Source organism: Aeromicrobium sp. (genome assembly GCF_023146395.1).
Taxonomy (GTDB): domain Bacteria; phylum Actinomycetota; class Actinomycetes; order Propionibacteriales; family Nocardioidaceae; genus Aeromicrobium.
This window is the reverse complement of the sequence record NZ_JAGLCD010000002.1, coordinates 1-57,671: the sequence shown is the minus strand read 5'-3', so window position 1 is coordinate 57,671 and position 57,671 is coordinate 1. Positions and strand designations below refer to the sequence as shown.

56 protein-coding genes (1 of these 56 running past the window's edge) are annotated in these 57,671 nt (G+C 66.7%); 12 read left to right on the top strand and 44 right to left on the bottom strand.

Features of this window, described 5'->3' with window-relative positions; translation table 11 throughout:
• The 3 genes in view from KAG51_RS01285 to KAG51_RS01275 are tightly spaced (each overlapping or abutting the next) and all read right to left on the bottom strand, a layout consistent with a single transcriptional unit that may run on beyond the window.
• Positions 1-708, bottom strand: partial view of a branched-chain amino acid ABC transporter permease gene (locus KAG51_RS01285; protein ID WP_290579809.1) — the 5' portion only. It extends 171 nt beyond the left edge of the window; the window shows 708 of its 879 coding nt (coding positions 1-708); the start codon lies at positions 706-708; its stop codon lies off the left edge, out of view.
• Positions 708-1,547 (bottom strand): ABC transporter ATP-binding protein, encoded by an 840-nt coding sequence (locus KAG51_RS01280; RefSeq protein WP_290580021.1) that lies wholly within the window; start codon positions 1,545-1,547, stop codon positions 708-710. Before KAG51_RS01280 ends, KAG51_RS01285 begins: the two co-directional genes overlap by 1 nt.
• Complete coding sequence (locus KAG51_RS01275; protein WP_290580019.1) at positions 1,544-2,353, bottom strand: ABC transporter ATP-binding protein; 810 nt, start codon at positions 2,351-2,353, stop codon at positions 1,544-1,546. The genes KAG51_RS01280 and KAG51_RS01275 overlap by 4 nt, the downstream gene beginning before the upstream one ends.
• 265 nt (positions 2,354-2,618) lie before the next feature.
• On the opposite strand from KAG51_RS01275, the gene KAG51_RS01270 reads away from it, so the two are divergent.
• Positions 2,619-3,986 carry an AMP-binding protein gene (locus tag KAG51_RS01270; RefSeq protein WP_290579807.1) on the top strand — a complete coding sequence of 456 codons (1,368 nt, stop codon included), beginning with the start codon at positions 2,619-2,621 and terminating at the stop codon, positions 3,984-3,986.
• A 619-nt stretch (positions 3,987-4,605) separates the two neighbouring features.
• On the opposite strand, the gene meaB is transcribed toward KAG51_RS01270, so the two are convergent.
• The 3 genes from meaB to KAG51_RS01255 are packed head-to-tail and all read right to left on the bottom strand — an operon-like array spanning position 4,606 to position 7,558.
• On the bottom strand, positions 4,606-5,496 hold the full coding sequence (gene meaB, locus KAG51_RS01265; protein WP_290579805.1) for a methylmalonyl Co-A mutase-associated GTPase MeaB: 891 nt from the start codon (positions 5,494-5,496) through the stop codon (positions 4,606-4,608).
• Positions 5,493-7,157 carry an acyl-CoA mutase large subunit family protein gene (locus KAG51_RS01260; RefSeq protein WP_290579803.1) on the bottom strand — a complete coding sequence of 555 codons (1,665 nt, stop codon included), beginning with the start codon at positions 7,155-7,157 and terminating at the stop codon, positions 5,493-5,495. Before KAG51_RS01260 ends, meaB begins: the two co-directional genes overlap by 4 nt.
• A complete protein-coding gene (locus tag KAG51_RS01255) occupies positions 7,154-7,558 on the bottom strand; it encodes a cobalamin-dependent protein (RefSeq protein WP_290579801.1) in 405 nt (134 codons plus the stop codon). The genes KAG51_RS01260 and KAG51_RS01255 overlap by 4 nt, the downstream gene beginning before the upstream one ends.
• 349 nt (positions 7,559-7,907) lie before the next feature.
• Here KAG51_RS01255 and KAG51_RS01250 point away from each other — a divergent pair, with 349 nt between their 5' ends.
• On the top strand, positions 7,908-8,489 hold the full coding sequence (locus tag KAG51_RS01250; RefSeq protein ID WP_290579799.1) for a TetR/AcrR family transcriptional regulator: 582 nt from the start codon (positions 7,908-7,910) through the stop codon (positions 8,487-8,489).
• Positions 8,490-8,522: 33 nt separating this feature from the next.
• Here the strand turns inward: KAG51_RS01250 and KAG51_RS01245 are convergent, their stop codons facing one another.
• Positions 8,523-8,873, bottom strand: coding sequence for a helix-turn-helix transcriptional regulator (locus KAG51_RS01245; protein WP_290579797.1), 351 nt, complete (start codon positions 8,871-8,873; stop codon positions 8,523-8,525).
• 100 nt (positions 8,874-8,973) lie between these two features.
• Between KAG51_RS01245 and KAG51_RS01240 the strand changes: the two genes are divergently transcribed.
• Together KAG51_RS01240 and KAG51_RS01235 are read left to right on the top strand one after the other, a co-directional pair.
• Positions 8,974-9,804, top strand: a complete 831-nt coding sequence (locus KAG51_RS01240; RefSeq protein WP_290579795.1) for a LuxR C-terminal-related transcriptional regulator — start codon at positions 8,974-8,976, stop codon at positions 9,802-9,804.
• Entirely contained in the window at positions 9,801-10,217 is a 417-nt protein-coding gene (locus KAG51_RS01235; protein WP_290579793.1) for a hotdog fold thioesterase, read from the top strand. The genes KAG51_RS01240 and KAG51_RS01235 overlap by 4 nt, the downstream gene beginning before the upstream one ends.
• A 177-nt stretch (positions 10,218-10,394) precedes the next feature.
• Here KAG51_RS01235 and KAG51_RS01230 read toward each other — a convergent pair whose 3' ends face one another.
• A complete protein-coding gene (locus KAG51_RS01230) occupies positions 10,395-11,198 on the bottom strand; it encodes a 3-hydroxybutyryl-CoA dehydrogenase (RefSeq protein ID WP_290579791.1) in 804 nt (267 codons plus the stop codon).
• A 71-nt stretch (positions 11,199-11,269) separates the two neighbouring features.
• On the opposite strand from KAG51_RS01230, the gene KAG51_RS01225 reads away from it, so the two are divergent.
• The gene (locus tag KAG51_RS01225; RefSeq protein WP_290579789.1) at positions 11,270-12,205 is read left to right on the top strand and encodes an SDR family NAD(P)-dependent oxidoreductase; all 936 of its coding nucleotides are present in this window, start codon (positions 11,270-11,272) and stop codon (positions 12,203-12,205) included.
• Between the two features lie 69 nt (positions 12,206-12,274).
• Here the strand turns inward: KAG51_RS01225 and KAG51_RS01220 are convergent, their stop codons facing one another.
• Complete coding sequence (locus KAG51_RS01220) at positions 12,275-12,883, bottom strand: TetR/AcrR family transcriptional regulator (protein WP_290579787.1); 609 nt, start codon at positions 12,881-12,883, stop codon at positions 12,275-12,277.
• A gap of 597 nt (positions 12,884-13,480) precedes the next feature.
• On the opposite strand from KAG51_RS01220, the gene KAG51_RS01215 reads away from it, so the two are divergent.
• The 3 genes from KAG51_RS01215 (at position 13,481) to KAG51_RS01205 (ending at position 17,432) form a co-directional block, all read left to right on the top strand.
• Positions 13,481-15,100: a GMC family oxidoreductase N-terminal domain-containing protein gene (locus KAG51_RS01215; RefSeq protein WP_290579785.1), complete on the top strand. Its 1,620-nt coding sequence runs from the start codon at positions 13,481-13,483 to the stop codon at positions 15,098-15,100.
• Between the two features lie 227 nt (positions 15,101-15,327).
• Complete coding sequence (locus KAG51_RS01210) at positions 15,328-16,848, top strand: ABC transporter substrate-binding protein (protein WP_290579783.1); 1,521 nt, start codon at positions 15,328-15,330, stop codon at positions 16,846-16,848.
• A gap of 131 nt (positions 16,849-16,979) precedes the next feature.
• Entirely contained in the window at positions 16,980-17,432 is a 453-nt protein-coding gene (locus tag KAG51_RS01205) for a heme-binding protein (RefSeq protein ID WP_290579781.1), read from the top strand.
• A 15-nt stretch (positions 17,433-17,447) separates the two neighbouring features.
• On the opposite strand, the gene KAG51_RS01200 is transcribed toward KAG51_RS01205, so the two are convergent.
• Genes KAG51_RS01200 through KAG51_RS01165 form a run of 8 tightly spaced genes read right to left on the bottom strand, consistent with a single transcriptional unit; the run spans position 17,448 to position 26,470 of the window.
• Entirely contained in the window at positions 17,448-18,638 is a 1,191-nt protein-coding gene (locus tag KAG51_RS01200; RefSeq protein WP_290579779.1) for an MFS transporter, read from the bottom strand.
• A 53-nt stretch (positions 18,639-18,691) separates the two neighbouring features.
• Entirely contained in the window at positions 18,692-21,262 is a 2,571-nt protein-coding gene (locus KAG51_RS01195) for a bifunctional FO biosynthesis protein CofGH (RefSeq protein WP_290580017.1), read from the bottom strand.
• 35 nt (positions 21,263-21,297) lie between these two features.
• Complete coding sequence (gene npdG, locus KAG51_RS01190) at positions 21,298-21,954, bottom strand: NADPH-dependent F420 reductase (RefSeq protein ID WP_290580015.1); 657 nt, start codon at positions 21,952-21,954, stop codon at positions 21,298-21,300.
• A gap of 44 nt (positions 21,955-21,998) precedes the next feature.
• The gene (locus tag KAG51_RS01185; RefSeq protein ID WP_290579777.1) at positions 21,999-22,661 is read right to left on the bottom strand and encodes a hypothetical protein; all 663 of its coding nucleotides are present in this window, start codon (positions 22,659-22,661) and stop codon (positions 21,999-22,001) included.
• A 38-nt stretch (positions 22,662-22,699) separates the two neighbouring features.
• Entirely contained in the window at positions 22,700-23,161 is a 462-nt protein-coding gene (locus KAG51_RS01180; protein WP_290579776.1) for a MaoC/PaaZ C-terminal domain-containing protein, read from the bottom strand.
• A complete protein-coding gene (locus KAG51_RS01175) occupies positions 23,158-24,105 on the bottom strand; it encodes an SDR family NAD(P)-dependent oxidoreductase (RefSeq protein ID WP_290579775.1) in 948 nt (315 codons plus the stop codon). Before KAG51_RS01175 ends, KAG51_RS01180 begins: the two co-directional genes overlap by 4 nt.
• A 26-nt stretch (positions 24,106-24,131) precedes the next feature.
• On the bottom strand, positions 24,132-25,745 hold the full coding sequence (locus KAG51_RS01170) for an AMP-binding protein (protein WP_290580013.1): 1,614 nt from the start codon (positions 25,743-25,745) through the stop codon (positions 24,132-24,134).
• 20 nt (positions 25,746-25,765) lie between these two features.
• Complete coding sequence (locus KAG51_RS01165; protein WP_290579773.1) at positions 25,766-26,470, bottom strand: hypothetical protein; 705 nt, start codon at positions 26,468-26,470, stop codon at positions 25,766-25,768.
• Between the two features lie 372 nt (positions 26,471-26,842).
• On the opposite strand from KAG51_RS01165, the gene KAG51_RS01160 reads away from it, so the two are divergent.
• The 4 genes from KAG51_RS01160 to KAG51_RS01145 are packed head-to-tail and all read left to right on the top strand — an operon-like array spanning position 26,843 to position 30,244.
• A complete protein-coding gene (locus KAG51_RS01160; RefSeq protein WP_290579771.1) occupies positions 26,843-27,202 on the top strand; it encodes a metalloregulator ArsR/SmtB family transcription factor in 360 nt (119 codons plus the stop codon).
• The gene (locus KAG51_RS01155) at positions 27,199-29,115 is read left to right on the top strand and encodes a cation-translocating P-type ATPase (RefSeq protein ID WP_290579769.1); all 1,917 of its coding nucleotides are present in this window, start codon (positions 27,199-27,201) and stop codon (positions 29,113-29,115) included. The genes KAG51_RS01160 and KAG51_RS01155 overlap by 4 nt, the downstream gene beginning before the upstream one ends.
• Positions 29,115-29,723 (top strand): cadmium resistance transporter, encoded by a 609-nt coding sequence (locus KAG51_RS01150; protein WP_026936349.1) that lies wholly within the window; start codon positions 29,115-29,117, stop codon positions 29,721-29,723. Before KAG51_RS01155 ends, KAG51_RS01150 begins: the two co-directional genes overlap by 1 nt.
• Entirely contained in the window at positions 29,720-30,244 is a 525-nt protein-coding gene (locus KAG51_RS01145) for a signal peptidase II (protein WP_290579764.1), read from the top strand. The genes KAG51_RS01150 and KAG51_RS01145 overlap by 4 nt, the downstream gene beginning before the upstream one ends.
• Positions 30,245-30,261: 17 nt before the next feature.
• On the opposite strand, the gene KAG51_RS01140 is transcribed toward KAG51_RS01145, so the two are convergent.
• From KAG51_RS01140 to KAG51_RS01015, 27 genes are all read right to left on the bottom strand, one after another.
• The gene (locus KAG51_RS01140) at positions 30,262-31,356 is read right to left on the bottom strand and encodes an integrase core domain-containing protein (protein ID WP_290579762.1); all 1,095 of its coding nucleotides are present in this window, start codon (positions 31,354-31,356) and stop codon (positions 30,262-30,264) included.
• On the bottom strand, positions 31,298-32,518 hold the full coding sequence (locus KAG51_RS01135; RefSeq protein ID WP_290579760.1) for an NAD(P)/FAD-dependent oxidoreductase: 1,221 nt from the start codon (positions 32,516-32,518) through the stop codon (positions 31,298-31,300). The genes KAG51_RS01140 and KAG51_RS01135 overlap by 59 nt, the downstream gene beginning before the upstream one ends.
• Before the next feature lie 51 nt (positions 32,519-32,569).
• The gene (locus KAG51_RS01130) at positions 32,570-33,307 is read right to left on the bottom strand and encodes a hypothetical protein (protein WP_290579758.1); all 738 of its coding nucleotides are present in this window, start codon (positions 33,305-33,307) and stop codon (positions 32,570-32,572) included.
• 93 nt (positions 33,308-33,400) lie between these two features.
• Complete coding sequence (locus KAG51_RS01125) at positions 33,401-34,624, bottom strand: cytochrome P450 (RefSeq protein WP_290579756.1); 1,224 nt, start codon at positions 34,622-34,624, stop codon at positions 33,401-33,403.
• A gap of 232 nt (positions 34,625-34,856) precedes the next feature.
• Positions 34,857-36,437, bottom strand: coding sequence for an AMP-binding protein (locus KAG51_RS01120; RefSeq protein WP_290579754.1), 1,581 nt, complete (start codon positions 36,435-36,437; stop codon positions 34,857-34,859).
• A gap of 4 nt (positions 36,438-36,441) precedes the next feature.
• Positions 36,442-37,647, bottom strand: a complete 1,206-nt coding sequence (locus KAG51_RS01115) for an FAD-dependent oxidoreductase (RefSeq protein WP_290579752.1) — start codon at positions 37,645-37,647, stop codon at positions 36,442-36,444.
• On the bottom strand, positions 37,640-37,837 hold the full coding sequence (locus KAG51_RS01110; RefSeq protein ID WP_290579750.1) for a ferredoxin: 198 nt from the start codon (positions 37,835-37,837) through the stop codon (positions 37,640-37,642). The genes KAG51_RS01115 and KAG51_RS01110 overlap by 8 nt, the downstream gene beginning before the upstream one ends.
• A gap of 37 nt (positions 37,838-37,874) precedes the next feature.
• Entirely contained in the window at positions 37,875-38,624 is a 750-nt protein-coding gene (locus tag KAG51_RS01105; RefSeq protein WP_290579748.1) for an NAD(P)-binding domain-containing protein, read from the bottom strand.
• The gene (locus KAG51_RS01100; protein ID WP_290579746.1) at positions 38,596-39,390 is read right to left on the bottom strand and encodes an SDR family oxidoreductase; all 795 of its coding nucleotides are present in this window, start codon (positions 39,388-39,390) and stop codon (positions 38,596-38,598) included. The genes KAG51_RS01105 and KAG51_RS01100 overlap by 29 nt, the downstream gene beginning before the upstream one ends.
• A gap of 178 nt (positions 39,391-39,568) precedes the next feature.
• Complete coding sequence (locus tag KAG51_RS01095; RefSeq protein ID WP_290579744.1) at positions 39,569-40,501, bottom strand: ABC transporter permease; 933 nt, start codon at positions 40,499-40,501, stop codon at positions 39,569-39,571.
• A gap of 14 nt (positions 40,502-40,515) precedes the next feature.
• On the bottom strand, positions 40,516-41,460 hold the full coding sequence (locus tag KAG51_RS01090; RefSeq protein WP_290579743.1) for an ABC transporter permease: 945 nt from the start codon (positions 41,458-41,460) through the stop codon (positions 40,516-40,518).
• Complete coding sequence (locus KAG51_RS01085) at positions 41,457-42,323, bottom strand: ATP-binding cassette domain-containing protein (RefSeq protein ID WP_290579741.1); 867 nt, start codon at positions 42,321-42,323, stop codon at positions 41,457-41,459. The genes KAG51_RS01090 and KAG51_RS01085 overlap by 4 nt, the downstream gene beginning before the upstream one ends.
• Complete coding sequence (locus KAG51_RS01080) at positions 42,320-43,348, bottom strand: ABC transporter ATP-binding protein (RefSeq protein WP_290579739.1); 1,029 nt, start codon at positions 43,346-43,348, stop codon at positions 42,320-42,322. Before KAG51_RS01080 ends, KAG51_RS01085 begins: the two co-directional genes overlap by 4 nt.
• Before the next feature lie 28 nt (positions 43,349-43,376).
• Positions 43,377-44,450, bottom strand: coding sequence for an amidohydrolase family protein (locus KAG51_RS01075; protein ID WP_290579737.1), 1,074 nt, complete (start codon positions 44,448-44,450; stop codon positions 43,377-43,379).
• A gap of 72 nt (positions 44,451-44,522) precedes the next feature.
• Entirely contained in the window at positions 44,523-45,530 is a 1,008-nt protein-coding gene (locus tag KAG51_RS01070) for an LLM class flavin-dependent oxidoreductase (RefSeq protein WP_290579735.1), read from the bottom strand.
• Between the two features lie 64 nt (positions 45,531-45,594).
• Complete coding sequence (locus tag KAG51_RS01065; RefSeq protein ID WP_290579733.1) at positions 45,595-46,707, bottom strand: nitronate monooxygenase; 1,113 nt, start codon at positions 46,705-46,707, stop codon at positions 45,595-45,597.
• A gap of 125 nt (positions 46,708-46,832) precedes the next feature.
• The gene (locus KAG51_RS01060; protein WP_290579731.1) at positions 46,833-48,443 is read right to left on the bottom strand and encodes a long-chain-fatty-acid--CoA ligase; all 1,611 of its coding nucleotides are present in this window, start codon (positions 48,441-48,443) and stop codon (positions 46,833-46,835) included.
• A gap of 47 nt (positions 48,444-48,490) precedes the next feature.
• Positions 48,491-49,237 (bottom strand): SDR family NAD(P)-dependent oxidoreductase, encoded by a 747-nt coding sequence (locus KAG51_RS01055; protein WP_290579729.1) that lies wholly within the window; start codon positions 49,235-49,237, stop codon positions 48,491-48,493.
• A 46-nt stretch (positions 49,238-49,283) separates the two neighbouring features.
• On the bottom strand, positions 49,284-50,237 hold the full coding sequence (locus tag KAG51_RS01050; protein WP_290579727.1) for a cyclase family protein: 954 nt from the start codon (positions 50,235-50,237) through the stop codon (positions 49,284-49,286).
• Between the two features lie 4 nt (positions 50,238-50,241).
• Positions 50,242-50,874 (bottom strand): TetR/AcrR family transcriptional regulator, encoded by a 633-nt coding sequence (locus tag KAG51_RS01045; protein ID WP_290579725.1) that lies wholly within the window; start codon positions 50,872-50,874, stop codon positions 50,242-50,244.
• Between the two features lie 9 nt (positions 50,875-50,883).
• Positions 50,884-51,348: an OB-fold domain-containing protein gene (locus tag KAG51_RS14000; RefSeq protein WP_363316124.1), complete on the bottom strand. Its 465-nt coding sequence runs from the start codon at positions 51,346-51,348 to the stop codon at positions 50,884-50,886.
• Positions 51,341-52,411, bottom strand: coding sequence for a thiolase family protein (locus KAG51_RS01040; RefSeq protein ID WP_290579723.1), 1,071 nt, complete (start codon positions 52,409-52,411; stop codon positions 51,341-51,343). Before KAG51_RS01040 ends, KAG51_RS14000 begins: the two co-directional genes overlap by 8 nt.
• Positions 52,412-52,485: 74 nt before the next feature.
• Positions 52,486-53,364: an enoyl-CoA hydratase/isomerase family protein gene (locus KAG51_RS01035; protein WP_290579721.1), complete on the bottom strand. Its 879-nt coding sequence runs from the start codon at positions 53,362-53,364 to the stop codon at positions 52,486-52,488.
• 718 nt (positions 53,365-54,082) lie between these two features.
• Entirely contained in the window at positions 54,083-55,369 is a 1,287-nt protein-coding gene (locus KAG51_RS01030; RefSeq protein WP_290579719.1) for a hypothetical protein, read from the bottom strand.
• Complete coding sequence (locus KAG51_RS01025) at positions 55,353-55,712, bottom strand: hypothetical protein (RefSeq protein ID WP_290579717.1); 360 nt, start codon at positions 55,710-55,712, stop codon at positions 55,353-55,355. Before KAG51_RS01025 ends, KAG51_RS01030 begins: the two co-directional genes overlap by 17 nt.
• 156 nt (positions 55,713-55,868) lie before the next feature.
• Positions 55,869-57,113, bottom strand: coding sequence for a hypothetical protein (locus KAG51_RS01020; protein WP_290579715.1), 1,245 nt, complete (start codon positions 57,111-57,113; stop codon positions 55,869-55,871).
• Between the two features lie 41 nt (positions 57,114-57,154).
• Positions 57,155-57,481, bottom strand: a complete 327-nt coding sequence (locus tag KAG51_RS01015) for a hypothetical protein (RefSeq protein ID WP_290579713.1) — start codon at positions 57,479-57,481, stop codon at positions 57,155-57,157.
• Positions 57,482-57,671 lie beyond the last annotated feature (190 nt).

The following is a 57,671-nucleotide window of genomic DNA, read 5'->3' as shown; positions in this document are numbered from 1 at the left end:
ATCGAGCCCGCCGATGATCGCAGCGGGAAACGCCACCAGCACCAGACTGTGCGTCGCACGCGACACACCGCCGCCAGCGAAATCCGGCGTTGCCAGGAAAAGCACTGCGATGCCGGCGAGAACCCCGGCGATGAGCCAGGCGGCTGCCGTGACCTGGGTATTGCGGACTCCCATGAGTGCTGCTGCCTCGCGGTGCTCTGCTTGCGCTCGCATGGCGAGTCCCCATCCGGTGAATCGGAAGAGTGCGAACAAGACGGCGATGATCACGAGCCCGAAACAGAGCGCGACGATCTGCCCTTTTAGGACAGTGATCTGACCCACGTGAATGACTTCGTTGGCCCAAGGAACGCGGACGAAGGGAGCGGACGACCCGAGGCGCCGCGCCACCTCTTCGACGATGACGACGTCGACGCCGATGGTAAGGAGAACCAGCGCAATGGGGTCGCCACCGCGGGTGCGTGCGACAAGCACGCGTTCGATGATCACCGCCAGCACGCCGGCCCCTAGGACCCCGAGTATTGCCGCGACGGTGATTCCCATGGACTCTTGAGCGCGAACCGTGATGTACCCGGCAACGAGCACCAGTGATCCGTGGGCGAAGTTCACCGCCCCGCTGGCCCTGTAAATGATGACGAATCCGAGGGCCAGGAGAGCAAAGACCGCGCCGCTCCCTGCACCGTTGATCGTCAGTTGCATGAACGTGCTCATCAGCTGAGTTCCTCCTGCAGGACAGCGGGACCTTCCCCGCCGCCGAGGTATGCCCTGATCACTTCAGGGGACGTGCGAATCTGGCTCGGGGTTCCATCGGCAATTCCGCGACCGAAGTCGAGGACGGTCACGTGGTCGGCAATGCTCATGACCAGGGACATGTCGTGTTCGACGAGGAGCACCGAGATCCCCAGGCTGGACCGAATGTCGCTGATCAGTTGCGCCATGACTGACGTCTCAGCGTCGTTCATCCCCGCGGCCGGCTCATCGAGCATCAGGAGCTTCGGTTCCGTGGCTAGCGCTCGAGCGACATCGACACGCTTCTGGTCGCCGTACGACAGCTGACCGACCGGCCGCTGCAGATGGTCTCCCAACCCGAGGAACTCGCATATCTCGACGACTCGATCGAGGTGGAGTTGCTGTTCCTTGCGCATCCTCGGTGACCGAAGGCCAGCCAAGAGGAACCCGCCACGCGTCAGGGCATGGCGGCCGAGCATGACGTTGTCCAACACCGTGACATGGCCTGACAGCGCAGTGTTCTGAAACGCTCGTCCGATGCCGAGCGAGACTCGCTGATGCGGGGCAGTGCTCATCAGGTCCGAGGGTCCGAATCGGACGTCTCCCTCATCGACCGGATAGAGACCAGACACCACGTTGAAGCAGGTGGACTTGCCCGCACCGTTAGGCCCAATCAGGGCGTGAATGGTGCCGGGCTTGACCGTGAAGGAGACATCCGTGAGTGCCGCGAGGCCTCCGAATCGCACGGTGACATTGCGCACGTGCAGCTCTGGCACGTAGGTCGACTCTGCTGCGGTGGTCCCGTCCGAGGTTGGTTTCATGCCGTCCACCTCGCCAGGCGACGACGGGGCAGATCGGTCGCCTCGCCCTCCACTTCTCCGTCAACGTCCTGGGCGGCAGGATGCGAGTGTCCACCGAGATAGAGGTCGTGAATCCCGTCGGAGTCCTTCAGCTGCTCGGCCTCGCCGCTCATGGCCACACGACCGACCTCGAGCACCACCGCGGTGGCAGCAACCCGCAACGCCATCGCAGCGTTCTGCTCCACCAGCACTACCGGCGTTCCTTGCGCGCTGATCTCGGTCACGATGTCGCCGATCTGCTCAATCAGCTTGGGCGCGAGTCCGAGGGAAGGTTCGTCGAGGAGCAGCACTCTGGGGCTCGCCATGACAGCGCGCCCCATCGCCAACATCTGCTGCTCACCACCCGACAACAAGCCGGCGCGCTGCTCCAGGCGTTCAGCGAGCCGCGGGAAGAGCTCCATGACGCGTTCTCTGGCTGATGCCCTCCGACCGGGCGGGGTGCAGACCGCACCCACTCGCAGGTTCTCCTCGACCGTCATCTTCGCGAAGATCTTGCGGCCCTCAGGGACCTGCACCACACCGGCGCGGGCAATCGATGCTGCGGAAAGGCGCTGAATCGGCCGGTCGTCGAGCTTGACCTGGCCATCGTGGAGTGCGCCACCGTGGAAGCTCAGCGTGCCCGAGAGTGTCCGCAGCAGGGTGGACTTGCCTGCGCCGTTGCTCCCGAGGACCGCTACCACCCCGGAGTCCGGCACTGAGAGGTCAACTCGGTCCAGGACACTTCGGTTTGCGCCGTACCCGACCACGAGCCCCGATGCGCTCAGCATGGGAACCACGCGCCGTTGCACCGGCGCGTTCCTGTCACATCCACTGCGATTCGCACTGGCGACCAATCGGAGCGCATACGTCCACCTCGTTGAGGCGAACGGACTCGACCGGTCTGGTCGGCGAGAGTGATTCGGGTCATGCCACCGAATTGTGATGACTCGATCAGTCGCTCACTACCCCCGGATTGCAGCATATTTCGGGGGTAGTCCCTCACTATCAGGGAGGGCATCCTGCAAGCCGGGAAACCGAGAGAGGCGGTACACGATGGAGACCCATGGTGCCTACTGGAACGAACAAAGGGAGACGCAGTCCCGGCCGGACCGAGAGGCCGGAGTGCTCAGCCTGTTGCAGCGTCAGTTGCATCGGGTCTACGAGGAGCTGCCCTTCTACCGGCGTCACTACGACTCTCACGACTTCCACCCTCGGCAAGTGACTTGCTTGGAAGACTTCACCCGACTGGTGCCTGTGATCACCAAGGCCATGCTTCGGGAAGACCAGGCAGAGACACCTCCATTCGGGAGCTACCTCGGGGTGCCGGAATCCGAGATCGCACGGGTGCACGGCTCGTCCGGCACGACCGGAGTTCCGACGCTCTACGGAATCTCTCACCGTGACTGGGACCACATCGCTGACGTGATGGCACAGGGGTTCTACACAGCGGGGGTTCGCCCGACCGATCGGGTCCAGCTCGCCACGGTGTTCGGCATGTTCATCGGAGGCTGGGGCTCGCTTCTCGGTTGTGAGCGAATTGGGGCGACAGCCTTCCCGATCGGTGCCGGCGAGACGGAACGTCAGCTGGAACTCATGTACCGCATGGGATCGACTGTGCTGATCTGCACACCGACGTATGCGCTGCACATGCTCGAGCGTGCCCGTTCACTTGGCTACGACACCGCCGCTTCACCACTGCGGCTGGGCATCTTCATCGGCGAACCCGGGGCCGCCATTCCCGGAACCCGTGAGGTCTTGGAGCGAGGGTGGGGCATGACAGTCCGTGATCTCGCCACGACCTCGGAGATGACGCCGTTCGCCTCCAACGCCGAGTGCGAGCAGGGGCGTGGCGTGCATGTCCTTCAAGATCAAGTGTGGACTGAAATCGTCGACAAGCAGGACCCCAACCGTTCCGCGCCCGAAGGCACAAGCGGCGGTGTGGTTTACACGCACCTCCACCGCGAATCACAGCCGATGATTCGGTTTGCGTCGCGAGATGAATCCCACATGTCCTACGAACCATGCGCCTGCGGGCGGACCTACCCCAGGCTGCCTAACGGGGTGTACGGGCGACTCGACGACATGATGATCATTCGCGGGGCGAACGTCTACCCGAGCCAGGTCCAGCGCTCCCTGCTCTCAGTCCCTGGTACCGGAGTCGAGTTCGTGGTCGTCCTTGAGCGACCCGATGCGATGGATGAAGCCACGGTCCGCGTAGAGCATGACCCAACCATCAGTCCCGCCGACCCGCGCACGTTCAAGGACGAGCTCGCTCAGGCGATCAAGGCTCGACTGAAGAACGACACGAACGTCAATTTTTCCGTCGAGGTACTCGACCCCGAGACACTCGAACGCGCCGTGTCCAAGGCCAAGCGAGTCATCGACCGTCGCCCGTCCGCCTTCGAAGAGGCGTCGAGCTGAACGTGCCGGCGACCTGCTGGCGATCTGTCCGGACCTTGTGGATCTTCGCGACCAAGCTGGGCGACTAGCCCACCTACTGGGCGAATGCCTCCTCACCGTTCCGCGACGTGCGAAGCATGACGAAGCAGTCCGCGTCGTACCCCGCCAAGCGGTGGGGTGCGACGCGGATCCACGTGCCGAAGGCGAGCACCTCGCCGCTGAGCCAAGTTCGTCAAAGGCTCGACTCATACTCGAAACCGGCCGGCCCCGTCGCCTGATGCGAACGGTCGACGTGGGGCACAGCCGCAGGTGGAACGCGTCGGCGCGACCTTGACCCTTGACCGTGATGTCAACAGCTCGGGCCGGGACCACGGTTCCGGTTTCACTCGCCAAGAACCGTGGCCCTGGCCCGAGATTGCAGCCGCGCATTCCGGCCATTGATCCGCTATTGCGAGACCAAACTCCACCAAATCCCAGCGACGAGTCATGGATCTCATCCGCGGGCATGACCCGGCTTCAGAAGGTCAGCCTCAGCGCCGAGCGATTCACTCGAGAACGTCGCCTTCAGACGCGGTGCCTGATGGTCTTGGCCGACGTTGAATCAATCGCCCGCGAACCCTGAGGGCAGAGGCAGCGCACGTCAAAATCCGGCGAGCTCCTTCGCCGCTTCTCCCACACCTCGGCTCCCGGCCAGCACCGCAGCGCAGGCAGCATCGAGCTGCTCCGGGCGCAGACGCCGAGCAAACTCCGCCTCAGCTTCGCGTGTGATCTCGCGGCGGAGCCGGCGATGCCGACCCTTCGTCTTGGAAACTCCGTCAAGGGCGTCCAGTAACGCCGGGACTCCCGTCCCATCGGCAACCGACGTCCGAACGACGGGCGGGCGGACTGCGTCTGTTGCCCGAAGTCGGAGCATGCGTTCAAGCTCACGGGCTGTCTGCTCAGCGCCTGGAAGATCCGCCTTGTTCACCACCAACACGTCGGCGATCTCCAGCACGCCCGCCTTGATGGCCTGGATATCGTCCCCAAGCCCAGGCACGGAGACGAGAACTGCGACGTCGGCGTACTCGACGATGTCAATGTCCGACTGCCCACTGCCCACTGTTTCAAGGATCACCACTTCCCACCCAGCTGCGTCGATCGCATCGATCAAGGCGGGCACAGCGCGGGCGAGTCCACCGGGGTGCCCACGGGAAGCGATCGATCGAATGAACACGCCGGGATCGGTCGTGTGGGCACCCATCCGGGTTCGATCCCCGAGCACGGCGCCTCCCGAAACCGGACTGGACGGATCCACCGCCAGGACGGCCACGTTCGTACCGCGCGCCCGAAGCGAACCGACCATCGCACCGACCAGGGAGGATTTTCCTGCTCCAGGCGGCCCAGTCACTCCGATCACCGAGGCCGTCCCTGTGTGCCGCGCCAAAGTCGACCGGAGTGCCTCCGCATCAGACCCACCCCGCTCCAGTATCGACATGGCGCGGGCCAGGCTGGCTTGATCACCAGCAATGACGCCCGCAGCCAAGCTGGTCATGCCACGATCAACGGATCGCCGAACCCCAACTCATCTCGCAGGGTCGCGACGATTTCACCGTGGGTGACGCCCGCGCCAGCGGCTTCGACGACACTGGCGAAGACGTTCAAGCTCTCGTCCTCCGCTGCTCGACGCAGACCGTCAATACCGCGGCTCACGTCACGCTCGCTTCGGTTCCGCTTGTACTCGCGGAACTCTTGAACGTGCGCATCCATGGCCGCCCGGTCGGGCCGATAGGGAGGCGGCTGCTCGACATCTGACCCGTCACTCTGGAAGCAGTTGACTCCGATGACCTTCTCATCGCCGCTGTCGATGCGTTCCTGAGCTGCAAGCGCGGACCGTCCGATCATGCCCTGCACGAGACCGGAACCGACGGCTGCGTACATTCCTCCAGCATCGTCGATGACCTGCATCACCCGAAGAATCTCTTCCTCCATCTGGTCGGTCAAACGCTCGATGTAGTACGAGCCACCGAGCGGATCGATCACGTCGCAGAGATGGGCTTCCTCCCGCAGGATGTTCTGCGTGGCCACGGCAATGCGTGCCGACTCCTCAGTCGGACACGTGATCGCTTCGTCGTAAGCATCGGTATGCATCGACTGAAGACCCGAGAAGATGCCGGTGATCGCCTGCGTCGCCACCCGCGCAACGTTGTTGAGCGGCTGCTGTGCCGTGAGGTCTACGCCCGAGGTCTGCCCGTGAAACTTGAACCTCCACGAACGTGGATCCTTGGCGCCAAGGCGCTCTCGCGCGATGCGGGCCCAAATTCGCCGGCCAGCCCTGAACTTCGCGATCTCCTCGAAGAACGAGATGGAGATATCGAAGAAGAACGTGAAGCGCGGCAGGATCGCATCTGGGTGCAGACCCTTCGCCATGCAGTCCTCCGCATACTGGATGGCCGTCGAGAGCGTGAAGCCCATGGTCTCGGCCGGCGTGGCTCCTGCCTGCTGCATGTGCTGGCCAACGACGGAGACCGGGTTCCACCCGGGCACCCGCTCCCGGCAGTAGGCAACGTGGTCCACCAGCACCCGCCGGGAACCTGGCTGCGACAGCCGGTAGAACATGTGGTTGGCGACGAAGTGGGAGATGTAGTCGGACTGGTTCGACGTCCCCGTGATGCGATCGAAAGGCACGCCACGGCGTTGCGCGGTCGCGAGCACGAAGGCGAGCAGCGTGAACGGCGTCGGATCGTTCATTGCGGTCGAGATCGAGCCGAGGGGTACGCCGTCGAGGGCGGTGTCCATGTGGTCGACATTGTTGATCACGGTGCCGCAAGTTCCGAGCAGCGGCGCTGGAACCTCATCGCAGTCAAGACCTCTAAATCCAGAGTTGCAGGGCAGCAAGCTGATCGCGGTGGACCCCAGGTCCAACAGCTGGCGAACCCGTGCGTTGTAGTCAGCCGGGGTGCCCAGACCAATCAGCTGACGCTGGGTCCAAGTCCGCCCTCGGTACATCGAGGGATAGATGCCACGGGTGTAGGGCTCCTGACCCGGAAATCCGAGGTCGGCAGCGTACCGATCGCCTGACCAGTCCTGCGGGGTGTACAGCGGCGCAATCTCGATCCCGGATCGATTGCGCACGACACCCGACGGATCGACCTGCGACGCATACTCGTGCGCCCAGCGCTCGCTCGGACTGAGGTGGTTTTCGACTGCGGTCATGCCGACACCTCCGTCTGCCGACGCCGCTGCTGGACCTGCGCACCGAGGTCCGACACTGCGTTGACGATGTCGTCACGAGAAGAGCCAGGCCCGAAGATGCGCGCGACCCCAGCGTCCGTCAAAGCCGCATGTTCGCTGTCGGGCACGATCCCGCCAACCACGACCGCCACGTCGTCCAAACCTGCCGAGACGAGTTCCTGAATGAGGTCCGGCACGATCAGGTGGTCGGTGGCGAGTGAGGAGATCCCGATGACCTCGATGTCCTCCTGCACGGCCAATCGAACTACCGCTTCAAGCGTCTGCCACGGAGGTGTGTAGACGACTTCGTGACCAGCGTCGCGCAAATATGCCGCAATGATTCGACTGCCTCGATCGTGGCCGTCAAGACCGATCTTCGTCACCAGGACTCTGACGGGCGTATCCATTCGGGGCACCTTCCGTTGTCGGAGCGAGTCTCGACGAGCTAACGTGCGGCCTTCGAGAATGTGTGCGAGCACTCGCTCGCAGTATCGCTTCGCCAGTATGCGCTTCGCGTAAATGAAGGTCAAGCGACCACCAACGCCATCCGGGCCGCCTGGGGCAACACCTACAGGCGGGCTCACGTCCCCGGGCCGCACACACCCCAGCGACAGCGGCCGTTGTTTGCGCGTCAGGATCGCGTCACAGTGTGACTATGCTTCTAGCCGTGACTTCACTGCAGATCGACGGCGCCCACCCCGCGGGTGATGACCGCGATCGCGGCCGGCTCTCATGAGGCAAACTCGGGCTCAGCGTCTCGACCACGTTCAGAAGGTCGCTACGAGGCACATCATGGAGCGGGGATTTGACCGGGTGTCGGTCAACGAGCTCGCCGAGGATCTCGGGATGAGCGTCGGGGGCCTGTACCGCTACATCCAGACGAAGTCAGACCTCTTGGTCATGGCTTGTGAGTCCATCTACGGCGGCCTGCGAGAGAGGCTCGCCGAGGTCGCAACCGGGGCGGATCTCGAGCTGGACGACAAGCTGCGACTGATGATTGGCACTTACCTTGCCGAGTGTGTCCGAAACCGTGACCAGATCCTTCTGATGTACCGCGAGTATCGGCACCTACCCGACCAGGCCCACCGGCAGTACCAAGAGCGCGAGGTCGGCATTAGCAGCACGTTCGCCGATGTAATTTCTACTGGAGTACGACGTGGAGAGTTCCGGCCCGTTGAAGCATTGGTTCTGGCACAGGACATTATTCTTCTCGGTCATCTGCCCGCACTTAAGGGGTGGGCCCTCCGCGGAACCGAACCGAAAATTGTTGCTGACGAGCAAATCGAACTCGTGATGTCTCGGCTGCTGCCGTAGTCGAGATGCAGGCGCCGCGATCCATTCGTGGCGTCACGGCAACACGCCCGCACGACGCGCCATGGCAACTGCCTCATGTCGATTGATCGCTCCCAACTTGAACCGAGCCGAACTCAGGTAGCTCTTCACGGTCTCCGGTGAGAGCGCCAGGGCGTTCGCGATCTCAGCATTCCTCAGTCCGGTGGCGGCATACGCGAGCACATCGACTTCCCGGTCCGACAGACCGATGCCACCGTCGCGGACCGGAAGGAGGCTTTGGGCGCGGGCGCGAAACTCCTGCCTGACGCGACCGTCCTCACCGCGCGTAGCGAGCCCGCGCAGAGCGGCGAACGCCCGACGCAGCGCCTCGAGTTCACGAACCGACAATGCCCCCTTGTGCTCCACTGCTTTCCTCCAGAGAGACGCAACCACGACGTGACCTATGTTACATTGCCTGAGCGAGCGCTCGCATGCAAGAGCGCAGTTATCGAAAGGTACGTTCTGAATGCCGAGCACTGAGCTGACCACGGCGGGGGCCTTGGATCGAGCCGTCGAAGACGGCCATTCCGAATCCGGCCTGCCCGTCGTCTTCGCAGGTCATGTCCGGTCAGGCGCTCTGCGCATCAGCCGGCTGGCCGGCAATCGTTCCGACTCCCTGCACGGCCTGTCCCTGCCGCCCAACGCCGGGCTGGGTGGCAAGGCGATGATCGTCGGTCGTCCGGTGTTCGTTCGTGACTACACGAGCGCCAGATCCATTTCGCACGAGTACGACACCGCTGTCGCGAGCGAAGGCCTCCGAGCAATGGTCGCGATCCCGGTTCGCGCAAACGGCACTGTCCGGGCGGTCCTCTACGGGGGCACTCGCGCCGCCTGCTCATTCGGCGATGATGTCGTCAATCGCCTCGTATCTGTTGGCGATCGACTCGGCCGCGAGCTTCAGACCCTCCCGATGTCGTCACCCTCAGCGAGCGTTGGGCTCGAACGCGCACCGACTCTGCTGCGAGAGAACTGCCTCGCCTCCGCAGAAAAGATCCTGACCTCGCTGTCGGAAGAAACAGACGACGCGCTTCGCGGCGAGGGGACTCGGATCTGCGAATCGCTTCTATCAGTGCTGCGGGGGCTCGACTCGCCGGAACAGGCGCCACAACTCTCGAGTCGTGAGCTGGCGGTCCTTGAGCTTGCCGCGTCCGGACACAGCGATCTCAGCATCGCGGGGACTCTTCACATCGACATCGCCTCGGTTCGTGCGGCTATGTGCGGCCTCCGCCGAACCTTCGGCGTGCACAGCCGCCACGCAGCCGTTTCGGCCGCGCGGTCCTCTGGGGTGCTGGCATGACGCAGCGTATGGCCAACGCCTCGTCAGAGGAGATATTCACGAACGACGCCGCCGCGCAGCGCGACGGAATTCGCATCACGCGCTTTGCTGACGGTGCTGCGGACGGCGAAATGACCGTAACGGCTGAAATGGTCAACGGTTACGAGACCTGTCACGGCGGACAGATCTTCCTTTTTGCCGACACCGTGTTCGCCTGCGCGGTCAACAGTCGGCAAGTCTCGGTCGCGGCCAAGGCCGACATCGTGTTCGTCCAACCGGCATTCTTGGGCGACGTTCTTCGTGCGGAGGCACGAGAGCAGGTCCGGTTCGGCCGCAATAGTGTCTACGACGTTACCGTCACTCGCGGCGACGGGGCGATCATCGCGCTGTTCCGTGCGCACGGCCGCGCACTGCCATCCCGAACCGCACCCTGATTCCGCGTCTTCGGATCAACGGTCGCCCCTCCCGAACCTCGAATCGCCCGCGACGTCGAGCTCGACCTGGGGCAGGTCTCCGTTGCGCGTGACTGGGCAGGTCTCGCTGTGACCACGGACGGCGGGTCAGGTGCCCGTAGAACGACCGAAGGCTCGTCACACGCATACCGGTGATGCTCACGTGTGAACGTAGAAGCCGTGGCCGGACTTCTTGCCCAGCAGGCTGGCGTCGACCATGCGGTCCAGCAGCGGCGGCGGCGAGTACAGCGGCTCCTTGAACTCCTGGTACATCGACTGACAGATCGCGCGAATCGTGTCCAGACCGATCAGGTCCGACAGGGCCAGCGGACCCATCGGGTGACCACAGCCCAGGACCATGCCCTGGTCGATGTCGGCCGCCGACGCGTAGCCCGCCTCGTACATGCGGATCGCGCTGAGCAGGTACGGCACCAGCAGGCTGTTGACCACGAAGCCTGCCCGGTCGGTGGCCTCGATCGGGTCCTTGCCCAGACCGTCGGTCACGTAGCCGCGCATCCGCTCGAGCGTCTCCGGCGAGGAGGTCAGCGACGGGATCAGCTCGACGAGCTTCATGACCGGAGCCGGGTTGAAGAAGTGCACGCCCATCACCCGGTCTGCACGGCCCGAGACGGCGCCCAGCTTCACGATCGGGATCGAGGACGTGTTCGAGGCCAGGATCGCCTGGTCGTCCGTCACGATCTGGCCCAGGCGGCGGAACAGGTCGAGCTTGATGTCCTCACGCTCCGACGCCGCCTCGATCACCAGATGACGATCGGCCAGCTGCTCCAGGTCGTCGGTGAACCGGATCCGCTCCAGCGTGGCGTCGAAGTCCTCCTGGCTGATCTTCTGGCGACCCAGCGCGCGATCCAGCGAGGACGTGACCCGCGCCTCGGCGGCCTTGACCGCCTCCGGCGAGACCTCCACCAGCACGACGTCGATCCCCGCGCGAGCGTTGACCTCCACGATCCCCGAGCCCGGGCGCTACTTCACCTGACCGGTCCACCCGGACCCGTCATCAACAGACAGGAAGACACATGAGTGAGCTGCGATTCGACGGTCGAGTGGCCGTCGTGACCGGCGCCGGTCGCGGCCTCGGTCGCGCCTACGCGCGACTGCTGGCGGCGCGCGGCGCAAGCGTCGTCGTGAACGACCTCGGCGGCACCGCCGAGGGCGAGGGGTCCGACGTCGGGCCGGCCCAGGCGGTCGTCGCCGAGATCACGGACGCTGGCGGCGCCGCCGTCGCCGACACCAACGACGTCTCGACCACGGCGGGTGCGGAGGCCATTATTGCGACCGCGATCGCCACCTACGGACGCATCGACATCCTCGTCAACAACGCCGGCATCATGCGCTGGGCCGGACTTCCCGACATCGACGTCGACAACCTGCGAGCCCACCTCGACGTCCATCTCGTCGGATCCTTCAACACGACACTCGCCGCATGGCCACACTTCGTGGAGCAGGGCTACGGCCGCGTGGTGCTGACGACCTCGACCGGCACGCTCGGCTTGCCGAACAACCTGTCGTACGCGGCAGCGAAGGGCGGCACCATCGGTCTCGCCCGGAGTGCCAAGCTCGCTGGCGCCGAGCACAACATCCTCGTCAACCTCATCGCTCCAGCGGCGATGACTCGCCTCGGCGGCGGGTCCGACGACGAGGCTCCCGCCGCTGAAGGCATGCCCACCATGCCCTCCAGCGCTGCGGCTCCCATGGTCGCCTACCTCGCGCACGAGGACTGTCCCGTCAGTGGCGAGATCTATACCGCTGGAGCAGGTCGGTTCGCCCGCGTGTTCATCGCCTCGACCGACGGGTACGTCGCCGACGGCGAGCCCACGGTCGAAGACGTGGCATCGCACTGGGCCGCGATCAACGACGAGACCGACTACTACGTGCCAGCAGACCTCATGGACTGGTCCGCGCACTACCTGGCGCACCAGTTCAGGGTGCCGGACCACATCGGTCCGGAGTGAGTCCGCCCGCGTAGCGTCGTCGGGCCGCTCGAGCCGTGGATGAATGTGCTCGAGCGCCCGGCGATCGGTCTACGCCGAGCGCAGGGCCGCTAGCACCGACCGACCCTTCGTGAGTTCATCACGCAGCTCCGGATCGTCTGGCTGCTCCACGGCTCCGATGCCTCGGAGCAGGATGGCACAGTAGAAGGAGGCCAGCTTCTCGACCTCGAGTCCCGGATGGCCTGCCTGCCACTGGTAGGTGTAGTTGTGCAGGTTGAAGAACGCCAGAGTTGTCAGATCCGGGTCGCTGGTGACGACCTCACCCGACTGACGCCCCTCCTCGAGCGCGGTGCCGACGTAGGTCTCGAACGCGCGACGCTTCTCCCGGAACTGCGCGCGGTGCTCGCCCTCGAGGTGCCGGTACTCGTGGAGAAACACCCAGACGTTGTCGGGGCGGTGAAGGATCTGCCAGAGCAGCGACTCCGAGAGCAGTCGCAACCGAGCGCGAGAACCGATATCCATCGCCGCGATGAGCTTCGCCTCGGCGAGCAAGGGATCCATCACACGGTCGTGGATCTCGGCGAGGAGGGCCTCCTTCGAACCGATGTAGTAGTACAACGCGCCACGCGCGAGACCTGCCGCCTCGCCCAGCTCGCTGACCCCGGTGCCGGTGTACCCGTTCTCCGAGAACAACCGCACGGCGAGGTCCAGACCTGCTCGCGCTTGTCGTAGTACCGCTTGGTCTTGGGGCGCTTCGCGGCGTCCTGGCTCATTCCTACTCCTCCGCCCCGCCTCGCGTCAGGGCGACGGCCGTCGGCTCGCGCCACGGTACACGACGACCAGGTGATCGGTCGGTCCATGGCGCTGAGCCCGGTAGCGGAGCCCCTCGTCCGCAGTCGTCGCACCACCATCCGAAGTCCGGGCTCGCCGCTCGGCGGTCCCACCACGGGAGGGCCAGGATCGTCGAGGCGGCGCGTCGCCACTGGACGATCACGTCCAACGCCTCCTGGGGCACGCCCGCTGGAGGTCTGACGGACGACGAACGGGTCTTCTGCGCGGGCATCGCGACAAGGGAGGCGCGGCCACCCCGGGCCAGCCGTTGGACCTCGGCATCTGCGGTGGCATCGACTCGAAGATCCGAAACACCTTGCTTGCGCATCAGTCAGTCGCATACTGTGCCGGCAGAGTGCTGCCGGTTCCGCAGCGCCACCAGTGCCACGGGACGGCCACCCACGAGCAGTTCGCTGCGCGCCCTTTCACCCACCGCGGGAGACCGCCCCCTCGATCGGAACTGCCATGGCCCATCCGGGAAACGCCTACGACTTCATCGTGATCGGCGGCGGATCCGCCGGATGCGTGCTTGCCCATCGCCTCTCGGCGAGCGGCTCACATGCCGTCCTCCTGATCGAAGCAGGCGGCCGTGACGTACACCCGACGATCCACGTCCCCGGCCTGGCAGGCCAGACCTTGCGACGCCCCGGGCTCATGTGGGACTTCGTCGCGGAGCCGGATGCATCCCGGGACGACCTCGTCACCCCTTGGCGCGCTGGGCGAGTACTGGGCGGGGGCAGCTCGGTCAACGGACTTGTCTGGGTCCGTGGGCACGACGAGGACTTCAACACGTGGGCGGACCGGGGGTGTGAAGGCTGGGACGCCGACAGCGTGCGACCGTTCTTCGAGCGAGCCGAGAGCTTCTCGGGGCCGGTCGGCAGTGGCCGTCGAGGGCGCAACGGGCCGATGCACATCGAGCCCGTCTCTGCTCGACACGCCATGACGGACGCGTTCGTCGCAAGCGCGGTGGAGGCCGGGCATGACTTCACGGCCGACTACAACGGCTCATCCATGATCGGCGTCGGCCACGGACAGGCGAACATTCGGCGAGGATTCCGCCACAGCACCGCTCGCGCGTACCTCGGCGCCGCCGCTCGACGTGGCAATCTTCGGATCGCCACCCGGACCTTCGCTCGTCGCCTCCTCTTCGAGGACGGTCGCGTCACCGGGGTCGAGGTCGAACGCCGAGGGCGCATCTCGGTGGTCAGGGCGCGCCGGGAGGTCGTCCTCGCCGCAGGCGGCATGTCGTCCCCGAAGATCTTGATGCTGTCCGGCGTCGGCCCTGCGGAGAAGCTCGCCGAGCACGGAATCCCGGTCGTGCGAGACAGCCCGGGGGTCGGCCAGAACCTGCAGGAGCACCCCGTGACGCAGATGCTCTGGAACGTGCGCGTACCGACCTTTAACCTCGACTTTCACCCACTGGGAATGGCCCGCCACGGCGTGCCGTTCGTGCTCAAGGGCGAGGGTCCGGCAGCCTCCAGCTTCTTCCACGCGCTGTTGTTCCTGAAGCTCGACGCAGCATCGCGTCACCCGGAGATCGAGTGCGGCTTCAGTCCGTTCGCCATCACCACGATCAGCAAGACCAAACCCCACCAGATGCAGATGTCGGACCAACCCATGGTCTCGGCATACGTCAGCCTCCTGCACGCACGGTCACGCGGCGAGATCGCCCTGCGGTCCGCCGACCCTCGCGACCGCCCGGCGATCCGGCACCAGATGTTTCAGGACCCACGAGACCTCCAGGACCTGATCGAGGGGTGCCGTCGTGTTCGCGACGTCTTCAACGAGTCCCCGCTTGCCGAGCTCGTGGTCGATGAGGCGGCCCCGACGCTGGACGTCAGTAGCGATGATGAGTGGGCGGAGCACCTGCGCCGTGACGTCCGCGGCGCCTCCCACGCGACCGGCGCCTGCCGCATGGGCGGAGACGACCTGTCCGTGGTCGACGCGCGCCTTCGCGTGAGAGGAGTCGAGGGCCTCCGAGTCGCCGATGGTTCGATCATGCCGGAGGTCACCAGCGGCAACACGAACGCTCCCATCGTCATGATCGGCGAGAAGGCCTCCGACATGATCCTGGCGGATGCGTGAGAACGGACCAACCCCGCCCAACCCGCCGACCTGCGCGAGGATCTGTCCGGTCGGTCACTGTCACGAAGATCACAATTTCATCTTGACAACCCCCTTGACGTCCGAGGATCCTTGCTGACGAGCAAGACAGTGGTGGTGACGATCCGCGACACCGCCCCCACTCTGGGCCGGAGCGCCCGATCAGAGGAGAACGGATGAGGACACGACTTGCTGCGGTTGCTGTCGCAATGGCACTCGTGCTGGCCGCGTGTGCTGGCGGGGGCAGCAACGGTGACGGACCGGCTGGCGACATCGACCCGAACGGCGAGCTGAAGGCGGCGTTCTCGCTGCCGCCGATGCCCCTGGATCCCCACCGGGCGACCAGCGACGTCGCGCAGTTCACCTACGCGTCGCTGGTGTACGACCGGCTCACCCAGATCGAACCCGGACCCGAGGTCAAGCCGCTGCTCGCCGAGTCGTGGGAGTTCGCCGAGGACGGGCTGTCGGTCGACTTCCTCGTGCGCGAGGGAGCAACCTTCAGCGACGGCGCGGCCGTTGACGCCGAGGCCGTCAAGCTCAGCCTGGACCGCGCAGTGTTCGACCCCGAGTCGACCGTCGCATTCCGCTTCCCCATGATCGAGTCGATCGAGGTGGTCGACCCGATGACGGTGCGCATCACGACCAACCGTCCGGCGTCGGACCTGCCCTACCTCCTGGCGGCGACGTCGGCATCCATCGTGTCTCCCAACGCGTTGAACAACCCTGATCTCGACGTCAAGCCGGTCGGATCCGGACCGTACGTGCTGACGGAGCTGACGCTGGGCGAGTCGGCGACCTTCGAACGCCGCGACGACTACTGGAACCCCGATGGAGCTCTGGCCAAGACGATCAACATCGTCGGCATCGCCGACAACAACGCGAGGCTGAACGCCCTCCGCTCCGGACAGGTCGACTTCATCCTGACCAACGCCGCGCAGGCAGACGAGGTCAAGAACCTCGGCCCTGACTACCAGGTGTTCAGCTACCCGCCCGGCGCGGCCTACTCCCTCTTCCTGAACTACGAGGTCCCGCCGCTGGACAACGTGGAGGTCCGACGCGCCCTCAACCACGCCATCAACCGTGAGGCGATCACGTCGAACCTCCTCAACGGCTACTGCGAACCTCTCAACCAGCCGCTACCATCCGGCGTCGCCGGCCACGTCGAGGATCCGCCGTACGACTACGAGTACGACCCGGACCTCGCACGCACGATGCTCGCCGACGCCGGCTACCCGGACGGATTCTCCTTGAAGCTGCTCGCCAGCGCCGGCCTGTCTCCCCAGGACGCGATCGCCGTCGCACTGCAGGACCAGTTCAAGGAGATCGGGGTCACGCTCGAGATCGATCAGAAGGATCCTGCACAAGCGCCGGCGCTCTACGGCGAAGGAGACTACGGCGCCTTCGTCCAGACGAGGGTGGCCGGCGCGACCCCGCTGCTGACTCTGCTGTCGAACTTCTCCACGTCGCGAGTGTTCCTCGGCCAGACCCCTCAAGAGTTCAAGGACGCACTCTCGGGAGCCACCGATCCGAACCTCCCGCCCGAGGAATACGAGTCGCTCCTCCAGGATGCTTCGGCGATCGCCAACGAGCAGGCTTTCGACGGTTTCATCTGCGCGAACCAAAGTCTGCTGGCCACGACGAAACGCATCATCGGCTACGACGAGATGGGCGTTGGCTACTACACGAACGTCTACGACTTCCGCAAGGTCGGCGTCCTGTCCGACTCGTGAGCTGACGAGCTCGGCGAGACGTCGAGCCTCGACAGTAGGCCGTCACCGGCACCACTCGGCACCGGTGACGGCCTCTCCTCTGCCACGACCCGCACTTTCGAGAATCGAAGAGCAACACCGGAGGCCAGTACATGAGTTGCTCGCACACCATCATCACCCTCGACGAGGCCGAGCTGATGCTCGCGGCGTCCCTCCATGCGGCGAGTTCGCGCCGCCTCGCAGTCAGCATCGCCGTGGTCGACGCGGCCGGGTCCGTCGTGGCCGTGCGACGACTCGATGGCGCCAGGCCCGTGACCGTGCCGGTTGCTCTCGCAAAAGCCTATTCGAGCGCTGTCATGGGTTGCGACTCCGGTGATCTCGAAGTTCTCGCGACCGATCAGCCCACGGTCTTCGCCGCCATGAGCTCGTCCGGACCAACACCGCTCGTCTCCGGGCTCGGTGGCCGAGTCATCCTGGATGTGGACGGGTTGGTGCGGGGCGCCATCGGCGTCTCAGGATCGCGGCCTGACGAGGACGACGAGCTGGCCGGACTGGCCGTTGCCGCTCTGCCCGACGTCACACCACACGCATGCTCCGCACCCTGACCGCCCACGACCTCGTCACCTGCGCGCGTGTCTCCAGCTCAGCAGCGCCAGAATCACCAGCGACACGAGGAGGAACGCACTGAGTGCCGCGAAGGCCGTGCCGACTCCTCGTAGGTCGCCGATCACTCCGAGGGTCACCGACGCCATGGGCCGAGAACCGATGAAGGCAACGGACCACCAAGCCATGACGCGACCTCGGTACGCCCGATCGGTCTCGGTCTGCAGGACAATGCTGGCTCCCGTCAGTGCCCAGGCGAACCCCGCACCAGCGATGGCGAAGGCCCCGCACGCGACGACAGGATCGCCGACCCGCGCCAACGCTGCGTTCCCGAGCACCAGGATGCACAGCCCGGTCCACGCCACCCACCACGACGAGAGCCAGCGATCACCGGCAGACAGCACCAGGAACGCGGCGAGAGCTCCGAGTCCGAAGCTCGCCGCGAGAGGACCCAGGACATCCTGACCACCAAGGTCGGCCGCGAGCGCCGGGGCCAGTGTGAGAGTCGGTTCCGCACCCGCGCCCACACACGCTGTGACCCACAGCATGCACAGCACACGCGGATGCTCCCGGACGTAGGCCACACCGGCACGTAGCGAGCGGTCCCCCGAAGGTCCCGGCGGTCGTGTGGGCACCTGAGCGGCCACGATCAGGATCAGAAACCCTAGCTGGAGAGCGGCGGCCGTGGCGAAGGTGCTGGCGGGTCCCCACACACCGACGGAGAAGCCTCCCAGTGCAGGGCCCGCGACTCGGCCGATCGTCATCGGGAGCGTGTTAAGCGCAATGGCGCGGGGCAGCTCCTCGCCGGTCACCAGATCAGGCACGATGATGTGCATGGCTGGCCCGCCGACCACGAAGCCCACGCCCACGATCAACGAGCACACGAAGACGATCACCGGCACGGCTTCGTCCGGTGGCTCTGCCACGACGAACGTGAGCCATAGTGCCGTGGCCCCGGAAGCACAGAGCGCCCGTCCGAGGAGAAGTTGCCGGACGACGCGACCGCGGTCCGCCCAAGCACCTGCGACCGGTCCCAGCAGTAGCTGGGGGGCAAACTGGGCGATCGTCACGAGACTGACCAGAGCCACCGAACCCGATGCCTGGAAGACGACGGCGGCTGCGGCAAGGCTCTGCGCGAAGACAGCCACCGTACCGAGCAGCTTGCCCCAGAAGATGCAGCCGAAACGCCAGTCCAGGAGGAGACCCACGTAGCCGCGACCCGTCCGAGCCCGCTCGCTGGCAACATCATCATCCTCACCCACTAGGACGTGCTCACGCTGAGATCCGACAGGACCGGAGAATGTGATCTAGACAGGTGCTGGTGGAGGGTGGTGCGCTGGACGGCAGGTCGGCCGGCGAGGTGGGCCATCGCGACGAGCTCGTCGACGTCCTTGCGGGACCCGTTGGTGGAGCCGGCCATGCGGCTGATGGTCTCCTCCATCAGGGTGCCGCCGAGGTCGTCGACGCCACCGTTCAGCACCTGGGTGCACACGTCGGGCCCGAGCTTGACCCACGAGCACTGGACGTGGTCGACCAGGCCGTGCAGCAGGATCCGCGAGAGCGCGTGGACGGCGCGGTTGTCGCGGACGGTGGGTCCGGGACGGGCGACGCCGGCGAGGTAGATCGGCGAGCTCTGGTGCACGAACGGCAGCGGCACGAACTCGGTGAACCCGCCCGTCTGCCGCTGCAGGTCGGCGATCAGCCGGATGTGGTCGACCCAGTGGCCGGGGTGGTCGACGTGCCCGTACATCATCGTCGCGGTCGTCGGCAGGCCGACGGAGTGGGCGGTCGTGACGACGTCGATCCACTGGGCGGTGGGGAGCTTGCCCTTGGTCAGGATCCAGCGGACCTCGTCGTCGAGGATCTCCGCAGCCGTGCCGGGCAGGGAGTCGACGCCCGCTTCCTTGAGGGAGAGCAGGAACTCGGTCACCGACAGCCCCGTGCGGGCGACGCCGTTCATGACCTCCATGGGGCTGAAGGCGTGCACGTGCATGTCGGGGTCCGTGGCCTTGACCGTCCGCGCGATGCGGGCGTAGGTGTCGCCGGGCAGCTCGGGATCGATACCGCCCTGGATGCAGACCTCCGTCGCCCCCGCCTCCCGGGCCTCGACGACCCGGGCGGCGATCTCCTCGAACGACAGGCTGTAGGCGTCGGCGTCGGTCTTGCGCTGGGCGAAGGCGCAGAAGCGGCAGCCGGTGTAGCAGACGTTGGTGAAGTTGATGTTCCGGTTCACCACGTAGCCGACCCGGTCGCCGACCGCGCTGCGGCGCAGGTCGTCGGCCAACGCACACACCGCCTCCAGGGCGGGACCCTCCGCGACCGTCATGAGCGTGAGGGCCTGGTCGCGGGAGATGGCGGCCGGGTCGGCCTCGGCCGCGATCAGTGCGGCCGTCACGTCGCCACCGAGAGCGGCGCCCAGGAGGGCCGGTGCGTTCCTGACCTTGTCCCCCTGCACTTTTTCACGGAGCACGGACCAGTCGCCGTAGACGTCGTCGAAGTCACCGCGGCGGTCACCCGTGCGGCCGGTCGTGTCGATCGTGGCGTGCAGGTCGGAGCGTCCCGTCGTCACGAGGCCGCCGTCGGGCTCCTGCCACGGCAGACCGACCGGCTTCACACCCTCGGCCAGGAGGCCGTCGGGACCACGGAGGGCGTCGACGTGACCGCGGAGGCGGGGGTCGACCCACGGCGCGTCCAGCAGCTCCGGGTGGGTCGTGAGGCGGGGCTTCAGGCTGAAGCCTGCCTCGGTGCAGACCTCCCGCAGGAGGTCGAGGTCGGGCCAGGGGCGCTCGGGGTTCACGTGATCCGGGGTGACCGGGCTGATGCCACCGAAGTCGTCCACCCCTGCGGCGAGCAGGGCACGGCACTCGGCCAGGTCGACCAGGTTCGGCGGCGCCTGCACCCGCACGCTCGGCCCGAGGACGACGCGGGCGGTCGCGACGGCGGCGAGGTACTCGTCCAGGCCCAGGTCGTCCACGCTGCGCATCGCGGTGGCGTCCTTGGCGCGGAAGTTCTGCACGATCATTTCCTGGATGCTGCCGTGCTCCCGGTGCACCTGACGGATCGCGAACAGGCTCTCGGCGCGCTCGGTCAGCGTCTCGCCGATGCCCACCAGGATCCCGGTCGTGAACGGGACGCCCAGACGGCCGGCGTCCTCCAGGACCCGCAGGCGGACGGCGGGGTCCTTGTCCGGGGAGCCGTAGTGCGGCTGGCCCTTCTCCTCGAACAAGCGACGGCTCGTGGTCTCGAGCATCATGCCCATGCTCGGGGCGACCGGCTTGAGTCGGTTCATCTCGGCCCAGCTCATGACACCCGGGTTCAGGTGCGGCAGCAGACCCGTCTCCTCCAGCACTCGGATCGCCAACGCCCGGACGTACTCGAGCGTCGAGTCGTAGCCGGCCTCCTCGAGCCACTGCTTCGCCTCGGGCCAGCGGTCCTCCGGACGATCACCCAACGTGAACAGCGCCTCCGTGCAGCCCTGCTCCGCACCGGCCCGGCAGATCTCCAGGACCTCGTCGAAGCTGAGGAACAGGCTCTGCCCGTCCCGCTCCAGCTGAGCCGGGGTCGCCACGAACGTGCAGTAGTGGCACCGGTCGCGGCACAGCCGCGTGATCGGCACGAACACCTTCGGCGAGTAGGTCACCGTGCCCGGCCGACCCACCGCCTCCAGGCCTGCATCCCGCACCCGCGCCGCCACCGCCATCAACCGGTCCAGGTACCCACCCGACGCCGCCAGCAACGCGGTGACCTCACCGACGTCCAGGCTCCTGCCTGCCTCGGCCCGCACCACCGCACGCCGCACCTCCCCCTCCGCCGGCAGCGCCTTCGTGGACATCGACAATGACGGGAAGGGCAGGTCGAAAGCCATCGTCAGCCGGCCTCCACACCGGTGACCGCGACGCCCGAACGGGTCTTGTAGCGCTTGTTCATGCTGATCAGCACTGCCGTGAGCGGCTCGAGCTGACGCGCGAGCCGCAGCGATCCCGCGTCGATCCCGCGCTTGCCCGTGACCGACGCCGCGAGGTCCTGCACGAGCTCCTTCGCGCCAGCATCGTTGCCGCACACCAGCACGTCCTCGTGCGACAACGGATCGGGTGTCTTCCACAGCGACAGCGCGGCCACGTGGTGGAACGCCCCGACGACCCGCGCCGTGGGCACCAGACGTGCGACCTCCTCGGCCGCCGACTCCTCCAGCGTCAGCCCGTACGGACCCTCGGCGTCGAAGCCCAGCGGGTTCACGCAGCTGATCACGATCTTGCCTGCCAGCCCATCGGTCAGCGAGGCGACGAGCTCGGCGTGCCCGTCCCAGGGCACCGCCAGCAGCACGACGTCCACGGCGGCGACCGCGTCGGCATTCGTGGCGCCCGTCAACCGGGCCCCCTCGGCCTTCGCGGCGATCTCCTCGGCCTTCTCCGTCGCCCGAGCAGCATCGCGTGAGCCGATCACGACGGGGTGACCGGCCAGTGCGAAGCGATAGGCGAGCCCTCGGCCCTGCGGACCCGTGCCGCCGACGACGCCGATCTTCATCTCCACCTTGCCTCCTTGGTCCGACGCGCCGCGATCGAGGTGCATCAGGTGACGCCCGCCGGAAGGCGAGACGACCGGTCGCGAGTTTCCAAAGAGATCCGATGCTCGGCAACCGTCGCACGCACCCTCGCTCCCGTGCCCAGCTCCATGGCAACGACGAGATCATCGATCCGATCGACGTCGAGACGGCACCGGATGTCGGCCTCCGCGACATGCACGTATCCCATGGACTCGTACCGAGCGGCCGAGTCGACCCCATGGGCCGGGACTAGATCACCCACCCGCCGAGCACTGGCCAACGTCGTCCCGGACCCGCAGACGTCCGTCACGAACGCCCGCTCCCAACGCCCCATTGTGGCGAGGACCTCGTCGAGGCAGCCTGGAGTGAGGGCGGCGATGTCCGAGGGCACGACCACGGCAGGCGTGTCCGACCCGTGCGCCGCCGATATCCAGCACCTAGCCTGGACGACTGCCGGATTCAGCATGTCGCCTGCCAGCAACGGGCGATCGCGCAAGACCGTGACCGGGCGTGACAGCGTCTCGACATCGACGTCCAGTTCTGCCGTCACGATGACGATCCGACCCACCGATCGAGACGCTGCGAGGGCCGCCAGCAGGTCATGCCCCAGCGCACGCGCCAAGGCCACGCGGGCGCCCGTCCGCAAACCCAATCGCGTCTTGGCAAACTGCCACGGCTTGATCGGCACGATCGCTGTCCAACGACCCTCCTCGGCCCGCGTCGCCATCATGCTGCGCCAGGGCGCCGTCGCACGAGGGCGACCATCTCGACCTCCTGGACCACGTCGTCGCGTTGGTTCAGGACGTCGATCCGTCGCCAGAGCACGCCCTCTGTCAGTCGCTTCGTGGGCTTGAGCTGTGTGACCTCGACCTCCGCGCGCAGCACATCTCCGGCAAGCACGGGTATGAGAAAGCGCGACCGAACCTCCAACAGCGCGAGAGCCGTTCCCGTCACGAGCCTGGTCTGTGCGAACAGACCGACAGCGAGTGACGTACCGAGCAGGCCGTGGGCCACCACTTCCCCGAAGCGGGTGGACCGAGCGAAGTCGGGGTCGGTGTGCAGGGGATTGTCATCCAGGGTGAGCGCGGCGAACTGCGCGACCTCGTCCCGCGTGACCGCGTGGACGTCGGTGGAGAATCGCATACCGACCTCGAAGTCGTCCCAGTACATCGGCAGATGCGCGTTCATGCCGCGGGCCCTCCTCCGGAGCCGATGGCAGAGACCTCGACCACCTCGTCGGCGACCTTCTTGCGGAAGGCTCCGTGGTCGGCGGAGTCGACCGGCGTGGCTGCGCCCACCCCATCCATGACAGCCGCCCACTGCGCGGACACAGTCTCCAGATCCAACTGACCATCGGGTCCCACTGACAATCCACGCGTCTCCGCGACGTAGATCCTGGCCACGTTCGTCCCCGTGACGCTGAACGTCTCCCCGGTGACGGGCACGGCGTCATGAACGAGGTACGCCGGGAGCGCGGCCACCATTTCGGGTGCTGCCTTCGCGGCGCGCGGCGGGGCCGACGACCGTCCCGCGGCGTCCCCCACCCCCTTCAGACCGATCATGCGTGTCTGGGCACTCGGCAGAAACAGGTTGACCTTGATGTCGTGATCCTGGCCGGACCTTGCCACCGATCGCCCGAAGCTGAAGATGCCGCCCTTGGCCGTCGCATAGGACAGAGCGCCCGGCGAACCCAGGAATCCGGCGGAGATCGCCAGAGCGATGCGTCCGTACCCCTGACGCTGCATGTGCGGCCAGACGGCACGAGTCATCGCCACAGAACCGCCCACGTGGACTCGGTGGATGTCGTCGAATTGCTGCACCTGCAGGTCCTCGATCGAGTCCGGGCGGATGATGCCCGCGCAGTTGACGAGTCCGTCCACCCGTCCGAACGATGCCAGCGCCGAGTCGACTACGCTCTGCGCCCCGACCTCGGATCCAATGTCGGCTGCACTGGCCACGGCTCGACCTCCAGCGCTGACGATGGCGCTCACGACCTCGTCGGCCGGCTCCTGACTTCCGCCGACACCGTCGACGGAGCCGCCGCGGTCGTTGACGACGACCTGAGCTCCCCGGTCCGCGAGCAGCTCGGCGACCGCTCTGCCGATGCCGCGGCCGGCGCCCGTCACGATCACGACCCGACCGTCGAATCTGATTTCCGTCATGTGGACCTCATCTCGTGTGGTGATCTTGCGCGGTGGCGCTCGTCCGGATGGCTGGGAGATGGGCGGCGGTCGAGCACCTCCCCGACAACGTCGGTCTCGCCTGCCGCCAGCACAAACTTCCGGATCTTTCCCGTGGGCGTGCGGTCGAAATCCGAGCGGATGGCGAGGTAGCGCGGCACCATGAAGGAGGGAAGCCGCCGTGTGAGGTGATCAGCGAGATCGTTCAGCGAGACGGGGTGACTCACGAGGACGTCGAGTCGCACGTCCTCCTCGCCGAGGTCGGCAGGAACGGCGAACGCGGCCGCCTCGAGCACCCCGGGCAGCGACAGCGCCGCATGCTCGACCTGCCATGCAGAGACGTTCTCGCCCCGGTAGCGAATCGTGTCCTTGGCCCGGCCAGCGAAGTACAGGGCACCACCCTCGTCCCAGGCGAAGAGGTCACCCGTGTGAAACCACCCGTCCTTGACCGCTTCGGCCGTCGCCTCGGGGTCGCGACAGTACCCACTGAACATGTCGTCCGGATGGGCCGGCCGGACTCGAAGCTCTCCGACGGAGACACCGTCGCGCGGCACCTCCCGGCCCGTTGCGACGTCGTGGACGACGACGCGCATCGCCGGATGCGGTCGCCCCGCGAAGCTGGCGGGCTGGGTCCAGTCCTGCTCACGCAGCCGCTGAGGAGCCACGTACGCCTCGGTCAGGCCGTAACCCTGGCCTGTCAGCGTGATGCCGAACCGCGCAGCGAAGCCCGCCGGATCGCTCGGCCCAGGCAGGCAGTGCACCACCTCGATGGTGTGGTCGCGATCGTCGTCCGACGGATCCAGCGCAGCGAGCCGGTTGGCCAAGGATGAGCTGATCAGGACGTGCGTCGCGCCAGCGTCCGTGGCGTCACGCCAGAAGCTCTCGGCACGGTAGCGACGGCCCAGCACGACCCCTGCCCCGACGTGAGCCGCGGCGATCACTGTGGCGTTTGCTGTGCGCGCGTGCGCCAAGGGGGAGCACGACCACATCGTGTGGTGCGGGCGGAGCTCCACACCTTCGGCAGCCCATCGCCCGTAGGTGGTCTCGAACCTGTGAGACTTCACGACGCCCTTCGCGGGCCCGGTGGTCCCCGACGTGAACATGATCGTGCACGCGTCTCCTGGCATGACGTCCGCAGGAACACGAGGATCAGCGACAAGTCGGTTCCACGGCACGATGTCGATCGTGTCGGGCACCGTGACGTCCGCTGCGTCGCCCAGGAGGATGACGGTCTGCACACGCGGGCATCCGTCGAGGACCTCGACCAGCCGGGCCAGCATGGCCGCGTCGACCAGGACGACCCGGGCTTGGACGAGCTGGAGCGCGTGGGAGAGCGGCTCGCCCCGGTAGGCCGCGTGGACCAGTGCGGAGACCCCGCCCCGCCAGGCCTGCGCCCACCAAGCGATCACCGCGTGACCCGAGTTCTCGCAGGCGATTGCCAGAGGGGCGTCCGCGCGCGGATCCACGTCGTCCAACCCACCTGCAACGCGGGAGACGACGTTGGCGAGATCGGCATATCGCACGCTGACGTCCGGTGCCTGGAGGAACATCCGGTCGCCGCCCCGAGCTGACGCCGAGGCAACCAGGTCCACGAGGGTCTCGACCGTCGGACTCACCGGAGCACGCTCCACGCGGGGTCATGGGCGTGGTCAATCGTCACCCCGTCGAGTCGCGGCTCACTCCGCCACTTCCTCAGCAGGTCGAAGAACTCGAGGGGCCCTCCCCCGAAGTTGACGTTCAGGCGGGAACGTTCGTCAGGCGCTCCCTCGTTGTTGAAGCGGCCGGGCGTGCACTGGCTCTGGAACTCGTGGTTGACGGTGGCGCGGGAGAGCACTGTCTGGACCCACGCGTCCTCACCGTCGGCGGTGGCCTCGATGACGACAGCACCCTGGCTCCTCAGCTGCGCCACCATCGCACCGATGTGCTCCGTGACCTCGGTCAGCAGGTGCATGAAGTTCGTCGTGACCACGGCCTGCGAGTTCGGTCCCGGGAGGGTGAAGAAGTTGGGGAAGCCGTGCGTCAGGATGCCGTGCAGGGTCCGCGGCCCGTCCCGCCATTTCTCAGCGAGGCTGACACCCTCGCGACCGAGGACGTCGAACCCGATTCGACTGCTGTAGCTCGTGTTCCACTCGAACCCGGTGGCCCAGACGAGGCAGTCGAGCGGCACCAGCTCGCCGGCGACGACGGGGCCCTCGGGACGGATCTCGTCGATCCCCTGCCCCGCGGTGTCGACCAGGGTGACAGCGGGTTCGTTGAAAGCCGCCAAGTACTCGTCGTGGAAGCCCGGCCGCTTGCACAGGTATCGGTACTGCGGCATCAGGCTGGCCGCGACGGACGGGTCCGCGACCTCCTGTCGGATGCGATCGCGGATTGTGATGTCTCACGAGATCGTGGACGGTTGTGTCTCGGGACATCGTTGACGGTCGGGTGTCTCATGAGTTCGTGGACGGTCGGTTCTGGGTGGGGCCGTGCCAGCCGTGGCGGGTCGCGGGCTTCTCGTAGGTCGCGATTGTGTGTCCTTGTGCGTCGGTGAGGGTGACGGTGCCGGCATCCCAGCTGATCGCGACGTGTACTGGTAGCACCGATTGTTGCTGAGTCGCGTATTCATCAGATGTCGACTGCTGTTTCGCCTTGTGGCGGAGGCTGATGCATCTGGCGATTGATCAGCCTGTGCTGTATAGTTCAGTGCATGCTGACTATTGCTTCTCGACTCGACGTCATGAACCGGCTCGGCCGGGCCATGGCGGATCCGATGCGTTCCCGGATCCTGATGACCCTGCTCGAGGGACCGAGCTACCCGGCGGTGCTCTCGCGTGAGCTGGAGCTGACTCGCTCGAACGTGTCGAACCACCTCACCTGCCTGCGCGACTGCGGCATCGTGGTCGCTGAGCCGGAGGGTCGCCAGACTAGGTATGAGATCGCTGATCCGCACCTCGCGGCCGCTCTCATCGCGCTGGTGGATGTGACTCTGGCTGTCGACGAGCACGCTCCGTGCGTGGACTCGTCGTGCACCGTTCCGGGTTGCTGCGGAGCGGGAGCAGACGCGTGAGCGCGGCATGCGGCTGCGAGCACGAGCCGACGACCACGGCAGTCGATGAGAGCGAGGAGAAGGAGCGGCCCTGGTGGAGGGACCGCGGGATCATGGTGCCGGTCTTCTCCGGTGTCGCGTTCCTCGCTGGTCTGATCCTTGAGTGGTCCGGCATGGAGATCCCGGCACTGGTGCTGTTCTGGGTCGGCTTGCTGCTGGGCGCGTCGACGTTCACGCCGGGCGCGATCCGGAAGCTGTTCAAGGGCAAGCTGGGCATCGGGCTGCTGATGACGATCAGCGCGGTCGGCGCAGTCGTCCTCGGCTACGTCGAAGAGGCTGCGGCGCTGGTGTTCCTCTACTCGATCGCAGAGGCGCTGGAGGACAAGGCGATGGACCGCGCCCGCGGCGGGCTGCGAGCGCTGCTGAAGCTGGTCCCCGACACCGCGACCGTGCGCCGCGACGGCGCTTTGGTGGAGATTGCGGCGAAGGACCTCGCGGTCGGGCAGGTCATGGTGGTTCGTCCCGGCGAGCGGATCGCGACCGACGGAGTCGTCCGTGCGGGGCGCTCCAGCCTGGACACCTCGGCGATCACGGGCGAGTCGATCCCGGTCGAGGTCGAGCCCGGCGACGCCGTGTCGGCCGGCGCGATCAACAGCGCCGGTGCGCTGGAGGTCGAGACGACGGCGGCGGGCACCGACAACTCGCTCACGACCATCGTGGAGCTGGTGGAGCAGGCGCAGGCGGAGAAGGGCGAGCGAGCGCGCCTCGCGGACCGGATCGCGCGCCCGCTGGTCCCGGGCGTGCTGGTCCTCGCGGCCCTGGTCGCCCTGGTCGGCTCGCTGTTCGGGGACCCGGAGCTGTGGATCACCCGAGCCCTCGTCGTCCTCGTCGCCGCCTCCCCGTGCGCGCTGGCGATCTCGGTGCCGCTGACGGTGGTCTCGGCGATCGGCGCGGCGAGCAAGTTCGGCGTGATCATCAAGTCCGGCGCGGTGTTCGAGCGCTTCGGCACGGTCCGCCACGTCGCCGTCGACAAGACCGGCACCCTCACCGGCAACGAGCCCGCCGTCACCGCGGTCCTCGCCGCGGACGGCGTGACCGACGCCCAGGCGCTGGCCTGGGCGGCCGCGCTGGAGCAGCACAGCACGCACCCGCTGGCCGCGGCGATCACCGCCGCAGCCCCCGGAGCCCAGGCTGCGGAGGGCGTGACCGAGCAGGCCGGGCACGGCATCGAGGGCAAGATCGACGGGACTCGGATCACCGTCGGCAGCCCCCGCTGGCTCGACGCCGGGGTGCTCGGCGACCAGGTCGCGGGCCTGGAGGAGCAGGGCATGACCGTTGTGATCGTGCACCGCGACGGGGCCCCTGTCGCCGCGATCGGCGTCCGCGACGAGCTGCGTCCCGAGGTCCCCGAAGTGGTGCGGACTCTCGCGGCGCAGGGCGTCGGGGTGACGATGCTCACCGGCGACAACGCCCGCACGGCACGGGCGCTGGCAGCGCAGGCCGGTATCAGCGACGTGCGCGCGGAACTGCGTCCCGAAGACAAAGCGACCGCGATCGGGGAGCTGTCAAAGGCGGGGTCGGTTGCAATGATCGGCGACGGCATCAACGACGCCCCCGCTCTGGCCGCCGCGGACATCGGCATCGCGATGGGCGCGACCGGCTCGGACGCGGCGATCGAGTCCGCCGACGTCGCGTTCACCGGCCACGACCTCCGCCTCATCCCGCGCGCGTTCGACCACGCCCGCCGCGGACGCCGCATCATCAACCAGAACATCGTCCTGTCGCTGCTGATCATCACCGCGCTGCTGCCGCTCGCGCTGTTCGGCGTCCTCGGACTCGCCGCTGTGGTGCTGGTCCACGAGATCGCCGAGGTCGTCGTGATCCTCAACGCACTCCGCGCCGCCCGCACGCGTACCCCACGGCTGGAGAGCTGATGCTTGCGACCATCGGCTCAGCGATCGGCTTGTTTGCTGCGACCAACATCGATGACATCGTCGTGCTGACCGTGCTGTTCCTGGCCTCCAGCCGAGGGAAGCCGCGACCGTGGCAGATCGTCGCAGGCCAGTACCTCGGGTTCATCACCCTCGTCGTGATCAGCGTGATCGCCGCGCTCGGCCTGACCATCGTCCCCGACGAATGGGTGGGCTTCCTCGGCCTGATCCCGCTCGGCATCGGCATCTGGACCCTCGTGCGGGGCCTGCGACGCAACGGTGACGACGATGACGACGACGAGAAGATCACCGCGGTCGGGCTGTGGGGCGTCGCCGGGATCACGATCGCCAACGGGGCCGACAACATCTCCCTCTACACGCCGATCTTCCGCACCAGTTCGCCCGGCGACGTCGTCGTCATGATCGCGGTGTTCCTCGTCCTCGTCGCCGTCTGGTGCGCTGCTGGACGCCTGATCGGAACCCACAAGGCCGTCACCGAAACGCTTGAACGCGTCGAGCACTGGCTCGTACCCGTCGTGTTCATCGGCCTGGGCCTGTTCATCCTGATCGATTCCGGCGTCATCGTCCGCCTCGTCGAGGTCCTCGCATGACCCCGGACGCGGCTGCCGATGCTGAGCTGACGTCGGGAGAGCGGCAGCAGAGGGGGCGTTGGCGGCTCACGGCGGGGGCACTCGCGCTCGGCGGGCTCGTCCTCCTGATCGATCAGGGGACGAAGGCATGGGCGGAGGCCATGCTCACAGTAAGTGAGCGCCTCCCGCTGATCGGCGACCTGCTGGGCCTGCAACTCGCTTACAACCCCGGCGCGGCGTTCTCCTTCGGTGAGGGTTCCACCTGGGTGTTCGCGCTGGTGGCCGTCGCGGCCACCGTCACCGCGATCGTGTTCGCGTTCCGTGTCCGACACCCCGGGTGGGCGATCGTGATCGGCGCGCTTGGCGGGGCCGCCGCCTCCCACGCCGGCGACAGGCTTTTCCGTGCTCCAGGGTTCGCCCAGGGGCACGTCGTGGACTTCCTCGCCTACGGGAACTGGTTCATCGGGAACGTCGCCGACGTCGTGATCGTCACCGCCGCGATCGCCGGAGCGCTTCTGATGATCCGCGGCAACGAGAACTGAGAGGACCATCATGGAGATCATCCTGCACCCGTTGGGTCTGACCTTGACGATGGCCTCTCCTGTTGCCGGGTGGAGGGTGAGCCGCGTTCTGGTAGCGATCGTGGTCGTCTCGGTGGTGGTCGGGTGGTCGTGGCGCGCGCCGAGGGCGGGATTTGCAGGAGGCGGGGTTCAGGCGTCGGTTCGGGTGCGGCCGGGGTGGCGGCCCACGCCTCGGCCGGGGTCTTGCCGTCGAGTGCTTGATGGGCTCGTTCGTTGTTGTAGTAGAGGTCGAACTCGTCGACCAGTGCCTGCAAGGCCTCGATTGTCTTCGCTGGTGGCCTGGCGTTGAGCCACTTCTGCAGCGTCTGGTGGAACCGTTCGTTCTTGCCCTGGGTTGTCGGCCGGTCCGGTTTGCCAGTGATGGGCTTGACCCCGAGGTCGAGCAGGTAGTCGACCAGCTTGCCGGTGAACCCGCGGCGGGTGGGGTTGAACGCCAACCCGTTGTCGGAGAGCAGCCGCTGCGGGACGCCCCAGCGGCGGATCGCGGTAGACACGACCAACACTGCGGCTCTGGCTGTCTCGCCGTCGGCGACGAGGCTTGCGGTGGCCATCCGGGAGTGGTCGTCGATGACCTGGTGAATCGACACGCTGGTGCCATCGGCCAGCGACCAGGCGAACGCGTCTATCTGCCAGCAGCAGTTCGGGGCCGGGTAGACGAACCGGCGGTTCGCCGCCCGCGGCCGCTTACGCGGTTCCGGCTTGGACACGCCAGCGGCAGCGAACGCACGAGCCAGCGTGGCCCTTGAGGGCGGGTTCAGCCCCTGGCGGCGCATCCGGGCGAGCACGGACAAGGGGCCGGCGTCCAGCCCCTGCTCGGTAAGCCAAGCTCGGACGGCGAGCGCGTGCTCGATCAACTGCTCGTCGGTCCGGTTCGGGCTGTGATGGGGGCGCCGTGAGCCCGGCTCTGTCGCGCCGACCGGACCGACCTCACCGGCCTGGCGACGGATCTTGTAGAACACCGCCCGACTGATCTGGTGCCGCTCGCAGAAGCGCGTGACCGCACCCCGCTCGGCATCATCGGGCCAGTTCGCGATCGCCCACCGCACGTCGGCGGGCACGTGGTTGAAGTCCATGCCCAAACCCCACACCCGCACCCAGTGCCCACGATGTCGTGAGACTCACTGCGCACGATGTCCCGAGACAGAACCGTCCACGATCTCGTGAGACTTCACAGATGCGATCGCGGATCTTGTCCATCATGTGCAGGTCGGCGACCTCGCCGCGCCGGTCTGGGTCGACACCTTCGACCACGTCCGGAGACGGGTGGATCAGCTCTCGGTACAGGTGGGTCCAGCCGTCGTCGACGAGGTCGACCTCCGTTTCGACACCCATGATGATCTCTGTGAAGTTGCGCATCCGCTCGCGCTGCCAGCCGGGCTCGCGATGGCCGTCCCATTCGGGGCCCGTGGGGCGGTTGGCTCGGATCCCCACGGTCGAGGGGGTGCGCTGGAAGACGAAGAGCTCCTTGGCGGCCTGGGCCAGGTGTGGAATGACTTGGAGAGCTGTCGCGCCGGTACCGATGATCCCGACCCGCTTGTCGGCGAGCGCCCCGAGGCCTCTCGCCCCCGGACCGCCCGTGTACTCGTAGTCCCATCGACTGGTGTGGAACGAGTGACCGGCAAAGGTCTCGACGCCTGGGATGGCCGGGACCTTGAGCTTGTCCAACGAACCGATCGCCACGACGAAGAACGTGGCACTCACACGGTCGCCGCGGTCGGTCTCGACGATCCACTGCTGATCAACCTCCGACCAGGCGGATCGCGTCACGCTCGTGTGGAACAGCGCGTGCTCGTACAGGTCGAAATGCCGCCCGATGGCCTGGGCATGGGCGTGGATCTCCGGCGCGTGTGCGTACCGCTCGGTCGGAACGTAGTCGAGTTCTTCAAGGAGCGGAAGGTAGATGTGCGACTCGATGTCGCACTGCGCCCCCGGGTAACGGTTCCAGTACCAGACACCGCCGAAGTCGCCCGCCTGGTCGATGACACGCACCGCCTCGAGGCCCGCCTTGCGGAGTTGCGCTGCCACGAGAAGGCCGCCGAAACCGCCACCGACCACCACGGCGTCGACTCGATCGTCGACCGGCTCCCGCTTGAGGACCTCCGTGTGCGGGTCACGGCGGTACCTGGCCAGATCGTCGGTGAGGTCCAGCGTGTGGTCCCTTCGAGGGTCGACCCGCTTCGCCCGCTCGGTCGCATAGCGGAGCCGTACCTCCTCCAGATTCACCTCGTCAGCCACGGTTCAGCATCCTCGCGGAGAGTGCGACCCACGCCGGCGTTCGAAGGCCCTTCACTCGGCCGTACCCCGCGTCGCCGAGTCGTCGTCGATGGTGGCCCAGACCCAGTCCTGGGTAGAGTCAGCCGGGTCGCGCTCTCCGGACTCGTACGCCTGCACCTGAGCCTCCCACTCCTCCGGACGCATCGCCGGGACCCCGAAGCTCGACATCATGATCTGGATCGCCACGAGGATGGCGACCTGGTAGGCGAGCGCGATCGTTCCCTCCAGCGACCCGAGGCGGCTGATCATCCGTTGCCAGAGGTCGTCGTTCATCTGTCCGTCGCGCGCTGCCCGCACGAAGTCCACGACGAGTCGGTCGTCCTCGGAGAGCCGGTCCTCCTGGCCGTCGCGGACTGCCCTCATCGCGTCGATCGTGATGCCCGCACTGATGGCGTTCGGCGTGTGACCCGCGTGCAGAGCCAGGTAGCCAGCGTCGAAGCCGAGCACGAGATCGACCCACTCGTGATCGGACGGCCGGTACCACCCCGGCTTCCCGGCTCTCCTGCTGGTCGTCCACGCCGCGTCCAGGAACGCGGAGTAGATCCCCGGAGCGTTCGTCCATGCCACCCGATACGGAAGCGCGTAGGGCTCTCCCCCCACCAGCGGCCTCGACCGGGCCACGGAGTTCTCGTGACTGTACTTCTGCACGAGCGCGAGGGCCCGGTCGTACGCCGCGAGCTCGTCCTGCGGAACGGTGCTCCGGTCACGCAGACCGGGCGTCCTCGCCTGCTTCTCGTAGATCTCCTGCATCCGTGATCTCCTTCGTGGATGTCGTGGGCCCGTGACCGGCGACGACCGCTCGGTAGGGCCCGCTCCGTGGCCTCCGGCCCGGAGCAGTTCGGTTCACCAGGTGACGGGCAGCGCGTAAACGCCGTAGATGTTCATGTCCTCGCGAAACTTCAGGTCGCTTGCCCGTCCGTGCAGGCGCAGCGTCGGCAACCTCGCGAAGAGGCTGGTGTAGGCGATCTGCAACTCGACCCGCGCGAGGGGCTGACCGAGGCACTGGTGCGTGCCGAAGCCGAACGCCATGTGCCTTCCGGCGCCCTCCCTCGCCAGGTCCAGGGTGTCTGGGCGTTCGTAGACGTCCGGGTCCCAGTTGCCGGCGGCGTCCGGGAAGATGACCCCTTCCCCCTTGCGGATCACGACGTCGTGATCGACCTGAATGTCCTCCAGGGCCACGCGTCGCCGCCCCACGTGCGCGATGCTCAGGAACCGCATCATCTCGTCGACCGCGCGCGCGATGTCGGACCGGTCCGTCAAGGTCTGGAGGTAGTCGCGCTGCTCAGGATTCTCGAGCAACGCCAGGGTTCCCAGCGCGATCTGGTTGGCCGTGGTCTCGTGCCCCGCGACCAACAGCAGTAGCGACATGTCGACGACCTGGTCCTCCGTCAGTTCGCCCTGCTCGAGGTGGTCGCGGACGAGGTGGCTGATGATGTCGTCGTCGTCACGACCGCGCTTCACCGCGATCAGATCCCTCGCCAGCTCACGCAGGACGACCGTCGCCTCGTCGACCTGATCACGGTCGGCCGACTGGCTGAGCAGCGTGGCACTGGCCTCTTGGAACAGTTCGTGGCTCTCGTACGGGACCCCCAGCATCTGGCAGATGACGAGCGAAGGCAGTGGCAGCGCGAAGTGCTCGACAAGGTCGACCGGACCCTCGAGCTCTTGCAGCTCGTCAAGGAGCCGGTCGGTGATCTCCTGGATCGACTCCCGCATCGCTTCCATCCGCTTAGCAGTGAACTGGCCGGTGAGCATCCGGCGGTAGTGGTTGTGCTCCGGGTTGTCCATCTGGATGAAGGTCGTCGTACGTGCGCGGCGAGCTTCGATGCCGACACTCTGGAACGGGAACTGCGGATGAGTTGGATCGGAGCTGAGTCGCTCGTCCGTGAGCAAGGATCGCTGCCGGTCGTGCCCCGTGATGAGCCAGGGCTTCGTCCCGTTCCAGATCTGCACCCGGACTGGGCGGCCGGCCGACTGGATGTCTCGCAGCTCCTGCGGCGGATGGAACGGACATCCTTGGACCCTCGGCATGGGGAAGTGCACGGGATCAAGTTCGACCTGGGACACGGCTTCTGCTCCACTCTACGCTGGATACGTGATCTACACCATACTGGATTGCTGACTCGTCAGCAAGGAGAATGTTTGTTGAGTCCGAGGCATTCGTCAGCGTTCGCGCACCCCGTAATGCCAATTGAATTAATCGTTGATGTGTTCTCCAACCATGAAGTTGGAACGAAGATCGAGCTATCCACTGACTGATGAGCAAGACGACCGAGGTCGCGTCGACATGCTCCTCCGCTCACGATTCCCCGCTACGCTCGCCGGCCCGACGCGACCGGAGGTCGTCACGTAACAGGTTCTTCTGGATCTTTCCGGTGGGAGTCTTTGGCAGATCGCGGTACTCGTAGAGGCGCGGCACCTTGTATCCCGCCAGATGTTCACGCGCAAAGGCGATGAGCTCGGCGTCCTCGACGCTGCAGCCTTCGCGGAGTCTGACCACCGCGACCGGGGCCTCGCCCCACCGATCGTCCGGCACCCCGATGACCGCGCTTTCCACCACCGCCGGGTGGGTGTCGAGCACCCGTTCGACCTCGACGGAGGAAATGTTCTCGCCGCCGGAGATGATCACGTCCTTGCGCCGGTCACGGATCTCCAGATAGCCGTCAGGATGCATGACAGCCACGTCGCCGGTGAGCAGGTGACCTGCACGCATCGACGCGGCCGTGGTCACCTCGTCCCGAAAGTACCCCGCCATCACGGTATTGCCACGCACCGCGATCTCGCCTGGAGTTCGCCCATCAGCCGGAACGGCGTCCCCCGCTGCATCGAGGATGCTCAGTGGCATGGAGACGATGTTGGCGACTCCCTGGCGAGCACGCAGAGCCGCACGCCGATCCGTGGGCAGGGAGTCCCACTCTGAACGCCAGACGTTCACAGCCACCGGTCCGTATGTCTCAGTCAGCCCATACAGGTGGGTGACGTCGAGGCCGAGCGCGTCGAGCCGTTCCAACAGGATCGGCGTGGGCGGCGCCCCGCCCGTGTCGACGTGGACGCGGCGGTCGCTCGGACTGCTCCGACCGTGCTCGGCAAGCATGGTCAGTACGGTGGGCGCCGCGCTGAGGTGGGTGACGCCGTGGGCCTCCTCCAGGCGCCACACCTCTGCCGGCTCCACCGACCTCGTACACACGTGCATACCGCCGGCAGCGGCGACCGCCCACGTGAACGACCAGCCGTGGCAGTGGAACATCGGCAAGGTCCACAGGTAGCGCGACTCCGCCGTCAATCCGGCGTGATGCACCATCGCCAAGGCTTGGAGATACGCACCGCGATGGTGGTACATGACACCCTTCGGCGTACCGGTGGTGCCGCTCGTGTAATTGATGGAGAGCAGCTGTTCCTCGGATGCCACCCACCGATGCTCGACCGGCTCATGAGCCGCGACCCACTCGTCATAGTCCCGAGATGACGACTCGGCCACCCATCCGATCGATCGACGGCCAGCAGCCTCCGCCGCTTGCACGGCGTGCTCACGAGTCGCCACGATCAGGGACGCACCCGAGTGATCCAGGAGCTGGTCGACCTCCGCAGCCGCCAGTCGCGTGTTGAGCGGCACCAGGACCGCGCCACACGCAGGCACCGCCTGGTGCAGCTCGAGCATCACGTGGCTGTTCGTGCACCAGGCCGCGACGCGGTCGCCGGGTCGGACCCCCGCCGACACGAGCGCGGCCTGGAGCCGGCGACATCGCGACGCGAACTCGGCGTAGGTGAACTGTCGTTGCCCGTCGACGACGGCCACCTTGTCGGCAAGAAAGCCCGCCGCCCGCTCGAGGAAGGTGGTCGGCGAGAGCTCCTCGCGCCAGACCTGGGTCGAGCCGTTCACGACCTCAGGCCCCCGGCGCCGCGGCAGCCGAGCTGGCTGCTCGGCCCTTCACCATCTCGAGCCGCAGCTCCCGCAACACTCGGGGCCTTCCCACCACCACTGCCCCGGCGAGCCTGCCCGATCCATCACGATAGATCGCGGCCATGTCGCCCGACGACAAGTCTCCATCCAGCTCCTCGAGCTGATCGTCGTGGCCCACCCGGCCAAGAACGTGCAGCGTCAGCCCGTACTGATCGGTCCAGAAGTACGGAACGGCTTCCATCCGTCGCATCGGTGAGCCATTCCGTGTCGCCTCGATGTTGCGGGCGACGATCAGAGCCTGCTCGCTGGCATTGGTCCGATTCTCTCGGCGCTCGGTCTGACCGGACACGTCGTCGCGCCAGCGACAGACGTCGCCGGCGGCCCAGATGCCCGACGACACGCGCAGGTGCTCGTCGGTCACGACTCCATCGGCCAGCGTCACGCCAGTCCCCTGCAACCACTCGGTGTTCGGGACGCTACCGGTCGCCTCGACCACGACGTCCGCGTCGAGAACCGTGCCATCGTCGAAGCGAATCCGGAGCACGTCAGAGCCCGGCGTTGTGTCGACGCCGAGAGCCGACCGCCCGAGCCACCGCTGCACGCCGTGCCCCTCGTGCACGCCGGTCAGCATGGCAGCCACGGTCGACCCCAACAGCCGCCCCCCAAGATCCAGCTCCGGCGCCGCCACGACGACTCGGCAACCCCGCTGCACGGCACTCGCGGCTACCTCCGTGCCGAGAACGCTGGCGCCGAGCACGACGACGCTCGCGCCCGCGGTGAGCTTGTCGCGCAACGCGAGTGCGTCGTCGTAGGTGCGGAGGGCGTGCGCACGGTCGGCCGCATCACCGTTCAGGACGCGCCGTGGGCGCACCCCGGTCGCGATCACGAGGTCTTCATACGGAATCAACCGACCGGACGATAGGGCCACCCGATGAGTGTGGATGTCGAGCCCCACGGCCGGGTCGCCGAGCACGTACTGCGCACCTCGGTGGTCCGGCGCAAGCAGCCACGTCGGCTGAACCCCGCTATCAGTGAGCACCGACTTCGACAGAGGCGGTCGGTCGTAGGGGCGCTGAAACTCGTCGCTCACGACGGTGACCTGACCGTCAAGGCCTGCCCTCTCAAGCGTCGAGACGACGCCAGCGGCCGCGGCGCCACCGCCCACGACGACGACGCGATGGTCACTCATCGACGATCCAGATCGCTCGGGTGGGGCAGATCCCCACGGCGTCCTCGACCTCGCCGCGCCCCTCCTCGGGCACGTCGGTCCGCAGGAGGACGACAATGCCGTCCTCGTCCCGCTGGTCGAACACGTCGGGTGCGGCCACGACGCAGTGTCCAGCGGCGCAGCACAGGTCTTGGTCGATCTCGACTCTCATGTCGGGCTCCTGTGGTGAGTAGATGGTGCTCGCAGCATCAGACTGGCGGCAACGTCGCGATGTGCGAACGCCATGCCTCGATGTCTGCGAGTGAAGCTTGATCCAGTGCGAGCTGAAGGTCGTCAGCGGGAAGATTCGTGCAGAACGCCGGTGTCCCGGGTTGCTGTCGCCAGGACTGGTCCAGGGGCCCGCTCGCGACCGCGTCGAATCCCGCGGCGTCCACGAGCGAGAGCGCGACGTCCACCGAGTTCGAGGAGTCGCCCGCCACCGGCAGTGCGATCCGGTTGCGGCTGCCCGGGGCTCGCCCGAGGTCTCGCAGGCTCGGCACGTTGATCGTGTTGAACGCCTTGACGACGTCGCGACCGAGCAGCCGCTGCACTCGCATGCTCTCCACCTCTCCCTCGTCGAGCTCGGCGATGCGAGGGTCTCGACGCACCGGGGCGTAGTTCATGGTGTCGATCACGACGCTGACTCCAGCGACGTGAGACGGATCGAGCTCGGGCAGCGCACGGAGGGGGATCGAGACGATGACGGCATCGGCAGCGATCGCGACCTCCGAGACGCCTACCGCGCGTGCGCCGGTGTCCTGCGCGACCTGCGCCAGAGTCGACGGGCCACGAGAGTTGGCGAGCGCAACGTCGTGCCCAGATGCGACCAGACGAGCCGCGAGGGTCCCGCCGATCTTTCCCGCTCCGATGATGCCGATCTTCACTTCAGATCCTTTCTGATCCGGTCGGCGCGCGCGTCGTCCCGGGAGGTCATCCGAGCCTCCGCAGACGTCCGCCATCGACCGCGATGAACTGTCCGGTGACGAAGCTGGATCGGCCCGAGCACAGAAAGGCGACGACGGAGCCGACTTCCTCCGGGGTGCCGAGGCGGCCTGCGGGGGCACCCGCCGACCTGCGCGCTTCGACGTCGGCCACGGCCACTCCGCTGGCTTCCGCCTGCACCCTCATCTGGTCCTCGACCCTGGTCGTGCGGATTCCAGCCACCCCGACGCTGTTGGCCGTGACGCCATCGGCCGCCACTGCCGCTGCCAAGGCGGTGACGTAACTGCTGCCGGCAATCCGAGTGACGTCAGAGGCAAAGAGGTCGACGTCGCGATGCGCCTCACGAGCGCCGACGGAGTTCAGGGCCACCACCCGCCCCCAGCCTCGCTCACGCATTCCGGGGAGGACGTGCTCGAGCAGACGGTGGAGCGACAGCACCATGGTCTCGAAGCTGCGCGCGAGGTCTGCCTCGGACGTCTCGCCATGGCTGGTCAATGCAGGACTTCCGGTGTTCGACACCACGATGTCGATCGAGCCGAAGTGGGTCCGCGCAGTGTCGACAGCCGCGCTGATGCCCTTCGCGGTCGTCATGTCGGTGCAGGCACCGACAACGGCACCACCGCCGACTCGGAGGGAATCGACCGCGGATCCCAGCGCGTCGGAGTCACGACCGGCGATCACGATGTTCGCTCCCTCGGCAGCAAGCTCCTGCGCCACGGCGAGTCCGATACCTCGGCTGCCGCCAGCGACGATCGCGGTTCGGCCCTGCATCTCGAGATCCACTCCCTTGTTCTATCCGTGACTCACGACACCTGTCAACAACCTGCTTGCTGGCACGCAATCACATGCACGGCATGATCGATCTCGCTGTCATCGATTTCGCCTGTAGAAACAGTCTCTGTCGAGCGGACATCGCGCAGTGCTTAACTTTCCAATGGTCTGGATCTGCCTTGCTCACGAGTCAGACCGACGATCGAGCTGCCGATTCCACCCGCTCACGACGTCGCTTCGACCTGGTGCGCCCACGCCCCTCCAGCGAATCTCTCAGACCGTCACCGAAGGTCGACAGGGCCAGGATCGTCAGACTGATCATCACGGTCGGCGCCAGGACCATCCATGGCGCTTGGTAAATGCTGTCGAAGGCGGCGCGCAGCATGACGCCCCAGCTGGACTGCGGTGGCTGGACCCCGAGTCCGAGAAAGCTGAGACTGGCCTCGGCGATGACGATGACTCCAGCGGCGAAGGTCGTCTGGATCAGCAGGGGCGAACTGATGTTGGGCAGGACGTGACGCCAGAGGATGCGCCCAGGCGAGCATCCGATCGCGCGACACGCCTCGATGTAGGTCTCCGACGCCACCGACTGAGCAGCACCACGAGCAAGCCGGAACTGAGGAGGCGCCAGGACCACACCGATCGCGATCATCGCATTGGTGAGGCCTGCTCCCAGGATGCCCGCAATTGCCAAGGCCAGGATCATCGGCGGCAGCGCCATGATCGCGTCCGAGACACGACTCAGGAGCGCGTCGGCGACGCCGCCCGCGTAGCCGGCGATGAGCCCCAGGGTGATGCCGAGACTGCTCGCGACTGCGAGGCCTTGGAGCATGGCCAGCAGCGTCACCCGCGACGAGTACACCAGGCGGCTGAAGAGGTCGCGCCCGTACAGGTCCGCTCCCAACCAGTGCTCTGCTGATGGACTCTGGAACTTGTTGAGCAAGTTCTGCTCGTCCGGATCATGAGTCGCCACGAGGGGCGCCAGGAAGGCCAGCAGCACCAGCGCGAGCAGGAAGCAGACGGACACCACGGCCGCACGGTTTGCCACGAACTGCCGCACGCCCCTGCGCTCCCGCAGCCGGCGTCGTTCCCGAGTCGCCCCGGATGCTTCATCGATGGTCATCTCTCGTCTCCGTCTCATCGCCGCATCCTGGGATTGAGAAGCCCGTAGGACAGATCGGTCAGGATGTTCACCACGACCACGATCACGGCGGAGACCGCCACGATCCCGAGCACCATCGGCAGATCCTGTTGCACCACCGATCTCACCGCGAGTGCGCCGAAGCCGGGCAGGGCGAAGACGAACTCCACCGTGACGCTCCCTCCGAGAATCCGGTTCACCTGCAGGCCTAGCACCGTGACGATGGGTACCGCCGCGTTCTTCGCTCCGTGCTTCAGGACGACCGATCCCTCCGGCATGCCCTTCGCCCGGGTGGCTCGCACGTGGTCGGCGCCGAGGACGTCGAGGAACGAGCCGCGAGTCTGGCGCGCGAGCTCCGCGATCGGGACGGCAGCGACGGCGATCGCGGGGAGAACGAGGCTGCTCAGCCAGCCACTGATCCCGCCGTCAGCCACGGAGGTGTACCCGGTCGGAGGGAACCACGGCAGAAGGATCCCGAAGGCGACGGCCAGCAGAAGACCGAGCACGAACGGAGGCACCGACATGCACAAGGAGGCGAATGAGCTCAGGCCACGGTCCAGCCACGAGTTGGGGTGACGCGCCGCCATGACGCCGAGCGGCAGCCCGATCAGCACCACGAGCACCATCGAGACGAGCGCCAACGACGCGGTCACGGGCAGACGCTCCAGGATGGTCGACGTCACGGACTGTGAGCTGAACAGGGACGTTCCCAGATCCCCGTGGAGGAGCCCTCCGGCCCAGTCGAAGTAGCGCGACCACAACGGCTCGTTGAGCCCGAGGTTCTCGCGGACCTGCTCGATCTGCTCGGGTGTTGCGTTCTCACCCGCGCTGATCACGGCCGCGTCCGCCGGCATCAGCTCGAAGAGCAGGAACACGAACAGGCTCAGGAAGAAGAGCAGCGGAACGGCGCTGAGGAGCCTCCGAGCTGCGTACGCAATCATCGAGACCTCCTCTCCGTCGCAGGTCGCGACGGCCCAGGCGCGGGGAACCCGGCCGGCCACCTGGACACGCGCGTGGGCCGCGGTGTGGGGATCGCCGAGACCAGCGCCCGGGTGTAGGGGTGCTTCGGGTCGGTGAAGACCTCCTCAGGCGTTCCCTGCTCGACGATCACTCCCTGCGACATCACCGCCACGCGGTGGGCGAGGAAGCGCACCAGGGACAGGTCGTGCGAGATGAAGAGGTAGCTCAGACCTCGCTCCTGTTGCAGGTCGAGGAGGAGGTTCAGCACCTGCGCCTGGATCGAGAGATCCAGCGCGGCCACGGGCTCGTCACACACGATGAAGTCCGGATCCGCAGCCAGAGCTCGTGCGATGGCGATCCGCTGCAGCTGACCTCCGGAGAACTCACGGGGATACCGGTCCAGGTGGTCCTGCCGCATCCCGACCCGCTCGAGGAGCTCGCGGACCCGCGCCTCCTTCTCGGCGCCACCAAGACTCGTGTGCAGGGTCAGCGGCTCCCGGACTGCGGCGCGGAGCGTCATCCGCGGGTCCAGCGAGTTGAAGGGGTCCTGGAAGATCATGGTCATCCGTTGACGCATACGGCGCAAGGAAGCAGGACTCAGAGTCGACAGATCCGTGCCATCGAAACTGACGTGTCCACTGTCGGCCTCCACGAGCCGTAGAACCATGCGCCCCACGGTCGACTTGCCCGCTCCTGTCTCTCCGACGATCCCCAAGGTCTCGCCTCGATCGACGTGGAAGGACACGTCGCGCACGACGCTTTGGGCCGGCCGAGCCCGCCCCCACAGGCTGCGGCCCTGCGGGTACGACTTGTGCAGGCCGTTCGCGACGAGGAGCGGACTCATGCGAGGACACCCTTCAGCTCGATCTCGGCATGACGGGCACAACGGGTCAGCTGTGCGCCGCCGGCCGGCTCGAGGGGAATCGCCCCGGACGTGCAGACGCCCTCGCGGGCGTAATCACATCGGGGGGAGAACCGGCATCCCGTCGGCCAGCTCGTAGGAGCAGGGACCACCCCGGGGATGGCCTGGAGTCGCCGGCGCTGCGGGTCCGGGATCGCGGCCAGGAGCCCCTCGGTGTACGGGTGCCGCGGTTCGTGGAAGAGCCGATCGACCGCGGTCGACTCCACGACCTGGCCCGCGTACATCACGTTGACCCAGTCACAGGTCTCGGCCACGACACTCAAGTCGTGGGTGATGAACAAGATGGCCACCCCGAGCTCGTCCTGGAGGTCGTTCATCAGCGCGAGCATCTCCTTCTGCACCGTCACGTCCAGCGCTGTCGTCGCCTCGTCGGCGATCAGCAGACGCGGTCGGCACGCGAGAGCGATCGCCAACATCACCCGTTGGCACATGCCGCCGCTGAACTCGTGCGGATAGGCGCCGAATCTCCGTTCGGCGTCCGCGATGCCGACCCTGTCCAACATCTCGACGGCGCGAGATCGCGCGGCGCGACGGTCAAGCCCCTCGTGCCTCCGAAGGACCTCGGCGATCTGGTAGCCCACCGTGAACACAGGATCGAGACTGCGCCGTGGTTCCTGGAACACCATCGCGACGTCGCGACCACGTCGCCTGGACAGACGAGCCGACGACGCACCCACCAGCTCCTCGCCGGCCAGGCGGATCGACCCCGTCACCCGGGTCGTGTCCGGCGGCAGGAGTCCGATCGCAGCGAGCGACGTGACGGTCTTGCCCGACCCCGACTCGCCGACCAGCCTTACGGTCGTGCCCGCGGGCACGACGAGGCTCACGTCATCGACGACCCGGACCCAACCGTCGATTGTATGGAAGTCGACATTGAGGCACTCGATTTTGAGCACAGGCGCCAGGGGGTCGCTGGCGACCTCGGGCTCCACCAACACGTCGGTCATGGTCGTCTCTGCTCCTCTTCCGGTCTTGTCACGCATGCTGAGGCGTGGTCGGACGGACCAGGTCGTAGGTCCTGGCGGCTGTCCCGTGGTAGAGGTCCGCCTTTTCCGACGCCGAGGCGAGACTCGTGATCCGCTTGTACGCGTTCCAGATCGTCACGTAGCGTCCGCTCTGGCCGTCGGGAGGAAGGTTGCTCTCGAACATGCACCGATTGCTGCCGAAGGCCTCGATGCAGGTGTCGACCGTCGCGCTCCATGCCGCGGCGAGCTGCTCGGACGTGGGCGGCACTTCGCGTTCCTCCATCCCGAACCCGAACAGCGGCATGCCGAGACCACCGATCTTCATGACGACGTTGGGCTCGGCGGCCAGGCGCACGAGAGCGTCGCGCCAGACACTGCGCGACTCGGAAATCCCTGTGGCGTACCTCCCGACCCCGAGCGGGCCGCCTGCGTGGTTGACCACGATCGTCGTCTCCGGAAAGGACCGCGCCAGCTCCACGGCTTCCCCGAGCTGTGGATGGAACATGAAGAGGTCGAACGCGAGCCCGCGTGCCGCGAGCTCGGCGAACCCCTCGCGAAACGCCGGCGACTCGGACAGCCGCTCGGTGGCGAATCGGGAGGACGTCCCGCTCGACCCTGCCTTGCGCACCGCACTGATGCCGGGGCTCGGATCCCACGCGAGTCCGTGTCGGATGCTCTTCAGTCGGCCCGAACTGATGTGCAGCGCACGATCCAGCAGCACTCCGGCAGCCCGCCCGACCGTCAGGTCGACCCGTCCTACCACGCCTTCGGCCACCCGACACTCTCCATATCGCCCCGAGGCTGACATCGCCGCGACACCCGTTGCGAACTCGATCTCGCCCAGGGGTGCCTCCTCGGCCGGGCCAGAGGCGCGATACATCGAACCTGCTTCGACGTACACCGACGACACGATCCGGTGCCCGCTGTTCGCGTCCTCGAGGAACTCCTCGAGGAGGTAGCGCTCACGCGCACGGTCCCACAAATGGTGGTGAGCGTCGATGATCGGCAGTTCCGGCTCGAGCGCCGGCTCCGGATCTCGCCGGTCCCACCACGCGCGCAGTTCGTCAGGAGTGCGGCGATACATGGCCGGCACGGGCGGATCGGCGTGTGAGGTGCTCATGGTGCTCCGAGGTTCCGTGGTGGAAGGGCGGGTCGGTCAGACGTGCGGGGCGATCTCAGCGAAGAAGAGCTCGAGCTGCTCCATCGCCTCCTGGTGCGTGGACCCGGGCCAGTGGACGCGCAGGTCGAGCTCGGTCATCCCGGTCGACTGGGCGATCTCCTGGATCTGCTCGACGCATCGAGACGGCGGCCCGAGAATGAAACGCTTCTCGATCTCCTCGAGGTCCAGCTGGGAGGTCTCCTCCTGGGCCGCGGCACGGGCCGCGTCGTCCAGACCCCACTTCTGATAGGTCTGGTATCGAGCCCGACTGCGCTCGTACGCGAGCTGGCGGGCCGCCTCGACGGTGGGGGCGATCATGATGTCACGCCGCACCGGGAACTCGCCGTCCAACGACAACCCGTGCTTCGCTCGCTCCTCCAGGAACACGTCCCGCAGAACCTTCAGGTCGTCGTGACGGACGAACGGAGCGACGTACCAGGCATCGCCGATGCGGGCGGCCCGCCGCACCGCTGGTTCCGACTGCCCGCCCAACCAGATCGGAGGTCCGCCGGGCTGGAGCGGCAGAACGGACGGATGTGCGTCGTCGAGCTGGAAGAAGCGACCCGCATGCTGCACCGGGTCGCCGCTCCACAGTTGCCGAATCACGCTGATGGACTCCGCAAACCTCGCAGCACGCGTCTTCCGATCGACCCCGAAGGCCGCGAACTCCTTCTCGGAGTATCCGAGGCCCACGCCGTAGACAGCGCGGCCTCGCGTCACGACGTCCAGGGTCGCCACCTGCTCCGCCGCCTCGACCGGATTGACGAGCGACAGGAGTGCGATGCCCGTCGCGACGCGGACGTCGGGCGCGAAGGTGGCCAGGTGCGCCAGGTACGGGATCGGCTGGTAGAACCGGAGCTCGGACCCCAGAAAGTGCTGCCCTACGAAGACCGTGTCGACACCGAGCTCTCCGGCACGGCGCATCGCGTCTTCATGCTCAGCGACGTGCTGGACGGGATCGACACTGCGGTCGTGTATGGCCGTCAGCAATAATCCGAACTTCACCTCTGCCTCCCAGGATCCAGATCCATCGTGATGGACACTGCGCTCGTCCGCTCCGACTTCGCCGTCACTCGTCCATCCCGCTCAACGCGATGAGTCGCTGCGTGGAGTCTGCGAACTCCTCGACGAGCTCGAGCATGACGTCGCGCACCGTCGTTCGCCGGTTCAGCATGCCGACGATCTGCCCCACCGGGGTACCCATCACCGGGTCGACGCCGTGCTCCCATGCGCTGACGATCGGATCGCGCACGAGCAAGCCTTGCAGCGGCATCGGAAGCGGGGAGACCGGCGCGCCCGGGTCCTCCCATGCCGAGACCCACGGGGTCACGAGCTGCCGCACCGGCTTGCCGCTGGCGCACCGGCTCCGCACAGTGTCCTGCGACGTCGCCGCGAACAGCTTCTCCTGCACCGAGGGATCCAAGTCGCTCTCGGCAGTGGTCAACCAGATGGAACCCGTCCACACTCCTTCGGCACCGAGCGCGAGGGCGGAGGCGATCTGACGCCCGTCACCCACACCGCCAGCTGCGATGACCGGAATGTCGCCCGCCGCATCGACGACCTGCGGCACCAAGACCGTGGTCGTGATGTCTCCGGTGTGGCCCGCCGCCTCGGTGCCGACGGCGATGATGATGTCGGTGCCGGCGTCCACGTGCTTCTGGACGTGCTTGACCTGACCGACCATGCCCGCGGTGCGAACGCCAGCCCGCTCGAAGCGCTCCGCGAGATCCGCCGGGAACGGCCCGAGGGCGCTCACCGCCACAGCCATCGGGTGCTCAAGGGCCACCTCGATCAGCTCCCGCGCGTGGGCGTGGGTGCTGACCAGCCCATCACCGCCACCCAGCTCCGAGGGCTCACCAGGATTGTTGCGGGGCGGGATGCCGAACTGCGACTCGAGATTCTCGATGAACGCCCGGTGTTCCGCCGGAATCTCGCGCTCGAGCGCTTCAACGTCATCGCCCTCGTAGTCGCTGGGCAGCAGGAAGTCGACACCGTACGGGCGACCGTCCACGTGCTGATCGATCCAGTCCAGCTCGATCTTGAGCTGTTGGGGGGTGAGACGCACCGCCCCCATGACCCCGATCCCGCCGGCTCGACTCACGGCGGCGACGACGTCGCGGCAGTGACTGAAGGCGAAGATCGGAAACTCCGCACCCAGCATCTCGGCAACTCTGGTCTGCATGACCCACCCTCTTCCTAGTTCCTTGCTAGCAAGCAAAGACTAGACCGAACGTGACCTGCAACACAAGAGGATCCAGAGATCAGAAGATCGATAATCGAATTGCGCGCAAGCAATTACCTACGAAACTACTCAACAGCCTGCAGCGTCGCCGCGCTCGCTCTCAGCGCCCGCTTGTCGAACTTGCCCACGCTCGTGAGCGGGACCTCGTCGACCCGCACGAACCTGTCCGGCACCCAGAACTTGGAGAGCCGCGAGTCCAGGTGCCGACGCAGGTCGTCATCAGTCGTGAAGGAGTCCTCGACCACCACGAAGGCCCACGGCCTCTCCTGCCACCGCTCGTCGGGTACCCCGGCGACAGCCGCGGACCTCACGCGCGGGTGCTCCATCAAAGCGTTCTCGACGTCGACAGACGAGATCCACTCGCCGCCACTCTTGATGAGATCCGCCTGTCGGTCGACCAGCTGCACGAGCCCGTCCCGGTCGATCGTGACAACATCGCCCGACAGGTACCACCCGTCGGCGGTGAAGGCCGAAGCGGATCGCGCGTCCCCCGGGTACTCCTCGGCGATCCATGGTCCTCGAAGCCAGAGCTCGCCGATGCTCGCGCCGTCCCACGGGACGTCGCCACCCGCGTCGTCCACGACGCGAAACTCGACTCCGGGCACCACGCGCCCCTGGCGAAGCCGGCGGGTAGTCGAAGCATCGTCGGAAAGGTTCGACTCTGCGCGACGTTCGCCGACCAGGACCAGCGGCGATGCTTCCGTCATGCCGTAGGAGTGCACGAGGGGAACAGCCAGCCGGTCAGCCTGATCGATCAGGGCCCTGGACAGGGGAGCGCCGCCGCACACAGCAAGTCTCAGGCTCGACACGTCAACGGACGGATCCCGGCGAACGACGTCGAAGACGTCCGACCACACTGTGGGGACTGCAGCCACCAAGGTGACGGCGAAGGCCTCGACAAGATCGACCAAGAGCTCCGGGCGAGGACGAGCACCGGGAAGCACCAAGGTCGCTCCGGCCGCGATGGCCGCGAAGGGCAGACCCCACGCGTTGACGTGGAACATGGGTACCACCGGGAGTACGACATCTCGCCGACCGAGGCCCCAGGTGTCGACGTGGCTGAGCATCGCGGCGTGCAACACCTGCGACCGGTGGGAGTAGACGACCCCCTTGGGCGTACCGGTCGTCGCCGACGAGTAGCAGGTGGCAGCGGGGTGGCTTTCTCCCAGCTCTGGATACGTGTAGGGATCGCTGCTCTGCGATGCCAGAAGACCCTCGTAGTCGAGTACGTCCTGACCGTCAGGCGGTACCGTCCCCGCGGAGCCGAAGCACACCAACGGCACGACCGCCGGCGTACGGGCCTGGACAGCAGCGATCGCCAGGTCGGCGACATCCTCGTCGTAGAAGATCACGACGTCCCGGGCATCCGATGCGATCGCGGCCACCTGAGCGGCCGTGATGCGAACGTTGATCGTGTGAAGGACCGCGCCCGTCCACGTGGCGGCTAGGTAGACCTCGAGGTGCCGATGATGGTTCCATCCCAGGGTGGCGACTCGGTCACCGGGTTGCACCCCCAACTCCCGCAGGGCGTGAGCGAGACGATCGACCCTCGCGAAGAGGTCACGGTAGGTGAGGGTCTGCTGCTCACCGTCGACCACCGAGTGGACGGTCTGGTCAGGGAAGAAGGACCGCGCTCTGGCGTAGGTCCGACCGAGATGAAGTTGATCGCGATCCATGCGTCATCCTTTCGTCGGGTGACGCGATCGCGCCCCCTGCGCCTCTGCTAGTAGGCGATCCACCCGCCGTCGACGGGAATCACGGCACCGTTGAGGCGTTGGGCCGCATCGGTTGCCAGGAAGTACGCCACAGACGCGACCTGCTCTGCCGGCGCCGTGTCCGGCTTCCCGCGATCGCGGCTCAGCAGCTCGAGGCCCCGATCGGTGAAGTGGTTGACCCGCTTGTTCGGATCAGGCTTGCTTCCCATGCCCCCTGGCGCGACCGCGTTACAACGGATGCCCCTGCTGCCGTACGTGGCGGCGATGTGAAGCGTGAGCCCCACCACGCCGAACTTGGACGCGGTATAGGCGGCTCCCCCGCGCGCTCCACGCAAGCCCGACACCGACGCTGTGTTCACGATGATGCCCCCACCGCGTTCGACCATGGAGGGAAGGACGCGCTTCGAGAAGAGAAAGGGAGCTCGCAGGTTGACGTTCATGACACGGTCCCAGTCGGCGTCGTCGACCTCGTCGACGACGCCGATCTTCTCACTGATCCCGGCGTGGTTGAACAGGACATCGACGGGGCCGGGACCAGCCGCCACGGCGCGATCGACCTCGGCGGGCTGAGAGATGTCAGCGTGCACCGCGATGACATCGGGCCGGTCCGCAGCGAGCGACTCAAGATTCTTCTCACTGGCATCAACGGCGATCACGTGGGCGCCGGCGTCCAGACACATCGTGACGATGAGCCTGCCCATGTCGGGCCCGGCACCGCCGGTGACGAGAACTGTCTTGGATTCCAGTGAGCTCATGCCTTCTCCTTGGTCGTGAGATGAGCTGGTTAGAGCGAGCCGAGGGTCAGAGGACCGCGACGGGATTCACCGGAGATCCGGTGCAACCCTCGATGCTCAGGGGATTGAGGGTCAGCAGGAAGTCCGACCTCCCGCGTGAGGCACAGGCTTCAGCCAGCCTGTCGAGCTGCGCGTTGTCGACCAGAGGCATTCCCAGGTAGATCAGACAGCCGACGTGAAGCGGCGACACTGCCGGACCGAACGGCGAGGGGAGGGCATCGTGGCCGGCGTCGGAAATCATGACCGACACGCCTTGCTCCCTCAGCCACGGGAGGCAGTCGATGTCCAAGCCTGCAAGCCGCAGGTGCCGACTCCCCGGGAGGTACTCGGCCTCAGCGCCGAGCGTGTCGCGCCTCGCCCGTCGTCCGACACGGACCACGAGCGCATCACCGACGCGGATCTCGAGTCCCGCCGCCTCAGTGGCCCGGCTGAGCTCGTCGGACCGCACCGGCTCGTCCGGCTCGAGGAAGTCCACCCCTCGGAACCGAGGCAGGTCGAGCAGGACCCCACGGGTCGTGATGCCGTCGCGGAATGCCGTGATCGCGTGCGACTGCGCACCCGAGGAGGTCACGTCGGCAGCCGGCCGGCCGTTGTACATCAAGCCCTTGTAGAAGACGTGACACAGCGCGTCGATGTGAGTGATGCCGGGACCGTGCGGCGGGAAGGCGAGGAAGTCACGACAGATGCCGTAGTCGGCCGTCTGGGTGTCTGGGGCCAGCACCATGAAGTGTTGGGCTGGCGCAGGGTTGGAGATCGAGGACGCCAGCTCCAGCACTCCACACCCGATCCGCTCACCGGTGAGCACTGCATCGAACCCGGCCCTCACCGAGGTCGCGTCGATCAGGTTCACGGTGCCGAGCTCGTCGTCAGGCCCCCAGCGCCCCCAGTTGCTGACCTCGGCGAAGACGGCGTCTGCCTCGGCCTGGGGCCGAGGGTCGGTCAGGGTGCGCTGGCCGTGCACGTGACTAGCGAGGGGTCTCGTTGCTGACGACCGAGCCGTCGCACAGCAGGCTGGTGACCATGTCGGTCAGAGCACGAGAAGACATGCGGGAGCTCGACCCCCGCCACTTCGCCGTCGCGTGACATGCAGCGAGCATGAAACTGACCGAGGCACTGACCTCGTCGGTGGGGCGAAGCTCTCCGCTGGCGACCCCGTCGGAATAGGCGTTTACGAACTGACGGTGGTAGTCCTTGCGTCGCTGCAACACCTGCTTCAGCAGATCCTCGGGCAGCTCGCGGTCCTCGGTCTGGCTGATCATGATCAGGGCACTGTTCTCGATACAGATTCGGGCGTGCTCGCGGAGCATCGCCACGAACGTCCCCCCAGGAGTCTCCTCCTTCGCTGAGAGCACGCGCACCTCGAAGAGCGACATCGTGCGGTCGAAGAGGTAGAACAGGATCGCGTCCTTGTGCGGGAAGTGGTGGTAGAGCGCCTGGCGGGTCACGCCGAGCGTCTCGGCCACGATCGACAGGTTGGTCGCGCGGTAGCCGCGTTCGGAGAAGACCGTCGCGGCGGCATCGAGAATCATGTTGCGGTCGATCGGGTCGGTCCCGCCCGTGCGGTTCGACCTTCGAGCAACTTGCGCCGTCTTGACCATGGTGTCGTCCTACCTGTTCTCGGCGAACTCGTCGCCGTCCGTAATGAGCGTCCATCTGATCGTGGGAGCGGCAGTTCCGGTCGATACTGCGGAACCGTGCACCGGGACACCGATCGAGGGCACCGTCCCGCCCTCAAGAAGACCCAGCATGCGCAGATCCGGAGACTCGTCCATCTCCACGATGCAGACAATGTATGGCACCGATCCGGCGAAATCCTCTAGCGAAGATCGATGAACCTCGGTCCAGGTGTAGATGTGACCTCGCCCACCGATCTCTACCCAGTCAAAGCCACCACCCAGGCAGCTCTGGCATGCTGACCGCGGCGGCCACTGCAGGTGAAGGCATGCATCGCACCGTCGGACGACCAATCGGCCACGCGACGACGCCTCCTCGAATCCCGCGAGCTCATCGCCCCAAGCTCGTACCTGCGGCTTGGCGGGTTGGACGCCGTGGGCCGTTGCCGCGTCAGCCATGGCGCACCAGAAGTGCCATCGCGCCGTCGCCCAGATCGCCCCAACCAGTCACGGCGGCGACCTGCGCCGAGTCGACCTGCCTGCCGCCAGCCTCGTCCCGTAGCTGCCGGACGGCCTCGACGACATGGTTCATCCCACCCAGGTGCCCTTCGGCCATCAGACCCCCGTGAGGATTCACCGGAAGTGCGCCGCCCAGGGCGATCGCCCCCGACTCGACGAATGGCCCACCGTCGCCGAGCCCGCAGAAACCCGCTTCCTCCAACTGATGGATGACCTCGAACGTGAAGCAGTCGTAGATCATCGCCACGTCCACGTCCGCGGGACGAAGACCAGCCGTGTCGAACGCCGCGCTGGCAGCGTGACGGAGCCCGGTCTCCAGGAAGGGGTTGCGGGACACCAGGTCGTCCGGCGACGGAGGATGACCTTCTGCGACCGCCGCGAGAACCACCGGCTCACGATCGAGACGAGCGGCCACCTCGTCGCTGACGACGATCACCGCGCACGATCCGTCCGTCTCGAGACAGCAGTCTGCCCGGAGGTACGGCAGCGACACCGCCGGCGAGGCCAGATAGTCGTCCATCGCCAGCGGTCGTCCGTACAGCTGAGCGCCCGGGTTGAGCTGGGCGTGCGAGCGCATCGTCACCGCGACCTGTCCCAACTGCTCGCGCGTCGTTCCGTGCTCGTACATGTGCCGCTGGCACAAGAGCGCATACAGCTGAGCCGGGGTGGAGAGGCCGTGCGGCCGCTCGATGCCTTCACGAAGATGCGGTGCAGGAAGTAGCGTGGAGATGCGGTCGTGGATCCGCGACCGAGACGAGCCGTTGCGAGCGAAGTAGCACAACACGACCGTGGCCGCGCCGGACATGATCGCTGCCATGGCGACCTGGAGTCCTGCGACGGAGCTCGCGCCACCCAGCCGGGACGTCGCGGTGAAGCCCACGGCTCTGAGATCAAGCGTCCCGATCAGCTCCTCGGCCCTCGGGCCGGTCGGGTACGAGACGATCCCGTCGATCGAGTCACGGCTCAGACCACAGTCCTCCAACGCTCGACCGGCAGCTTCCACGGCAAGGCGAGCCTCGGATCTGCCGCTCGACCGAGTGAAATCTGTGACGCCGACACCCGCGATCAGGACCGATGTCACGTGCCTGACCCCGCAGGTGGGATCTGGTCGGCTTGAGCCTTGCGCGCATCGATCTGCTCACGGAAGTGTTGAATCGCTCCCGCGAGCCCTCGATCAGTGATGGTCTGACGCGTCGCCGTGGTCTGGGGACTGAAGTGCAGCACGGCGTTCGTCGTCGCCACCGTCTTCAGGGCCGACCGGAAGCCGCCGGCTTCGACCATCGTGTTGATCGCACGCTTCTTCGACGCGATGACCCCCGGCGGAGTGGCGGCGATCTCCACGGCGAGCTCGTAGCAAGCGACGTCGAGGTCTGCGGCCGGGACGACTCGATTCACCCATCCCCAATCCAACGCTGTTTGCGGATCGATCGTGCTACCCGCCCGGAAAGACATCTCCTTGGCCCGCTTCGGACCAACGAGGTGCACCCAGAACGGTGAGATGAACCCGCCGCCAAGCGGGAGCTGGGGCAATCCGATCACGGCGTCGTCAGAAACGACCGTCATGTCGCAGACCGACGCGAGCTGCGTGCCCCCGGCATAGCACGGCCCATGAACCTGCGCGATCGTCGCTTGCGGGAGGTCCCAGACGCGGAACCAACGATTGACCCGCTCGGCGACCTTGGCGTCGTCGTCGAGGATGTCGGCCTGCTTTCCCGGGGTGTACTGCCCGGGGGTGAGGTCGTAACCCGCAGAGAACGCACGGCCCGCCCCGCGGAAGATGACGACCGAGACCCCTCGGTCTGCGGCGATGAGATCCATCGCGTCGTCGAAGGCCGAGAGGAGGTCCTCGCTCAGCGCGTTCAACTTGTGCGGCCGGTTGAGCGTCACGTAGCAGATGTCACCCATCCGGTCGACCAGAATAGGTCGCTCTGCGTCTCCGCCAGACTGCGCGCTCACGGATCCCCTTCCAGCGGCACCTTGCCGACTCGTCAGCAAGGTATCGCGCCGCCAAGCGGTCGTCAACCGACTCACGAACTGCTAGCAGGAACACCATGTCGAGCGACGGGAGAGCAAGGCACGAGGCGAATGCTCATCCCCGGAGCGAGCTGAGTAGATTCGCCAAGCGGACCGCCAGCTCAAGCGAGCCGGCGGCATGCACGTTGCACCCGACCCGACACAGGCCCGTCGCGCACGTGCGCGGTGGTGCTCGCCCCGACAAGTCTGCGTCCGCGCCGTACGCGTGGGCTTCGGCAACCCGGTCGGGCGTCTTGCGGGTGATTTCGATCTCGACGGCGACGGTAGGCGGCGCGGGGTTGAACGACGTATTCGTTGTCGAGGTCGAATTGGTGGATCAGCCACGATGCCGGCGTGACCTTCCACCCTTGGGCCCGCCACTCGAGCATGGTCTCGGCGACGGCGACTTCGTGTCTGGCGACAGCGACCGCGTGCTTTGCGTGGTGCGCAGGTCGAGGTGGGAGGCGCCGAGGTTGGTCAGTGCCCACAGCGGGAGCAGCCCGATCGCAACGTAGCGGTGCGCCAGCCCATGGCGGCGAAGCACCGTCAACACCTGCCGGACGTCACTGGGGCGCACTTGCACCCATCGGGACAGCAGGCCGACCGTGGCGCAGCGGCCAACCTGATGGCGTCTCCGTGCGACGAACCCGCTGCGGCGGGCTCAGCGCGGCACGAAAGCTCCGCGGGAACTCCTCGGCAGTTCGATCCCAACAGCCAGGCTTGAAGACGACATCGACGTCGGCTCCGGGCGGCTCAGTAAGGGATCGAACGCGGCGGCTCGTTTGAGAGACTCGCTGTTTGCCTCGCATGCTTGATCGATGCTGTCGCGCAAGACGAGCCGGACTTTCGGGGGAAGCTCGATCGATCGCCCGAGGTAGACGTCCATTGGTTCAACCAAGGGCTTCACGCGGGTCTTCGACTCCTCGGCTCGCAGGAGGTTGTTGACGCCGCGGGCGGGTGCGCGCAGATCTTGTTCTTCTAACAGGTCACGGGCGGCCGCCGAGATCGACAGTGACGTCGAGAGATGCCCGTTGAACTGGGTAAGCAGTTCACGGCTGGTTTCTGGATCGGAGATGTCCCAGGTCTTCGCGAGCTCGCCTCGGAGAGTCTCCGAGGTGGAGATGATGGTGTCTGCCGGTGCTGAACTTCCGAAGCTGAGGTCTGCCACAATCTCGTTGACCTCGGCCCAAGCGCGCGACGCGCTGGTGAGAGTTGGCATGAGGCGGTCGGCGGTGACCTCGTCGATGACTCCAGTTGTCACTGCACGCTCGATGGCCCCTCGGAAAGTCTCGGCGATCGTCACTTCTTGGTGGGCAACGGTATGGAGCACGGCGGTCGACCTCTCAGTCAGGAGTGCGCGATGAGCGGTGAGGTCCCAGTTGGCCAGAGCCGTCGCGAGGCTGGCGGTCATCGGGTAGCTGCTGCTCGGCATGATGCGCAGGGCTGCTTCCATGGCGAGTTGTTCCATCGCCTTCATCCGACGGTGCACGTCACTGGCGGCAGCCTGGATCTCCTCGGTGTCGGGGACACGGTCGATGCGCAGGTCGATGCGGTGTTCGTCCGCCCGATCGCCGACGAGGTTCGCGACTACCCACAGCGTTGAGTGAAGCGCCTGCGCCGCATCGGCCCGCTGTTCGAGGTTGGCGGGACCTGAAGCACTCCCGGCCGTTCGGATGGCGGCAGCGGCCTGCGCGAGGAGCGGGTCTGCGCTGCCGGGTCCTGGCCACTCGCGTTTCCTGCCGGCGCTCTCGAGTGCGCTGGTGGCCGCGGCGATGCGCTCAACAATCCGTGACGGGTCCTCGAGCTGCAACGCGTCGTGGGTGGTCAGCGCTGCCTGCGTCAGGCGGGACCAGCCGCGCACCAGCTCGCCCGGATCGGCACCAGGGGCGTGCCGGGCTCGCAGAGAGATGCGCTCTGCCGTGCGGAGGTGTTCAGTTGAGGTAGCCACAGCGACGGGCTCCTTCCGTGGCGCGCCCCATCGCGATCAGGCACTGCACGATCTCCGCGTCGCGCTGCGGCAGCAGACCTTCCTGAATCCTCGACGCGCACGCGGGGAGGTCACGGACGTCGCAGACGTCAGCAAGGTCCGCTAGCTCCTCCAGGCCGATGAGTTGCTGCAACCGCCGGCTGGCGACATGAGCGTCGAGTCCGAACTGCGAAAGCCGTTGCCGCTCCTCGATGCGGTCATCGGGCAGGTCTCGGAGTCCGGTCATCGCGTCGCGGCTCAGCGATTCGAACAGGCTGATCGCGTGGTTGGCATCCGTGATGAGCTGCTCGGACAGGTCAGGCATGACGGCTCCTCGAAGTCGGTGTGACACGAACAACTCCAGCCCCTCGACGGGGCTGCCCGAAGCACCGCCTGCGCCTGCTGTGGACAACACGCGAACCACGAGAGTTGTGGACGGTACCCACACCGATGCAGCGCTCGACCGCGTACTGGCGCGTGGTCATCGGTCGAATCCAGTGGGGTGAGCGGAGCGGGAGATCGCCAGCATGGGATCGCCCAATCGCGTTCGAGCCTGGCCAGTTCGTGCAGGTGTCAGCAGCTCAACCTCATCGGAGAACACCAGCGCGAGCGCAACTGGTCGCTCGTGCTGAGAGACGATCGATCGAGCCAGCACTTGAAGGTCACTGAAGACTCGGAGGGCCGATCGACGCGCGCGATCGAGCCCGGTGTTCGCCGCCACGATGCCCCTCGACACTTCCCTCGTGAGTGCGCCGTTCGGTGACGACTGCGCGAGTGGCATGAGCAAGTCAACAACGTCCTCGAGGTCGAGCTGTAGGTGCCGAACCTCTTTGGCGGCCTGCAACGCTATCGCTGTCATCGACCGGGCGGTCCCTGAGTCGATCTCACCGGCAGTCGCCTTCTCAAGGAGCAACGTCTCGGCCTGGTGCAGGGCGTCGCGCATGCCCTGCGCTTGCTCGCGCCGCTGGCCCCTGAGAGAGCGGCGCAGGTCCTCGGCACGGTCGACGAGCAGGAGACAGCTGCCGCGTTGACGGGCGAGCGACTCGATCTCGATCAGTTCGGCATGATCGGCATCCAGGTGGTGAGGGAGACGTTCCCTGTCGACCACGGCCTGTCTGGCGGGCTCAACCCGGGCGACCGGACCATGGTCGGGAGGGATCTCTGCCCCGGCCTCAACGCGGTCACCGACGAGGCGGGCAACATCCACCGACAACGAACGCGAGATCATCACAAGGTCTTCATGCGCTCGGTAAGCACCGCGCTGAGCCTGCTCCAACGGCGTCGATGCGTGCTGAAGCGAACGAGGCAGCTTCCGCCGCGTCTCGAGATCCCCTGACGGGTCCGCGGCGACGTCGCGCATGGCGTCTGCCGTGTCCTTGATCGCTAGCTGCAGGTGACGAACCTCCCGCGCAGACTGCAGCGCAACCCCGATCATGGTCCGCGCACGGGCCACATCGATCTCACCCGAAACGGCCCCGCCGAAGTATGCGCTCTCCGTCGCATCGAGAGCGGACCGGATCGACAACGTGATGCTCGAGAGCGGATCGCCGAGGTCACGCCTTGTGTCAGCAGCCCGGTCAAGGACGTGCTGCCTCGCATCTCCCGGTCCGCGCAGGCGTTCAAGTTCCAGAATCTCGCTGCGCACGACCGACAGACGCATCATCAGATCTGCCGCTGCGGACTCAGCTGCTTCCGCGCGGATCAGTGCGTCGGACAAGATCGTCATGACGTCTCCCGGGTTTCGAGACTTGTGCACCTCCGGGGACTTCACGTCTCCGCCTCGGCCGAAGATGACGACGTCCGGTTGTGATCTTCGGCGATCGCACGCAGTCGCTTGACCTCACGGGCGGAGAGGTCCGGGACCCATTCCTCCAACGCCGTGAGCGTGACCCCTTCGTCGCACATCAACCGCACCAACGCCTGGCCTGCTGCCACCTCGAGACGGCGAGTGAGCTCGTCGCGCTCCTGGAGGGCTACCGCAACTTCGATACCCAAGTCCGACCTGCGCTTGTCCGCGGCAGCACGTTCACGACGCCGCGACGCCTGAGCCTGAAGCGCCGTTAAACGCGCCTGCTGTCTGATCGAGCGACCCATCAGTCTTCACTCCTTCATCGACTACCTATTCCTCCCTCAGGGCCACGCGCTCGTCGATGAGTGATCAGCCCCGCGAGCCGCCCAGACGACGTCCTCCGGAGCCGAACTTCCGCCGGCGGCCGACCCCCCTCTCGAACGTCCACACACCTCTTGCATTTCTGGTAGCAAGGCCGCGAATCAACGCCAAGTT

Coding starts and splice junctions, on each gene's coding strand:
- KAG51_RS01110 (WP_290579750.1), bottom strand. CDS start 37,837: ATGAGAGTCGAGATCGACCAAGACCTGTGCTGCGCCGCTGGACACTGC.
- KAG51_RS01065 (WP_290579733.1), bottom strand. CDS start 46,707: ATGCAGACCAGAGTTGCCGAGATGCTGGGTGCGGAGTTTCCGATCTTC.
- KAG51_RS01055 (WP_290579729.1), bottom strand. CDS start 49,237: ATGAGCTCACTGGAATCCAAGACAGTTCTCGTCACCGGCGGTGCCGGG.
- KAG51_RS01160 (WP_290579771.1), top strand. CDS start 26,843: ATGCTGACTATTGCTTCTCGACTCGACGTCATGAACCGGCTCGGCCGG.
- KAG51_RS01240 (WP_290579795.1), top strand. CDS start 8,974: ATGCCGAGCACTGAGCTGACCACGGCGGGGGCCTTGGATCGAGCCGTC.
- KAG51_RS01020 (WP_290579715.1), bottom strand. CDS start 57,113: ATGACGATCTTGTCCGACGCACTGATCCGCGCGGAAGCAGCTGAGTCC.
- npdG (WP_290580015.1), bottom strand. CDS start 21,954: ATGAAGATCGGCGTCGTCGGCGGCACGGGTCCGCAGGGCCGAGGGCTC.
- KAG51_RS01015 (WP_290579713.1), bottom strand. CDS start 57,481: ATGGGTCGCTCGATCAGACAGCAGGCGCGTTTAACGGCGCTTCAGGCT.
- KAG51_RS01275 (WP_290580019.1), bottom strand. CDS start 2,353: ATGCTGAGCGCATCGGGGCTCGTGGTCGGGTACGGCGCAAACCGAAGT.
- KAG51_RS01215 (WP_290579785.1), top strand. CDS start 13,481: ATGGCCCATCCGGGAAACGCCTACGACTTCATCGTGATCGGCGGCGGA.
- KAG51_RS01235 (WP_290579793.1), top strand. CDS start 9,801: ATGACGCAGCGTATGGCCAACGCCTCGTCAGAGGAGATATTCACGAAC.
- KAG51_RS01105 (WP_290579748.1), bottom strand. CDS start 38,624: ATGGCGGACGTCTGCGGAGGCTCGGATGACCTCCCGGGACGACGCGCG.
- KAG51_RS01180 (WP_290579776.1), bottom strand. CDS start 23,161: ATGAACGCGCATCTGCCGATGTACTGGGACGACTTCGAGGTCGGTATG.
- KAG51_RS01150 (WP_026936349.1), top strand. CDS start 29,115: ATGCTTGCGACCATCGGCTCAGCGATCGGCTTGTTTGCTGCGACCAAC.
- KAG51_RS01250 (WP_290579799.1), top strand. CDS start 7,908: ATGAGGCAAACTCGGGCTCAGCGTCTCGACCACGTTCAGAAGGTCGCT.
- KAG51_RS01060 (WP_290579731.1), bottom strand. CDS start 48,443: ATGGATCGCGATCAACTTCATCTCGGTCGGACCTACGCCAGAGCGCGG.
- KAG51_RS01095 (WP_290579744.1), bottom strand. CDS start 40,501: ATGACCATCGATGAAGCATCCGGGGCGACTCGGGAACGACGCCGGCTG.
- KAG51_RS01225 (WP_290579789.1), top strand. CDS start 11,270: ATGAGTGAGCTGCGATTCGACGGTCGAGTGGCCGTCGTGACCGGCGCC.
- KAG51_RS01280 (WP_290580021.1), bottom strand. CDS start 1,547: ATGAAACCAACCTCGGACGGGACCACCGCAGCAGAGTCGACCTACGTG.
- KAG51_RS01140 (WP_290579762.1), bottom strand. CDS start 31,356: ATGGACTTCAACCACGTGCCCGCCGACGTGCGGTGGGCGATCGCGAAC.
- KAG51_RS01045 (WP_290579725.1), bottom strand. CDS start 50,874: ATGGTCAAGACGGCGCAAGTTGCTCGAAGGTCGAACCGCACGGGCGGG.
- KAG51_RS01090 (WP_290579743.1), bottom strand. CDS start 41,460: ATGATTGCGTACGCAGCTCGGAGGCTCCTCAGCGCCGTTCCGCTGCTC.
- KAG51_RS01195 (WP_290580017.1), bottom strand. CDS start 21,262: ATGTCCACGAAGGCGCTGCCGGCGGAGGGGGAGGTGCGGCGTGCGGTG.
- KAG51_RS01270 (WP_290579807.1), top strand. CDS start 2,619: ATGGAGACCCATGGTGCCTACTGGAACGAACAAAGGGAGACGCAGTCC.
- KAG51_RS01075 (WP_290579737.1), bottom strand. CDS start 44,450: ATGTATCGCCGCACTCCTGACGAACTGCGCGCGTGGTGGGACCGGCGA.
- KAG51_RS01145 (WP_290579764.1), top strand. CDS start 29,720: ATGACCCCGGACGCGGCTGCCGATGCTGAGCTGACGTCGGGAGAGCGG.
- KAG51_RS01210 (WP_290579783.1), top strand. CDS start 15,328: ATGGCACTCGTGCTGGCCGCGTGTGCTGGCGGGGGCAGCAACGGTGAC.
- KAG51_RS01260 (WP_290579803.1), bottom strand. CDS start 7,157: ATGACCGCAGTCGAAAACCACCTCAGTCCGAGCGAGCGCTGGGCGCAC.
- KAG51_RS01130 (WP_290579758.1), bottom strand. CDS start 33,307: ATGCAGGAGATCTACGAGAAGCAGGCGAGGACGCCCGGTCTGCGTGAC.
- KAG51_RS01205 (WP_290579781.1), top strand. CDS start 16,980: ATGAGTTGCTCGCACACCATCATCACCCTCGACGAGGCCGAGCTGATG.
- KAG51_RS01025 (WP_290579717.1), bottom strand. CDS start 55,712: ATGCCTGACCTGTCCGAGCAGCTCATCACGGATGCCAACCACGCGATC.
- KAG51_RS01165 (WP_290579773.1), bottom strand. CDS start 26,470: ATGCCGCAGTACCGATACCTGTGCAAGCGGCCGGGCTTCCACGACGAG.
- KAG51_RS01085 (WP_290579741.1), bottom strand. CDS start 42,323: ATGAGTCCGCTCCTCGTCGCGAACGGCCTGCACAAGTCGTACCCGCAG.
- KAG51_RS14000 (WP_363316124.1), bottom strand. CDS start 51,348: ATGGCTGACGCGGCAACGGCCCACGGCGTCCAACCCGCCAAGCCGCAG.
- KAG51_RS01080 (WP_290579739.1), bottom strand. CDS start 43,348: ATGACCGACGTGTTGGTGGAGCCCGAGGTCGCCAGCGACCCCCTGGCG.
- meaB (WP_290579805.1), bottom strand. CDS start 5,496: ATGACCAGCTTGGCTGCGGGCGTCATTGCTGGTGATCAAGCCAGCCTG.
- KAG51_RS01115 (WP_290579752.1), bottom strand. CDS start 37,647: ATGAGTGACCATCGCGTCGTCGTCGTGGGCGGTGGCGCCGCGGCCGCT.